We start from the raw sequence: 57,671 nt of genomic DNA on the forward strand, positions 1-57,671 counted from the left end.
TGGTCAATTTGTATTTTCCATCTATTTCGGCATTAACAAATTGCGAACTGATTTTAATATTGTTTTTTTGTTTATCAGCAAAAGCCGTAATTTTAACCTTATCCAAAACAATCGGTTCTGCATCTTGCAAAATTTGGACATTAGAAGCTACAATTTCTCCGTTCAAATAATCGGGATTACTGTTGGCAATATCTGCGACAACATTTCCTCTAAGTTTCATCGGACCGGCATGCAGATTCAATTTTTCCAAATCGGCGATATCAAGATTCAGATTCAATTTTACTGCCGGATATTTATCTTTGAAACCTCCATTGGCATCCAATTTAAATTTTAGATTTGGATCTTTACTGTCGGCTTTTATATCAAAATTTCCTTTGGCAATCGTACCTTTCAAAGCCATGTTAGAGTACGTATATTTATTGAAATCCGCTTTTTTTACAATGGCTACGAGCTGAGCATTTGCCGTTTTAGGATTCAGTCCTTGCCCTTTAACTTTTGCATTTAACGTAATTTTCCCCAACGAATCATTCTTGATCAGTCGTCCAAGATTAAAATCCATAAAAGCAATCGTGGCGTCATATTTTTCACTGTTTTTAATTCTATTATCAAAAAATGCGTCTATATTGGCTTTGCCATAACTGCTGTTTAACAACAATTTGGTTTTAAAATTATCAATCGAACCTTTAAATTTTCCGCTACCGTTAAATTGCTCCGGAAGCCGAATCGTCTTGGGAAGTGTTCCTTGAGGTATAAAAGAAATTACATCACGAGAAGACGACGTTATATTTTTTATATCCAAATCAAAAAAAGCTTTTTCATAATTGGGAAGTCCTTTTATTTTTCCTGAGACAGAAACTTTTGTGTTTCCAATTCCCTGCATTTGAAAATACGGAATATTCAAATCTTTCACCTTACCATTTACACGAGAATTAATATATAAAATGGCACTGGGATTCGATTGAAAAGGATTCATTTTACGCAATTGTGGAGCGAAGAGTAGAATATCCTTAAAGCCAATTTTCGACTGACTCAAATTAGCATCAACCAACAAATCTCCTGTGTTTTTTGAAATAGTTGCAAGCGATTGATAGTTCACTTTTAATTTGTCTTTCAACTCTGTTTGAGGTGTTCTTAGATACAAATTATTCAGATAAGCTTGTTTTGGTCCATAAAAAAACTGTGTTTGGAGTTGTTGAATTATCAGTCCGCTTTTCTCATTTAGGGATAATGATTTCACACGCCCAGAAATAGTCTCATTTCTAAAATAAATACCTTCGGCTTTTGCATTCAAACCATTCCAATTAAGGTGACTGTAATCGATTCCATTTGCAATTGCAAGAGATTCCATATCATCAAATTGGAAAGCAATGTTTTGCAAATCGATTGTTTTCAGTTTCATTTTCCAACCATTTGTTGCAATGGCTGTTGTATCTAAATTGGGTGTTTTTAGTTGCTTGTCTTTTTTACCAAGAAGCAGATTACCTTTTACATTTTTAACTTCAAAACTGTCAAAATCGAGTATCTGATTTTTTATATCCAAATCATTAACCAAAAGTTTTAAACTCCCCAACGTAAATCCTGAATTCATTTTAGAATCTTTATTGTCGTATAAAACCTTGATTTTAGACAATGTGATTTTTTTTAATTCCAAGTTAAAATCACTTCTCTTGGCAATCGTATCAGCGGTTTTAACAGAGACCTCAGCAATTTTTTCGACCAAATCCTGATTTAAAACTACATTCAAACCCTTTAAATCTATATAAGGAATATTGAAATCCATTTTGTCCAAATCGAACTTTTTGAATTTTGTGCTGAAATTTTCCAGCTTTAGGCGAATGTCATTTTTGGATAAATCGTCTTGAAAACTAAACTTGATGTTTTTTAAATCCACATCAACAACCGATACAACATATGGTTTGCTTTTAGGATCCGCTGGCGCGTTGGAAGCAAATGCTTTGATAATGTAATCGAAATTGAATACTGCATCCTTATTCCTTGAAATATTGGCCGTTGCGTTTTCCAGTTCAACCGAGTTTATTTCTATTTTGTGATTGAAAATTTTAAACAAATCAATATCAATAGCCAACCGTTTACCACTCAATAAAGTGTCCTTATGTTGATCTTCAAAATAAAAACCTTCTAGTACTATCGTTTTTGGGAAAGTTATAGCAATATGATCTAGAGAACTTTTGGTTTTTAGCTTTTCATTGAGATAAGTTAGTACCTTATCTTTTGCAAAATTTTGGATAGCTGGAACTTGAATTAAAACAATAATTAAAAGCAAAAAACACACAATTGTAAGAGCGCTCCAAAGTATAATACGCTTTGTTTTTTTTACAAAAGAATTTAGTTTTGGGTTCATATAAAAAATCTTTGTAAATAAATGCGTTTGAATTCTTGCTATTCATACTATTTATCAGGAATTTTTGAATCTACAAATATGCAACAACTACAATTTTATAAGTTATACAATTCCACTAATATGTATTAAAATTATTGGGTGATTCTCCAAAGTATTAGCAATAATTTAGTTGTTTTCACTAAAGTTGAAAACAGTTCTATAGCTTTACTTTTGTAGCAAAGTCCTTTTCATTTTCAATCACTTTACCTTCGTATTGTAGTTTCCATCCCATTGTATTGGTCAAAATTAAAATCTTAGACAATTCACTTATCAAACGATTTTGGGCATTGGATTTCAATGTGGATTTTTCGATTTTTTTTGCCAAATTAACCTTTACTGATTTATTGATTTTATTATAATCATCACCTGTAAACGGATTCATCTGACTTTGCTCTACATCATAAAATTTGATGTCTGGGCTTATCTTTATTTCTTCTTTTGGAATGCTTAGAATTGTGATGGTTTTATTGGCTTCGTCAATATCGTATTTCATCTGATGCAAATCATAGGAAACGGTAACATCGGCATTGACTATTATTAGTGCTTTTTTCTCAAACGAAAGTATATCCATCATATACTTTTGTTGGTTTTTATACGTCAATACCTCCGAAAAATGACCTTCGGTAACGACCAATTTACCCACATTCACGATTTGTTGCTGAATCAAATTGGTATTGTAATCCAAAGTTGAATCATCCTCTTTCTTGAACTCACAAAATTTGAATGCCAAAATTATGACCACTACTACTATTGCACCAACTATAATTTTCTTTAGCATAATTAAAATTTCATAAATGAATACTGAGCTACTAATTTAGTTATTTTTTCCTTCAATTTCAATTCGAATTTTTTATGACTTTCGGAATTTGGATTAAAAGGACGGTGTTGCATACTTTTTTGAATACTTTCTACAATTTCCATTGTATCATAAGCCGTTTCTGCAATAGTACTTTTCTTGAATTTTTCCCATATATAATCAATCGCTACTTGACTTGGATGTATCATATCTTCAGCATAAAAACGATAATCCCGAAGTTCGTCCATCATGATTTCGTAGGAAGGGAAAAGCCCCCTAGCCCCCGAAGGGGGAACTACCACCGATTCTTTTAAAATATCATAAACAGCTGTAATCAAATGTGCTTTACTAACCTGATTTTCAATAAAACCGTCTTTGAGGTGACGTACTGGTGAAATGGTAAATATGAAATTGCAATTGGAATTTATACCTCGAATCAAACTGATTGTATGATCGATACTTTCTTGAATGGTCTTTACCGAAAGTAATTCTTTGACGAACTGCTTTTGGGGCACTTTATGGCAATTGGCAACTATAGCGTCTTTTTCTATATTTCGATACACCCATGAAGTGCCATACGTGATAATAACATGAGTCGCTTCCTGCAATTGTTTCTTGGTTTCCTCCAAAATTTGATTCAGATTTTCCAATAATTCCTCTTGATTAGCATGACTTAAATCTGAATGTACTTCAAAAGAATGCCAACGCTCGTTATGAAAAAAGATATCTTCTTCAGTAAACAATAAATCATTGATCACTCTATCCATAATTTTTTCAATAGAAACTGGATTAAAAATTATTCCGAATGGATTGGTCGTGCTTTGAAATTTAAAATATTGGAATTTATCTCCCATATTTTCAGCAAAGCAAGAACCCAACGAGACTATTTTGGAGTTGTAGTCTATTGGATTGGAGTTTTTTCGAATGGGAATTTGGGTTGTGAAGTTCATTTGCAATAGTAACTTTTACGGATAAATGAAACACAAAAGTAGTTTTTTAATTTATTCCATAAAAAAAAAGCCAAACACTAAATGTATCTGGCTTTTTAGATATATAGAATAGGGTTAAACTAATAAGTATATTCCGTTATTCCATCAACTGTTGTTCCGTCATTTTCGTAAGAGGTTTCTTTTGTAACATATCCATTTGCGTCATAAACATAAACTGTTTTGTATACATTAGTATTCGATGTATTAGTTGACATATCAACAGACGAAGAAGTACTTTTGACAATATTATTAATAGAGCCAAATCCTTCATCTGTAATAGCTAATAAATTAAATCCTGCAATATTTTTAGTCGGATTATTTTTAGCATCAAATTCATAAACAGTTGTATAAACACTTGATCCAGGAGTTGAATTTATTTCTACAACTTTAACCAAATTCCCATTCGAAATAGTAGACAATCTTTCATTATTAGTTTTTGACTCCACACCAGTAGTAACATCTGTTGTATAATATAAAGTCTTAATAGTCCCATCAGAATTATAAGTATATGCAGTCCTCGTCTTGTACTCACCTGTTGGAAATTTTGATGTAAAATTTTCTGCATAAGAATAACCCGCTAATTTACCAACTGCATAAGTATAAATCGCTTCACTATCTTTATTACCAGCTGCATCGTAATCAGTAGTTTTTACAATTACATTTCCATCATAAACATAATCTGTTCTTCCATCTTCACTTTTAATGCTGATAATTTTATTACCATCATAAGAAATAGTTGAATTCGAATTATCGGATGGATAAGATGGACTAGTGTACTTTACTGATTTTGGTAAAATCATTGAAGCAGAATCAGATGAATTAGCATCATCACTAGAACAAGATGTAAACACTAATAATGTGGCACTAAATAAATAAAGTAATTTTTTCATAATTATATATAGTTAATTTTTTACAAAAAAAATCATAAAAAAATGAAAAAACAAATTTTAAATCATAATTTTTTATCTAATAATACGTACAAAATCAAAAAAAACATAAAGCATTGTTTACAAGTAGGTTACTGTTTTAAAATTCGCTATAAAAATAAAATCTCCCATTTCAATTCAATAATCATAAAAAGTACATTCTTCTATAATTAGGATTCAATGAAAAACCCTTAAACAATCTGTATAAACAGATTATTTAAGGGCAATATTAAATTATTTATCTTTATAAAAGATGATACATATGTTTTGAAATCTACTTAATAAACTCAACCGCCTTAGCCAAAGCCTCTGCAATTCCATCCACATTCTTCCCTCCAGCGGTAGCAAAGAAAGGTTGTCCTCCTCCTCCACCTTGAATGTATTTCCCTAATTCACGAACGACTTGACCTGCGTTTAGTTTTTTATCAGCCACCAATTCTTTAGAGATGTAACAAGACAATGTTGGTTTTCCTGCTTCGGCTGTAGCCAAAACCAAGAATATATTCGTTCCTAAAGTACCCAATTCATAAGCTAAATCTTTGGCTCCTTCTGGACTCAGATCAACTTTTTTGGCAAGGAATTGAATTCCATTGATTTCTTGTAATTCCTGAGCCAATTCGCCTTTCATATTTTTGGCTTTATCTTTCAATAAAACCTCCAATTGTTTTTTAAGCAAAGAATTTTCATCTTGCAATGTTTGAATCGCTTTTACTGGATCAATTGCATTTTTCAACACATCTTTAATCTCATAAAAAGATTGTAATTGTGATTCGAAAAAGTCTTTGGCCGCATCACTGGTAATCGCTTCAATACGGCGAATTCCAGCTGCAACAGCACCTTCTGAAACAATTTTGAAATGCCAAATATCACTTGTATTCGGAACATGTGTTCCTCCACATAATTCTACTGAATCTCCAAACTTAATCATTCGAACCAAATCACCATACTTCTCTCCAAACAACGCTATCGCACCTTCTTCAATCGCTTGGTCTTTTGGAATCGCTCTTTTTTCTATCAAAGGCAAGCTTTCGCGAATTCTAGCATTCACAAAATTCTCCACTTCTTTTAATTCTTCATCCGATACTTTAGAGAAATGTGAAAAGTCGAAACGCAAAGAAGCAGAACGCACCATTGATCCTTTTTGTTCAATATGTGTACCCAATACTTTTCGCAATCCTTGGTGCAACAAATGCGTTGCCGTATGATTTGACGAAGTTCTAGCCCTTTGATTTACATCCACAATAGCCGTAAAACTATCGGTTAAATTATTAGGCAACGATCTAGTCAAATGTACAGTTTGATTATTTTCTTTTTTGGTATCTATTACATAAATAATATCACCGTTTTGTGCTTCCAAATATCCTTTATCACCTGTTTGTCCTCCGCTTTCACCATAAAATGGAGTAGAATTGAAAACCAACTGATAAATTTCGCCATCTTTTACACTATCTACTCTACGGTATTTGGTGATTCTTACTGGGTGCTTCAATCGGTCGTAACCCACAAATTCCTGAACATCATCTTCAACCAAAACATTCCAGTCTCCTGCCGTAACTTTTGAAGCCGCACGAGAACGTTCCTTTTGCAATTGCAATTGCTCTTGAAAACCTTTTTCGTCCAATTCCAATCCTTTCTCAGACAAAATCAAAGCCGTTAAATCGATAGGAAAACCATAGGTATCATACAATTCGAATGCTTTTTTACCATCGATTACCGTTCCAGAATTCGTGTTAATCACAGCATCCAGCAATACCAATCCTTGATCCAATGTTCGCAAGAAAGAACTTTCTTCTTCCCGAATCACATTCGAACACAATGCTTTTTGAGTACGAATTTCAGGGAATGAACCACTCATTTGGGTGCTCAATGTTTCTACCAATTTGTAAATAAAAGGCTCTTTGGTATCCAAGAAAGTAAAACCGTAACGAATTGCACGACGCAAAATTCTACGAATTACATAACCAGCGCCTGTGTTCGATGGCAACTGACCATCGGCAATCGCAAAAGCCACCGCTCGCACGTGATCTGCAATCACACGAATCGCAATATTTATTTTTTCTTCTTCTTCGTCTTTCGCCTTAATGGTATATTTAGCACCCGTAATCGTTTCGATTTCTCTAATTAACGGTGTAAAAACATCCGTATCATAATTCGACTGAACTCCTTGCAAAACCATACAAAGACGCTCAAATCCCATTCCCGTATCCACGTGCTGAGCAGGCAATTTCTCCAGAGAACCATCGGCTTTACGATTGAATTCCATAAATACATTGTTCCAAATCTCTACCACGTGCGGGTGATCATTATTCACTAAAGATTTACCTGAAACCAAAGCTTTTTCTTCTGCCGAACGAATATCAACGTGAATTTCAGAGCAGGGTCCACAAGGTCCTTGATCTCCCATTTCCCAGAAGTTATCTTTCTTGTTTCCAAGAATAATTCGGTCTTCATCGATTAATGTTTTCCAAATATCCCAAGCTTCTTGATCAAAAGGCACATTCTCATCTGCATTTCCTTCAAAAACCGAAACATAAAGTATGTCTTTTGGAATTTTATACACTTCAGTCAACAATTCCCAAGCCCAGTGAATCGCTTCTTTCTTAAAATAATCACCAAAAGACCAGTTCCCCAACATCTCAAACATCGTGTGATGGTAGGTATCAATCCCCACTTCCTCCAAGTCATTATGCTTTCCGGAAACACGAAGACATTTTTGCGTATCGGCAATTCTCTTGCTTTTTGGAGTTCCAAGGCCTAAAAAATATTCTTTAAACTGCGCCATTCCTGAGTTGTTAAACATCAAGGTTGGATCATCCTTAAGAACAATCGGAGCCGAAGGAACAATTAAATGCCCTTTACTTTCAAAAAAATCTAAAAATTGTTTACGTACGTCTTGTGATTTCATTTTTGCTGTATATTCAGTAATTCGTTGAATTAATATTTATTATTTTATCTAAAACCTAATTTATTTATCATCTTTTGGGCGTGACCCCATTAGAAAAAGGAGCCAGACTCAGCAACCGCTCATTCGGCTCCTTTACCTAATGCGGTCGGGCTATTGCCATTACTTCGGTAATTTGGCGCTATCCCTCACGCGAACTCGTTTTAACAAGAACTTATTTTAAATTAAGGACTAATCTCCACATAGAAAAAAGAATCAAAAATCTTCAGTCTTTCTAATGTCCTTAAAAACAGCCAACATTTATTTATTATTAAAAAAAGAGCCTAACAACTGAAACATTTATTAAATTTGTTCGACTAATCTTTAAACTAATTTGCAAAAATAGGGTATTTTAAAATATGGCGAAAGTAAAATATTATTACGATTCTGTAAATCTAGCATATCGGAAAATAAAAATCAGAAAAAGACGAAAAGTAGGCTTTGCCATACTGTTTTTATTAGCCTCTGCTATATTCGGATTCTTAACCTTTATCATATTATTGAATACTCCCTATTTTGACACCCCAAAAGACCGTTTGCAGGCTAGGGAAATTGAAAATTTAAAATTGAATTACGCCATTTTAAACAAAAAAATGGATGAGATAGATGATGTAATAGAAGATATTGAGGATAGGGATAACAATTTATATCGAGTATATTTTAACACTGCGGCAATTTCAGAAGAAAAACGAAAAGAAGGATATTCCAATACGCATCGTTATGCAGCCTTACAAGGGTATAACAATTCAAAACTAGTATCCACCACCACTGAAAGAGTTGACGCGTTGAGTAAAGAATTGGCCATACAATCTAAATCATTGGATGAAATTGTAAAATTAGCCAAAGCCAAAGGCAAACTGCTCTCGGCAATCCCAGCGATTCAACCCGTAAAAAATGAGAGTTTAAAACGAATGGCATCCGGTTTTGGTTACCGATCTGATCCGTTTACCAAAGCCAGAAAAATGCACGAAGGAATGGATTTTACAGCCAAAACAGGAACACCAATCTATGCTACAGGTGATGGAGTCGTTGCAAGAGCAGACAATACCGCTTCTGGATTTGGAAACCATGTAGTAATCAGACATGGTTATGGATATGAAACATTATATGCCCATTTAAGCAAATACAATTGCAGACCGGGAAAATCGATAAAAAGAGGTGACATTATTGGTTATGTTGGTAGCACAGGACGGTCCGAAGCACCACATTTGCATTACGAAGTGCACAAAAACGGAAAAGTAGTCAACCCGCTTAATTTTTATTATGGCAATATTTCAGCAGTAGAATACGTTGCTATTTCAAAAATAGCGAATCAGGAAAATCAGTCTTTGGATTAATTTTTTTAAATATTATAGAATTAAGAATTGTTAAAATGATTATGTTAAAAAATTCTTGCTAAGCTCTTTCTAATTCTAGCTCTCGCAAAGGCGCGAAGACGCAAAGAAAAGGATTGCAAACTTTGCGACTTTGCGACTTTGCGAGAAAAATGGAACTTAACTTAAAAATGAAATTCATTAGAAAATAAAAAATATGCATATTGAACTTTCACCAGATAAAAGATACTACAGCATCGGCGAAGTCGCCAAAGCATTTGATGTAAACGCTTCCTTGATTCGTTTTTGGGACAGTGAATTTGACATTCTGAAACCAAAGAAAAATGCCAAAGGAAACCGAATGTTCACCCCAGAAGACATCAAGAACTTACAGCTTATTTATCATTTGGTTAAAGAAAGAGGATTCACTTTAGAAGGTGCCAAAACCCATTTGAAAGAAGGGCAAAAGAAAACCATGGATAAATTTGAAATTATCAGTAAATTAGAAACCATAAAAATGCAATTAATCAGTATTAAAAACGAATTATAAGCCCCCTAACCCCCAAATGGGGGAATAAAAAAAACAATAAACACATTAAAACAACAAACAAACTTTAAATTAAACAATCATGAGAAGATTTTTGCCTTGGATTATCGGAATTGGAGTAATAATAGTAATTGCTTTTTGGGTGATGGGATTAAAAAATACAGCGCTACGCCACAGTCAAGCAGTTGGAAAAGAATGGGGTAACGTTGATGCAGCCTATCAAAGAAGAAACGACTTAATTGGCAATTTAGTAAACACTGTAAAAGGTGCTGCCGATTTTGAAAAAAGCACTTTGACAGCAGTAATCGAAGCTAGAGCAAAAGCAACAGCTGTTACCGTTGACCCAACCAATATTTCACCTGAACAATTAAGTGCTTTTAGCAATGCACAAAGTGGCGTATCAAGTTCATTGTCAAGATTATTAGTGTCTGTAGAACGTTATCCAGAATTAAAAGCAAATGCTAATTTCTTGAAATTACAAGACGAATTGGCTAGTACAGAAAACCAAATTTTAACAGCAAGAACCCGTTTTAATGAATCCGTTGAAATATACAACGGCTATATTTTAGCGATGCCACAAAGCTTTTTCTTAGGAAGCTATAAAGAAAAACCTTTCTTCAAATCTGTTGAAGGCGCAGACAAACCTGTTGAAGTAAAATTCTAAAGCCTCCCCACCCCCTCCAAAGGAGGGGCTTAAAGAGGAACTAATAATAAATCTAACACAGATTTCACAAATTATCACAAATTTTATCTGTGAAATTTTTGACCCGAGCGGTAGCGAACAGGCGAAGCAAATCTGTGTTCAAAAAATAATTCCAATGTCAAAAGTAGAAGATTTTTTAAGCAAGGAAGACGAACAGGAAATTGTCGAGGCTATTCGAATAGCCGAGAAAAACACTTCTGGCGAAATTCGAGTTCATTTAGAAAAAACGACTTCTCTAGATGCGTATGATCGTGCTTTAGAAGTTTTTCAGGATTTAAAAATGGATGAAACCGAATTGCAAAATGGGGTTTTAATCTATCTGGCTGTTGAAGACAAAACCTTTGTGATTTGCGGTGATAAAGGGATCAATGATATTGTTACCAATACTTTTTGGGACAGTACCCGAGATGTTATGGTTGCCCAATTCAAACAAGGAAATTTTAAACAAGGATTAATTGATGGTATTTTGAAAGCTGGAGAAGAGCTCAAAAAACATTTTCCTTGGCAAGAAGGAGACACCAACGAATTATCAAACGAAATATCAAAAGGATAATGAAAAAAAGCCAAAAAGCAGAAGGCAGAAAGCAGAAGGCAGAAAGCACAAATCATTTAACAATATCGGGGTGGAAATTATTTCTTTTTGCTTTTGCATTCTTAAATAGTGGTTTTTTGTTTGCTCAATTTACAATTCCAGAGAAACCTAGTTTTCAAACATCGGTTTATGATTATGCCAATGTTTTGAGTCCAGAAGAAAAAGCGCAACTCGAAGAAAAGTTAATTAAATATTCTGATTCTACTACAACTCAAATTGTAGTCATTACTATTGAAAGTCTGAAAAACGAAGATGTTAGTCTATTAGCTACTAAATGGGGGCAAACATGGGGTATTGGCGGAACAGCAAAAGATGACAATGGGGTTGTTATACTATTAGCCAAAGCAGAAAGAAAGATAGCTATTAATCCTGGCTATGGTCTCGAAGATCGATTGACAGCAGGAATTGGTGGTGAAATAATTAGAAACATCATCATTCCCGAGTTTAAAGCGGGTAGTTACTACAAAGGTCTTGACAAAGGAACGGATGCTATATTTGATGTTTTCAAAGGCAAATACAAAGGTGAACGCAAACAAACTAAAGAAAAAAGCTTTCCAATTTTTCCAATCATTGTCATTATAGTAATCATTTTATTTTTATTTTCAAGGAATAAAGGAGGTGGCAGTGGGAATTCAGGAAACCGTGGAGGAGGAATTGGCCCTAGCCTACTCGATGTCATTATCCTAAGCAGTCTTGGAAGAGGCGGCGGAGGTGGTTTTGGAGGCTCTTCAGGCGGTGGCTTTGGAGGCGGTGGCGGAGGTGGCTTCGGCGGAGGTTTTGGCGGTGGCGGATTCTCTGGCGGAGGCTCAAGCGGTGGCTGGTAGAAAAATCAAATAAACAAAAGAGAGTTCAACATGGACTCTCTTTTGTGTTTTAAAAAAGACAATATTTATTTTGAAAACGGATGCCCTAGCCCAGACAGTAGCGGCATCCTTTCTTGTCCCGATTTTTCCTCGGGACAAGAAAGATACAGCGGATGGCTGGATAAAGCTCCTTATTAAAAAAAATATAACTTTTCTAATCTATGACCGTAATCAGATTGGATTCCTAAAAAATTATATTTTAAAAATTTAAAAAAAAAGCTATATTTGATTCTTTAAAAAGAATATACTTATTTTTTATATTCGTTATAACAAATTATCACGACAATATGCTTTCACATAAGACCAAATATGCCCTTAAAGCGCTTCTTTATTTAGCACAACAAGATGAAAATCACATTTCAAGAACCATTGAAATTGCGGAAGGCGCATCCATTCCAAAAAAGTTTTTGGAACAAATCCTTTTGGATTTAAAAAGAGGACATTTTGTAGGCAGCAAGCAAGGAAAATATGGCGGATATTATCTTTTAAAAGACAAAGAAACAATCACTTTGGCCGATATTCATCGATTATTTGATGGTGCAATAGCGTTACTTCCTTGTGCCTCCTTAAATTTCTACGAGCGTTGTTCCGATTGTGTAAGCGAGTCGGAATGCTCATTACGACACGGGTTAGTGGCTATTCGAGAAGAAACTTTGAAAGCCATGCAAGGCATAACAATTGCCTCATTGGTGAAAAAATAAAAAAATATATTTTAAACTATACTAATTTTATAGAATTAATTATATATTTGCGCCGAATTAACGTATGATTAACAATCAAAATTAAGAAAAATGCAAACGAATCACACTCAAAAAAAGAGAGTCAGGAAAACAATTATTTTAAGTTTAGAAAAAAACATCAGTCCAATGATGTGTATGTGCTAGTATCATAAAAAAAAATTGATTTTAAATTCTACTAATTACATATAATATACCCAATAATGAGAACTATCTATACCAAAATAATTTTAAGTCTAATACTACTATTCATTTTTTCAACTTCATTTGCACAAAACATCGTAAAAGGAGTACTAACAGATAACCAAAAAAATCCTTTAGAGGCAGTAAATATTGTTATAAAAGGAACTACATACAACACAACTTCTGATTCAAGTGGAAAGTTCACAATTGATACACCACAAAAACCACCTTTTTCTATCCTTATACAATATGTGGGTTACAAAACAAGAGAAATCAAAATCGGTTTAATTTCAGACAATCCCTTAGAATTAACACTAAATACAGAAGATGAAAATGTTTTATCTGAAGTAGTTGTTTCTTCAAGACGCCGAATAGAAAAAGCACAAGAAGTACCAATTGCCGTTTCCGTTGTAACTGGAAAACAAGCAGAACAAGCTGGGGCATTCAACGTTAATCGAATAAAAGAATTAGTTCCTTCGGTTCAATTATACTCATCCAATCCAAGAAATACAGGAATAAACATTCGTAGTCTTGGTTCTCCTTTCGGATTAACCAATGATGGTATTGACCCTGGTGTTGGTTTCTATGTTGACGGTGTTTATTATGCTCGCCCAGCGGCAACAACTTTAGATTTTATTGATGTTGAACGAATTGAAGTTTTACGTGGACCTCAAGGATCCTTATTTGGCAAAAACACAACTTCTGGAGCTTTTAACATAACTTCTCGTAAACCAAGTTTTACTTCAGGAGCTGACTTTGAATTGAGCTACGGAAACTATGCTTACTTACAAGCCAAGGCATCAGTAACTGGGGCTTTGAGTAAAAAAATTGCAGGTCGTATCTCCTTTTCAGGTACACAACGTGATGGTATAATCGATAATATTAGAACAGGAAAACCTACCAATACACTAAACAATCAAGCTATTAGAGGGCAATTGCTATTTACTCCGTCTGAAAATACCAACATTATATTGGCAGGTGATATTACAACACAACATAATGACGGATACGCTCAGGTTGTTGCTGGTGTTGCACCAACGCAAAGAGCTGCTTACCGCCAATTTAATGCTATTATTGCCGATTTGAATTACCAACTTCCAAGTTTGAATGCCTTTGACCGCAAGATTGACCACGATACGCCTTGGCGTTCCAACCAAGATTTAGGTGGAGCATCCCTTACTATCGATACAAACATTGGAGGAGGTACTCTTACCTCAACAACTGCTTGGCGTTTTTGGACTTGGGATCCATCCAATGACAGAGATTTTACAGGATTACAAGTACTGGCAAAATCACAAAACCCTTCCAGACAGACACAAATAACTCAAGAGGTTCGTTATGCAGGTCAAATTACCTCTAAAATAAGCGGTGTTGCTGGAGTGTTTTTTATTGATCAAACATCAAAAACAAATGGCACAGAAGAATCTGGAAATGCTCAATGGAGATTTTCGCAAAGTAGTACAAGCGCATTATGGAAAACTCCAGGACTTTTTGAAGGATATGGAATACGAACAAATTCAAAAATACATTCGACCAGTGCGGCAGTATTTGGACAATTGGACTGGGCTGTAACAGAACGTTTGCACGTGTTACCAGGTTTACGATACAATTACGATAAGAAAGCAGCTGATTACGACCGAAAAACTTATGGAGGTCTACAAACAACCGATCCTGCATTGATTAAAATACAACAATCTGTATACACGGACCAAGCCTTTACTTCGGATACAGACAAAACTGATTTTTCTGGAAATATAACAGTCTCTTATAAAGTTTCTGACAAAATTAACGGTTATGCAACTTATGCTAAAAGTTACAAACCAGTTGGTGTGAATGTAGCAGGGCTTCCTAGTCTTGCAGGAAAACCAATTCTGGAACTTGCCGTAATTAAACCAGAAGATGTGAACCACTATGAATTTGGGGTAAAAACATCACCATTAAGAAACTCAATACTTAACTTAACTTACTTTAATACTGAAATTAAAGATTTTCAAACGAATGTTCAAGCTGCTGAATTGGGTGTGAATCGTGGATATCTTGCCAATGCAGATAAAGTAAGAGTTCAAGGTGTTGAACTAGATGCTAGTTTTGTACTTAATAAACATTTTGCTTTCAACGCGGCAGCAACTTATACTGACGGTAAGTATGTTAAATTTACAAATGCTCCGCTTCCTCTAGAAGAAACAGGAGCTGCAGTTTCCTTCAAAGACGTTTCAGGAACTGATTTGCCAGGTGTTTCAAAATGGGCAGGAAGTTTAGGTGGAGAATATAGTAAAGACGCAAAATTCTTCTCTAACACGGGAAAATTATTCGTAGCCTTAGACGGATATGCTCGCTCTGAATTTTCTTCAAGTCCTTCAGCATCTAAGTATTTAATAGTTGATGGTTATGCTATTTTCAATGGCCGACTAGGTTTCCGTGCATCAGAGGGTTTATCTATTCACATTTGGGGACGTAACCTTTTGAATAAAGATTATTACGAACAATTATTGCCTGCAGGTGGAAATACAGGACAATATGCTGGTGTATTAGGCGATCAAAGAACGTACGGTATAACTTTTAAATATGCTTTATAATGATTTTAATTTTTGACAACTAAATAAAATCACATTTAAAATAAAACACAAAATGAAAACACCCAAAAAAGTAATATTATCGATAATTGCATTAATAGCAATTAACATAATTCCAAATAAAGTTTCGGCACAAGATCTATCAGGAAACATCAGTATTTCAGGAGCATTTGCTTTGTATCCTATCACCGTAAAATGGGCTGAAGAATTCAAAAAAACACATCCAAATGTTAAAATTGACATTCAAGCAGGTGGTGCTGGAAAAGGAATAACCGATGTATTGTCCAAAGTTACTGATATCGGATTGGTATCTCGTCAATTGAATGCTGCTGAATACAAAAAAGGAGCTTTTGCGATTGCTGTTACTAAAGACGCTGTAATTCCAACTATAAGCGCAACAAGCCCATACAGAAAAGTATTATACCAAAGAGGAGTCAAAAAAGAAGCCTTTAATAACATATTTATTACGGGAAAATACAAAACTTGGAATGCTTTGGGTTTCAAAAGTACAGCTCCTATACATGTGTACACAAGATCGGATGCTGCAGGGGCTGCCGAAACTTGGGCTAGTTATTTTGGCAAAAAACAAGAAGACTTACAAGGAGTTGCTGTTTTTGGAGACCCGGGATTGGCACAAGCAGTTCAAAAGGATCCAACTGGATTAGGTTTTAATAATATCGTTTATATCTATGATACTAAGACCAACAAACCAACCAATGGTATTGTTCCTGTTCCTATAGATCTTAACAATAATGGAAAATTAGATGCCGATGAAAATTTTTATGGAGATATTGACCAATTGATTGCTGCTATTGTATCAGGTAAGTACCCTTCGCCACCAGCAAGAGATTTGTATTTTGTAACCACAGGCAAACCGAATAATGCTATCGTAAAAGCCTTTATAAAATACATTCTTACCGATGGTCAAAAATTTGTTACCGAAGCTGGTTACATTAAACTTTCCAAAGAAAAACTAAAAAAAGAAATAGAGAAGGTAAAATAATATTCTTCTAAATAAAACATCCACCCTAGGACAAATACTGAAAACCATGAGGGGTTTTAAAACAGTTTTTGCTAGGGTGGTTTACTACAATTAAATGAAAAATATAAGACTACTCAAAGACCGTTTCATTGATAAAACATTCTTAACTCTTACACTCTTGTCTATCTCGACGGTAGTACTTATTGCGTTAGGATTGTTCTACAAATCAATACCTATTTTAAACAGTACATCCCTTTATAATTTATTATTCTCCTCCGAATGGAAACCTTTCAAAGAAGCCTTCGGATTTTATCCTTTTATAGTTGGTACACTTTGGGTGACTGCAATTGCTATTATTATTGCTTTACCATTATCAATGCTAACTGCTATTTATCTTTCGGAATATGCTCACATCCGCGTTCGAAGATTGGTTCTGCCTTTAATCGAATTATTATCCGGAATTCCGCCTGTACTTTATGGGGTTTGGGGTGTCTTGGTAATTGTTCCTTTGATTCAAGACCATATAGCACCCCATTTTGTGGAATTCACCACAGGTTATTCGGTGCTGGCAGGTGGAATTGTTTTGGCAATTATGATTTTCCCTCTCATCATTAGCATTGTGATTGAAGTGTTTGATAATGTGCCACAGGATTTACGAAACGCCTCTTTGTCATTGGGTGCTACGCAATGGCAAACCACCAAAAAAGTAGTTCTTCGAAAATCATTTGACGGAATTGTAGCAGCTGTGGTGCTCGCCATTTCCAGAGCTTTTGGAGAAACTATAGCCGTTTTGATGGTCTGTGGGAATTTGGCACAAGTTCCACATAGTTTATTCGATTCAGCGTATCCACTACCAGCGCTTATCGCTAATAATTATGGTGAAATGATGTCTATTCCTATGTATGATTCGGCATTGATGTTTGCAGCTTTGCTCCTATTTGTCATCATCTTTTTATTCAATGCGCTGTCTCGAATTATTTTATACAGAATCGAAAAAAGAAATAACTAACTGGTATCAACATGAGAAAAATAGAAGAAAATATATTCAAAGTTTTGATGATACTAAGTACTATCATCATCAGTAGCACCTTGTTTATGATATTGTATACCATTTTTTCAAAAGGACTTGGTTCCTTAAGTTGGGAAATGGTTTCTAAAATTCCCGAAGGAGGTTTCTACATTGGTAAAGGCGGAGGTATTTTGAATGCGATAGTAGGATCCATTTATATCACTTTGGGTTCAACCTTATTGGGACTTTTAATTAGTCTTCCAATTGTAATTTACATTAATGTGTATGCCAAAAGGAATGCCACTTTGGCAACGATTACCCGATTGAGTTACGACATCCTGTTTGGAATTCCTTCCATAGTATATGGCGCTTTCGGATTTGCAATTATGGTTTATATGGGATTGAAAACCTCTTTATTGGCAGGAATCATTACGGTAACTTTGATGATAATTCCGATACTAGTTCGAGCCATAGACGAAGTAGTTCGAGTGGTGCCAGAAGATATGAGCAATGCCGTTTTTGCACTAGGAGGAACACGCTATGAATCGGCAAAAATTATACTTCGACAATCCATCCCCGGAATTATCACGGCGATATTACTGTCTTTCGGAAGAGCGATTGGCGATGCAGCTTGTGTGCTTTTCACGGCTGGTTTTACAGATAGTATTCCTACTTCATTAGACCAACCCGCAGCGACATTACCATTATCCATATTTTTCCAATTGAGTAGCCCTATTAAAGAAGTACAAAACCGAGCTTATGCAGCAGCTGTTATCCTAACCATTATTGTTTTAATCATCAGCATCGTAGCAAAAATAGCTAGCGAAAATCTTTCAAAAAATAAAATATGATCATTCAACCTCACATAAGCATCCAAAATTTAAATGTTCACATTGGTGAAAACCATATTCTAAAAAACATCAATCTTGACATTCCAGACAAGAAAGTAACTTCGTTAATTGGTCCATCGGGTTGCGGAAAAACAACCCTTCTTAAAACCATGAACCGCTTACTCGACCGACAAAATGATGTTCGTGTAGATGGAAAAGTTTTGGTGGATGGCGAAAATATCTATGATCCAAAAGTAGAAGTAACCCATATTCGCAAAAAAATGGGGTTGCTTTCGCAAAGGCCTTTCCCATTGCCAATGAATATTTATGACAATATAGCTTACGGACCACGCATACACGGAAACCACAACAAAAAAGAACTAGACCAAATTGTAGAAAAATACCTTCGTGGTGTTAACCTTTGGGACGAAGTAAAAGACAGACTTAAATCTCCAGCTACACGACTTTCAATTGGTCAACAGCAAAGATTATGCTTGGCTAGAGGACTTGCAATTGAACCCGAAATTATTTTGGGAGATGAGCCAACATCTGCATTAGACCCTATTTCAACACAAGCCATAGAGGAATTATTTATGGAATTAAAGGATAAATACACGATTGTTTTGGTTACACACATTTTGCGTCAAGCGCGAAGAGTGTCGGATTATATTGGATTTGTCTATATGGGAGAAATTATAGAGTTTGGCCCAACAGAAGAAGTGCTTTTGAATCCAAAAGAAAAACTGACTAAAGATTATGTAAAAGGATTTTTGGTTTAACAGCAAAAAATAAATTCTATATAAACTATAGCGTTTGTTTACATTTGCCAAAACCGAAAATAACCTTCATGAAAACCATCAGAATCTTTTGTCTTTTACTAGTATGTTTTGCTTCTAAAGCCCAAACCGAAAAAAATGTAGATCATCAAAGTTTACTATGGACTCGCTATTACAACCAATTAACAATAAACAACAAATGGTCTTTACACACTGAATTTGACAATCGGATATTTATAAATCCTACCGAAGAAAATTTATTTGTAGTACGAGTACAAGGGCGTTATAAAATTAATAACAACCTAGAAATTGGTGCTGGATATGCCTATTTTTCTGTTGCTACAAAAGTTCCTGAGGCCAGTTATGATTTCAGAATCCCAGAAAATAGAGGACAGCAAGATATTACTTGGAAAAAGGAAGTGGGCAACTTTACCATGAATCAACGGTTTCAAATAGAAGAACGATACATTCACAATGCCGATAAAGTTGGGCTACTTCCGGGAACTACTTTTTATTGGAGATTTAGATACCGACTTCAAGGTGAATATTCCTTTTGGAAAAAAGACAGTCAGTATTTAAAAACAATTGTGTATGATGAATTGATGGTTAATGGAGGGAAAAATATTATCTATAATACATTTGACCAAAATAGAATATATGTTGCTATGCAATATGGCGTTACTAAAAATAGTGCCTTTGAATTGGGTTATTTAAAAAGTTTCCAACAACGTCCGAGTGGCGTTGATTATTTTGATAGAGATATTATCAGGTTTACATTTTTTCATAAAATAAAACTAAAAGAGAAACACAAAGTACAGACTAATTAAGATTTTAAAAATGTTGTCCTATATTCAAATTAGTCAACTCTATTTTTTTTTATAAAATAACCTCATCTTTTGTATACCATTCATACCATTCGCAAAAACAAAACGAATATGAGTACAGAAAGACTTAATTACACATTAATCGATTTAATAAAATATTTTCTAAAACTAGGCACAACAGGTTTTGGCGGTCCCGTAGCTTTAGTTGGTTACATGCATCGTGACTTGGTAGAGAATAAAAAATGGATCAACGATTCCGACTTCAAAGAAGGATTGGCATTATCGCAATTAGCCCCTGGTCCTTTAGCGGCACAATTGGGAATTTACATTGGTTTTGTACATTTTGGAATTTTGGGCGCAACCCTTTCAGGATTAGCCTTTGTAATTCCCTCCTTCATAATGGTTGTTTTATTGGGCATTGCTTACCAAGCGTATGGCGGATTACCATGGATGCAAGCTATTTTTTATGGCATCAGTGCGGCAGTAATTGGGATAATTGTATTGAGTTCCTATAAGCTTACCGTTAAATCCATTAGTAAATTTGAAGTTCCTGCGATAAAAAACAATTGGTTACTTTGGATATTTTATATCGCAGCTACCGTCCTTACAGCTGTAACTCAAAAAGAGGAACTGTTGTTGTTTGTTGCTTTAGGTTTTATTTATATGATCGTAAAAGCACCACCCGAATGGATTAAACGCCCGAAAACTGCTTCTTTATTTTTTCTGACAACTGCTGGATTATCGAGTATTGAACTTGGAAAATTAGGAGACTTAGCTTGGTTTTTCATCAAAGCAGGAGCCTTTGTTTTTGGAAGCGGACTCGCCATCGTTCCCTTTTTGCACGCGGGTGTTGTCAATGAACACGGATGGTTGACCGAACATCAATTTGTTGATGCAGTAGCAGTAGCAATGATTACACCCGGGCCTGTTGTAATTACAGTGGGCTTTATTGGGTATTTAGTCGCGGGAGCAACGGGAGCAACAATTGCCGCTTTGGGCGTTTTTCTGCCTTGCTATTTATTTACAGTAATTCCCGCTCCCTATTTCAAAAAAATATCACAAAACAAAAGCATCAAAGCATTTGTTGACGGAATAACCGCTGGAGTAATTGGCGCTTTGGTGGGGGCTGTAATTGTAATTGCGCTCCGAACTATTATAGATATTCCAACAGCAATGATTGCTACAGGTACCGTTCTGATTCTCACTTACATCAAAAAAATACAAGAACCTCATATTATTGCTATTGCAGCTCTGTTAGGAGTTTTACTTAAACTGATTTAATTTTATATGACTATCCGTGACTAGTACCATTTCAAAGAATGCATTATATTATTGAATGTTAGTCATAAACTTTAGCCTTTCTGTTTTTTTGCGTCTCTGCTCCTTTAATTGAATTTGGGCTCGCAAAGGCGCAGAGACGCAAAGTATATATTCAATATTTGAACTCTTGGTATGAATTGCGGACAGTCATATAATTTTATAAAAAAAGCGGTTGTCAATGACAACCGCTTTTTTCTTATTTCTCTCTAATATAAATATCTATTGGCACTCCTGAGAAGTCCCATTTTTCTCTAATTTTATTTTCAAGGTAACGTTTGTAGGGTTCCTTAACATATTGTGGCATATTGGCAAAAAACACAAACTGAGGCGTTGGTGTTGGCAACTGCATACAATATTTAATTTTCACATACTTCCCTTTCGTTGCAGGTGGTGGATAAGCTTCAATCACTTTCAACATAAATTCGTTGAATTTAGACGTTGCAATATGTTGCTTTCTATTTTCAAAAACCTGAACTGTTGCTTCCAATGCTTTCAACAAACGCTGTTTGGTCAAAGCCGAAACAAAAAGAATAGGCACATCCGTAAATGGCATTAATTCTTTTTTGATTTTTTCTTCGTAATCACGAGTTGACATGGTATCTTTCTCTACCAAATCCCATTTGTTTACCAAGATCACTACCCCTTTACGGTTTTTCTCAGCCAACCAGAAAATACTTTGATCTTGTCCTTCAAATCCGCGGGTGGCATCAATCACCAAAATACAAATATCAGCATGTTCAATCGCACGAACCGAACGCATTACGGAGTAAAACTCTAAATCTTCTTTCACTTTCGCTTTACGACGAATACCCGCCGTATCGACCAAGTTGAATTCAAAACCAAAACGGTCAAACTTCGTATCAATAGCATCACGAGTAGTTCCCGCAATATCCGTTACCATAAAACGTTCTTTACCAATTAAAGCATTGATAAAACTCGATTTTCCAGCATTTGGGCGACCCACTACTGCAAAACGAGGCAAAACTACTTCTTCTTGAACCGGTTCAGGTTTCACTGGAAAAGCTTCAATCAAAGCATCCAATAAATCTCCTGTTCCACTTCCAGATATACTGGCAAAAGTAAAATAATCACCCAAACCAAGATTGTAAAACTCAAGAGCGTCTTTTTCACGCATGGCGTTATCTACCTTGTTCACCGCCAATAAAACGGGTTTCGTTACTTTACGCAACAAACGGGCAACAACATCGTCCATTGGGGTAATCCCCTCTTCAACATCTACCACAAAAATAATAACATCGGCCTCATCGATAGCCAATTCTACTTGTTTGCGTATCTCTCCTTCAAAAACATCATCCGATCCACGAACGTATCCTCCCGTATCAATCACAGAAAACTCTTTTCCGTTCCACTCGCTTTTACCATAGTTTCTATCTCTGGTTACCCCAGAAACCGAATCTACAATAGCTTCTCTTCTTTGTATCAGCCTATTAAAAAGGGTTGATTTCCCTACATTAGGTCTTCCTACTATCGCAACAATATTGTTCATAATATAAATTCAAATATTTATTTCTCCCGAATACTGCTTTCCAGTTTCGGGTTGCAAAGGTAGTGTTTAAAACCATGAATATCAATTTTTTTGGTATATTAGCACAACCTTACCAACTTAACCACTTCATTTCTAAAATTATGGACACCAATAATGAGATCCGTTTGCGTTTGCGATTTTACAAAGATGTCAATCAGAACATCGATTCCTTGCGTCAAAAATTCATCCAATTTACGACCACCCATTCTCCAGATTATATTTTAAAAATAAAAGAATACCACATTTGGATCAACATCAAAGGCGACAAAAAAGCCTATTGGTCACCGCATTTGCATCTCGAAATGGAATCCAAAGGCGAAAACCAAACCCATATTCGAGGACTATTTGGCCCCGATCCCAATTTATGGACGTTTTTCATGTTTTTACACTTTATGATTGCGGGAACTTTCATCATTTTTTGCGGCATCGCCTACTCTGACTACGTTCTAAAAAAATCCACAACCAGTGATTTCCTTGTAATGTCTCTTATGGTTTTCGCGTGGTTTCTACTCTATGTCATCGCCAAACAAATCCGAAGAAATGGCGAAAATCAAATGAATGATATCGAAAAATTGTTTCTGGAAATCATAGAATATCAATAACAAGCAGCCAATCCAGCTCTCCATTGCAACTCCTCGCTCAAAAAGGAGTTGTTCCAATGCGCTTGCACGAGCTTCTTTCAGTCGCTCAGCAACCACAGGAACAACTACCTTTTTTCACTGTGGGGTTTTCATTTCACACGAGCGAAGCGAACTGGCGAAGCAATCTGGGCTAAAAAAAAATCAGCATTAGAAACAAATTCCAATACTGATTTAAAATTATTTAATTTCAATCTTTTATAGGTCATCAAATTCACTGAACACTAAAAAATTGAAAACTGAACACTACTTATTGATTATACCCAAAACGCTTCAGCATATTCGCGTTACTTCTCCAGTTTTTATTCACTTTCACATACAATTCAATATGGATTTGCTTCCCGAAGAATTTTTCTAGATCCACACGGGCTTCCATTCCCACTTTTTTCAAAGCAGCACCTTTGTGACCAATGATAATTCCTTTTTGGGTATCGCGCTCCACCATAATCAAAGAACGAATGCGAATGATATTCTCATCTTCAAAAAATTCTTCGGTTACGATTTCTACAGCATACGGAATTTCTTTGCTGTAGTTCAATAATATTTTTTCACGGATTGTTTCATTTACAAAGAAACGTTCCGGTTTGTCCGTTAATTGATCTTTTGGATAATACGCGGGCGATTCTGGTAACAACGAAATGATTCTTTGAAAAACTTCGGGAACATTAAAATTCTGCAAAGCTGAAATCGGATAAATCTCGGCGTTTGGAACTTTAGCAGTCCAAAAAGCGACTTGTTCTTCCAATTGCGTTTGATTTGAATTGTCAATTTTATTCAACAATAACAAAACTGGAATTTTCGAATGGATAATTTTATTAAAAAAAGCTTCGTCTTTCAATTCCTGCTCACCAATCTCGACCATATAGATCAAGATATCGGCATCTTCAAAAGCGGACTTCACGAAGTTCATCATCGATTCCTGCATTTCGTAGGCCGGTTTGATGATTCCAGGCGTATCCGATAAGATCATTTGAAAATCTTCCCCGTTTACAATTCCTAAAATTCTATGACGTGTTGTTTGTGCTTTAGACGTAATAATGGATAACCTTTCACCAACAAAGGCGTTCATTAGTGTTGATTTCCCAACGTTTGGATTCCCTATGATGTTTACAAAACCTGCTTTATGTGACATTTCTACTTAAATTTATGCTGCAAAGGTAGTCATATCAAGTCAATACAGGAAATAAAACATTTTTTAAAGTTTTCATTGGATTTGTCAAAATTCGGCGTATCTTTGCACCCGAAACATCGCGGGATAGAGCAGTAGGCAGCTCGTCGGGCTCATAACCCGAAGGTCACAGGTTCGAGTCCTGTTCCCGCTACTAAGGTAGCCTTATTGAGATTACAAAACGCACATCGCGGGATAGAGCAGTAGGCAGCTCGTCGGGCTCATAACCCGAAGGTCACAGGTTCGAGTCCTGTTCCCGCTACTAGAAAAGCTTCAGAGAAATCTGGAGCTTTTTTTATGCTTTAAAAATAGTTACTTGAGATATTCTTTTTTCAAAATTGCCAACAATCTAGAAAAAAAAGACCGCTCAATCTGAACAGTCTTTTTTATACATTAAAGAAATAAGTTTATACAGCAAACAAACCTTGCTTGTGGGCGTTGTATAAAACCAAATCGTAAGGGACTAATTTTGGAGCAACTTTCTCTGAATCAGCATCAAATTGAATACCGTTATGTTTTCTAAACAAGTAAATCTCCTTTAAGCAATTAGACAAACTCTGGTGAATAAATGTCGTAAAAGTCGGTAACTGCTTATCGCCTACCAATAAGTCAATTTGGTAATTCGAACTGCTTTTTGATAAATTGTTCCCGATTATTCTTAAAGTAAATGTTGTTGGGATTCCGTTTTGTTTCCCTTGATACTGTACTACCATACTATTTAAAATTAAAATGTGGTTAAATTAAAATTATTATCCAAACTCTATATTCATTGAATTCTTTATTAAAGCTTTTATAAATACGAAATCGATATAATAACAGCTCTAAAATTATTAACTTATAACAAAGCTACTCAATAAAACCGTTTCAAGCCCAATTAAAGCATGTAAATTTTTCATAATTTATTTCTCAAAATGACTATTATAAACCACAAACACTTTTAAACTTTTAGAAAACGAAAAACCCTGTAAAGTATGAATTTACAGGGTATTCTAACTAAATGTATTAAAACAAACAACTTTCAAAATCTTTAACCTCGCAAAATTACTATCCTTTTATAACGGGTAAGGAAATCACATTCCCTAATTCATTTCGCATGGTCATATTCAATTTATCCAATAATGACAATTTATTGGAAACCATACCAGTAAACAAATTATAAGATATATTCATTTTTTTTAAATGTGTTAATTTTTCCAATTCTAAAGGAACAGTACCTTTAAAATCATTATCAAACAATTGTAAATTTTCTAACAATAACAAATTCCCAACTGCGGGACTTAAAGTGCCGGAAAACTTATTACTGTACAATGACAAAAACTTCAAAGATTTTAAATTATAAATCGAAACGGGCAATTGTCCTTTAAAAGAATTCTCATACAGCGATAAAGATTCCAAATTAGAAAGCTTCCCAATTTGCGGAGGCAATTCACCGGATAAAATGTTTCGATCCAATGATAACACTTTCAAATTTGGAAGTGCACAAACCGATAGCGGTATAAACCCTGTCAATCTACAATTAGAAAGATTCAATAATTGTAACGATTTCAAATTACCAATATTAAGAGGTATTTCCCCATTAATCAAATTTGAACCCAAATCTAATTCCTGTAAATTGGTCAAATCACTGATCTCAACTGGAATTCGACCTGTTAAATTATTACCCTTTAAGTTTATCGATATTACCTTATCGTCTAAAACTTTAACCCCATACCATTTGTCCATAGGCAACGAAAGATCCCATTTCTTGATCCATTTACTACCATTGGTAACTTGATTGAGTTTTATTAAAATTTCTTTATCAGCTTGTGAAACTTCCGCAAAAACAGAAAGTGTAAAAAATATGGAAAATAGTAAAGTAATTTTTTTATTCATAAATTTCAAATAAGGTTCATCGAATCAAAAATAATTAAAAAGTTCGCTAACCAACAATAAAAATCGATAAATTAACGTAAATATTCTTTTTATACGTACTATATCTTACAAATAATTAACTACATAATTTAAAAATAAAATCAAAAAGCGCAATAATTTAGAAACTAAACTATTGCGCTTTTCACTCTAAAAATCAAATAATATAACACCAATTAACTAAACCATAAATATTATAAAAACTATTCATCTGCAGCCAAAACACCTTTTGCATCAGTTGCAACCTTCAATTTGAAAGCAACACCAGATTCATCTACCATCGTAAGATTAAAATCATCTTTTTGTGCCAAGGCTTTGTTTACTTCACCAGTAAAAGAATTATACGATAAATTTACACTTCTTAAATTTTCCATTTTAACAATGGTATACGGAATTTGTCCTTGCATTTTATTGTCAAACAAACTAAGAGTTTCCAACGATTTTAAGTTTTCAATATTCCAACTAATATTTCCTGAAAATTTATTACTACTTAACAACAATTGTTTTAAATTCTTAAGTTCATACAACGAAGCAGGAAGTTGGCCAGATAATTCATTATTGAATAAAGACACTACTTCTAATTCTTTTAAATTGCCAATTGCAACTGGTAATTCACCAGAAAGATTATTCATAAAAAGCATTACTACTTTTAAATGAGGAATCTCACAAATAGAATTCGGTATTGTTCCTGATAATTTATTAAAAGCCAGATTCAATTCTTTTAAATTTTTTAAAGCTCCAATTTTTTCAGGTATGTTGCCTGAAATTTGATTTTTAAATAAATTCAATTCTTCCAGATTTTTCAGATCTGTTATATCTGCAGGTAACGTTCCAACCAAATTGTTATTGGCCAAAATAATTGCTACCACCTTATCATTTTGTATTTTAACACCATACCAACTTTCAACTGGAGCAGTCAAGTCCCATTTTACTTTCCACTGAATGCCATTTGTTTTTTGATATAATTTGATCAAAATCTTTTTCTCTACGTTTGAAACATTAGCAAATACCGAAACTGAGAAAACAACTGTAATAAATAATGCAATACTATTTTTCATGATCTTTATTTTTACAATTTGATATAATAAAAGTAATGAAAAAATACAATTAAATGCAAATAAAATCGTTTAAATACATATTATAAATTATTTTATAGTCATTTATTTACAATTAATTGCAATTTGAGCCTAATTACAGTTAAAAAAAAATAATTACATTTGATATCCTAACCTTAAAACCTAAAAATATGGAAATGAATTGGATAGCTATTTTAGTAAGTGCCTTTACAACATTAGTAGTTGGATTTATTTGGTATCACCCAAAAGTATTTGGAACAACTTGGATGAAAGAAACTGGACTTACACAAGAAGAACTCGCAAAAGGGAATATGCTGAAAATTTTCGGACTTACTTATATCTTCTCCCTTTTTATCATTTTAACCGAAATGTCATTAACAATACACCAGTCTGGTGCGATAGGAATGGTAGGTGGCCCTTTTAAAATAAGTGAGGCACTCCCCTCATTTAAGGCATTTATGACCGACTATGGAACTGCCTTTAGAACGTTTAAACATGGTGCCTTACACGGCTTTATGTCGGGTTTATTTTTTGCTTTCCCTGTAATTGCAATAAACGGTTTATTTGAAAGAAAATCTTGGATATACATTTTGATACACGCTGGATATTGGCTGGTTACCTTGACCATAATAGGATCATTGATATGCGGTTGGTTATAAATCAATGTTAAATAACAAAGCCTTATTTCTAAACTCAATAGAAATAAGGCTTTTTAATTAAAATAAACTTTCAATTTGTTTGGCCAACTCAAAATCTTTAGTTGTCACCCCGCCCGAATCGTGTGTGTTCAAACGAATATTTACTTTATTATATACATTAAACAATTCTGGATGATGATTCATTTTTTCGGCCAAAACTCCAACTTGGACTATAAAACCAAGTGCTTGCATAAAATTCTTGAATTTAAATTCCTTTTCTATAGCATCTTCTTTAAAATGCCAGTTCGCCAAATCTACTAAAAAAGGTTTCGCTGACTCTTCATTATATGTTTCCATAACGTATTGTTTTTATAAAGTTAGATAATTTAAAACAATACCGTATAAAATTAACTTTATTGGCTAAATTTGAATAAAAATACAAATCCAATTTGAAAACAACTCTTTCTTATCAAATATATGAAACCAAAGACCAACTTCCTGAAAACTGGGATGATTTAGGTTCCAAAAATATTTTTTTATCTAAAGAGTATTTTGAAATATTAGAAAAATCTGCCCCTTCTAATATGACTTGCCATTATATTGGTATTTTCGAAGCTAAAATTTTGGTTGGTATTGCAATTTCACAGTTTTTAGATTTAAATAAATTAGAATCATTTGGAGATAGGGATCGATGTGTTAAAGCTTCCGTCCGGAAATTTATTCTCAAAAACTTTGCTTCTCATGTATTGCTTATTGGAAATAATATGCTTACGGGCCAAAATTCTTATGTTTTTTCAGATTCAATTTCAGCAATAGAAGGTATTAAAACCTTAAAGAAAGCAACTGAAACTTTAAAAACAAGATTTAAATCCATTGGAAAAAAGGTTCACATTACGACTTTTAAAGATTATTCTCAAAAAGATGCCGACAACTTCACTATCGATTTATTCAAAAAAAACTATAGGTATTGCATCCAACCAAACATGATTTTTAAAATTAAAGTGGAATGGAAATCAGAGCAAGATTATATAGATTCCTTAACCAAAAAATACCGCGATCAATACAAAAGAGCCCGAAAAAAAGCAGAAGGGATTGAAAAGAGAAAATTACATTTGGAAGATATCATTAAGTATGAGGATACTATTTATGATTTATACCATCACGTTGCACAAAGCGCCCCTTTTAATACTTTTTTTCTAACTAAAAATCATTTTAGAGTTTTCAAAGAAATTCTAAAAGACAAATTTTTATTTTATGGTTACTTTTTAGATGAAAAACTTATTGGTTTCAATACGTTAATCAAAAATGGAAATGCGATCGACACCTATTTTTTGGGTTATGATGATACAATTCAAAAAGATAAAATGTTGTATTTAAACATGCTTTATGACATGATTGCCTATTCTATTAATAAAGGATTCAAAGAAATTATATTTTCAAGAACTGCTTTAGAAATCAAGAGTTCAGTTGGGGCAAAACCATTGGAAATGTATGGCTTTATGGAACACAATAATTCACAAATAAACAAACACGTTCCAAAAATATTTCCATTATTAGAACCCGAAATTGTTTGGAAAGAAAGAAGCCCTTTTAAAGAGTAATCAGTTTACAGATTTCAGAAGGCAGATTTCAGAAGGCAGATTTCATTAAGAATTTAGACAAAAAAAGAAAGCGAAAGTTCGTCAAAATAGACAAACTTTCGCTTAGCTCAGATAACAAATTTGATCTTTCTAATACCTACTTACTGACCTCAATTTACTATTCTCTGTATTTTATTTTCTACAAATTATCAATTTCTTCCTGGACAATTTCCCAATCAAGTAGCAATTTATCCAACTCCGCTTTCTTTTTGTTATAGGCAATAAAAAAGGATGCATCTTCAATATGCTTATCATAGTTAGAAGCTAATAACTTATCATCATGCTGAATATCTTTTTCCAATTGCTTTATTTGACTTTCTACTTTGCTTAATTTGTTTTGCAGAGCCTTTCCCTTTTTTTGATCTTCGTAGGAAGCTTTGTTGCTTTCCTTTGCATTAGTTGCTTTCAAGGCATCTTTTTTCTCCACTTCACGCATATTTTCCATATTGCGTTCTTCTAAGAAATAATTGATATCTCCTAAATATTCTTTAATTTTCTGATCTTTAAATTCATAAACAATATTTGACATTCCTTGCAAGAAATCTCTATCGTGAGAAACCAGCAATAAAGTTCCTCCAAACTTTTGCAAAGCCGCTTTCAATACATTCTTAGATTTAATGTCTAAGTGATTGGTAGGTTCATCCATTAACAAAACATTGATTGGTTGCAGCAATAATTTACAAAGCGCCAAACGGTTTCTTTCACCTCCAGAAAGGACTTTAACCTTTTTTTCAACATCATCTCCACGAAACAAAAAAGAACCCAGCATATCGCGCACTTTCATACGGTTGGTATCCATAGCCGCATCTTCCATCGTTTGCAACAAAGTAATTTCGCCATCTAAATATTCTGCTTGATTTTGAGCAAAATAACCCAATTGTACATTATGCCCAAGCTTAATAGACCCTTGATATTCAAATTCATCAACAATGGCTTTTATGAAAGTTGATTTTCCTTGTCCATTTTGACCAACAAAAGCAATTTTACTTCCACGCTCTACTAACAAACTAATATCTTTAAGAATCGTTTTGTCACCGTAGCTTTTAGTTACATTTTCAGCTTCTATAACTACTCTACCCGGTTCTTTTGAAACTGGAAACGAAATATTCATCACCGAATTATCATCTTCGTCCACTTCAATACGTTCTACTTTGTCCAGCTTTTTAATTAAAGACTGTGCCATAGAAGCTTTAGAGGCTTTAGCCCTAAACTTCTCAATTAATTTTTCGGTTTCTTCTATTTTTTTAGCTTGATTTTTTTGAGTAGCCAATTGCTTTTCACGAATTTCATGACGTAATTCAAGATATTGAGAATACGGTTTATTAAAATCGTATGCTTTACCAAGTGATATTTCAATAGTTCTGTTGGTTACGTTATCCAAAAACATTTTATCGTGCGAAACAATAACAACAACTCCAGGATAACTGCGCAAAAAACTTTCTAGCCAAATAATACTTTCAATATCCAAGTGGTTTGTAGGCTCATCCAGTAATAAAACATCATTCGATTGCAATAATAATTTCGCTAATTCGATACGCATTCTCCAACCTCCTGAAAAAGTTTCGGTTTGATTGTCAAAAACTTCACGTTTGAAACCCAACCCTAAAAGAATCTTCTCGGTATCACCTACATAATTATAGCCCCCTAATAAATCAAAACGATGTGTATAATCCGAAAGATCTTCAATAATTTGACTGTATTCTTCACTTTCATAATCAGTTCGAGTAACCAATTGATGATTGATGTCAGCTAATTTTTTTTCAACTATTTTTATTTCAGTAAATGCTTCGTAAGCTTCTTCTAAAACGGTTCTACCCACTTCAAAATCAATATCCTGACGCAAGAACCCCATCCGAATTTCTTTTTCTTGCGAAATTACTCCTGAATCTGGAGCAAAATCTTTTGCCAGTATTTTAAGCATAGTCGATTTCCCTGCTCCATTCTTTCCAACAAGACCAACACGGTCTCCAGCTCCCAAACGAAAAGTAACTTCTTCAAACAAATAAGAACCACCAAACGAAACCGATAAATTATGTATATTAAGCATCTATTAATTATTTTATTCCTTAATGTATTAGTAAATTTGTGCTTTCTAAAAATAGAAAAATTAATTTTTTTGCAAATGTTAAAAAAAGGATCCAAATTATATAGCATTTTAACAGGAACTTGTCCAAAATGCATGAATGAGAGTATGTATGTGGATAAAAATCCTTTACATTTAGGTTCAGTTCTCAAAATGAATGAAAATTGCAGCCATTGTGGCCTTAAATATCAAATTGAACCTTCTTTTTTTTACGGTGCAATGTATGTAAGTTATGGATTAAATGTTGCTTTAGGAATAGCTGCATTTATAGTATCCTATCTTTTTTTTAATGCTAGTATAAAAACTTCCTTTATCATCATTATTGCAACATTAATAATATGTTTTCCAATAGTATTGCGATGGTCAAGAAACATTTATATCAATATGTTCGTATCTTATGATCCTACCACAAAAAAATAACTAAGATTTTTTTCCTTTTTTATTGGTAAATCTCTTTATATCTATTTCTTTATCCAATATAAAATCATTTTCTATATGATCAAACAATGCTTTAGCCATTGCTGGACCAAGCATTACCCCGCGTGTGCCTAAACCATTCAAAATATGAAATCTTTTGTATTGGTCGTGGGTACCCACTAGCGGTCTTCTATCTTTTACGGTAGGTCGAACTCCTGCAAAATGTTGAACAACTTCAAATTCACAGGAAATTATTTCACGAACTCGTTCCATCAATTCATTTTTTCCTTCTTCTGTGGGCAAATCGGTTTTGTCTTTCCAATTGTATGTTGCTCCAACTTTAAACAAATCATTCCCTAATGGCAAAATAAAAACACTGGTATTAACAATAACATCTAAATTCAAATTTGGAGCTTTAATAATAAACAATTCCCCTTTTGTCCCATCCAAAGGCAATTGATTAAAAAAAGGATTAGAATGCAAACCAAAACCTTCGGCAAAAACAACATTTCTTGCTTTTATACCTTTATAAGTAATAAAATCCTCTTGAATGATTAATGCATCATAATCAAAAGTTTCCTTGACCAAAAGTGAATGCGACAAAAGATATTTTTGATAGTTTACAAGCAATGCGGCAGTATCAAGGTAACCCGTTTGTAATACTTCACCATATCCAAAAGGAGACTCTATTCCATCATAATTTTTAAAACACAAACTGGTTGACAAAAAAGAAGCTAAAGACTCTTTATCGGAAGCAGCAAACCAATTATTTTGCTCTTCAATAGAATAAAACTTACGCAAAATTGGAATTCTAAAATCAAATTTGATTTGAATTTTAGAAGCTAAATTAGAATAAAAATCACTCATTATTTCCAGTTGTTCTTTAGCACGCCATACTTCGCTAAAACGTTTCAATATAACAGGATTATATAATCCACCTGCAATTTTGGAAGAATTCTGAGAATCATTATCAAATACCAATATACTTCTATTATATCTCAAAGCACATTCAGCAAAAGAAATACCAGCAAGTCCAGAACCAACAATTAAATAATCAATCATAACTTTGTAATAATTAAAAAACAAAAAACTCTTACCTAAATAAAGTAAGAGTTTTTATTATAAAATAATGGAGTTTTAGTAATTCCACATATCGTGTTCAAAATCACGAATTTTATCTTTAATTCTATCCGATTCTAATAACTGATTCAATGCATTTTCATTTACATATTCAGTAATTAAACGGTCACCATAAACATTTTCTTCCTTGTAAATAATACCACTAAATTGTCGTGAATCTAAAATCCTATCAAAAGAAATTGGCATAGAAGAATTTTTTTCATTAAATGCTAAATAACCGTGAAGATAATCTCGAACAGAAGGATAAAATATCCAAAACAAATCGATATAATCTGGATTGTCATTACCAACTTCTCTAGCTTCAGGAGCAATAGGACAAATTCCTAACAAACGATATTTCAACTCACTTTGACGTTTATCAAAATACCAATATCCTTTCAATTTGTATCCAGTAATATCTTGAGCTGTTAATTCCTTTTTATTAATAAACTGAGGATCTAAAACCTGTCCAGCAGCTGCAGGAATAATAACTTTCTCTCTTTTTCCTTTTACAGTTTTATAAGTAACAGTTTCTTTCGGAAAATAAGCATCACGATTCGCATTAATAATTTCTTTACCAGCATCAGTTGTATCAATGTAAGTAAATGAACTACTCATATCCTTAAAGGTTCTTTTAGTATTAAAATAATCATCCGTATACACTTCAGTTATCTTATTTGTTTTAATCCCTTTTATTAATACATCAAACAAAGATCTCCTGTCTTTACCTATATTAACAGAATCAATAGGGAAATAAAGAGGAAAATTAAAACGTTCGCTCAAATCAACAATCTCCCAAGTTGTTTTTCCCATTAAAATATCTCTATCATCAACATAACCATAAGCTAATGGTTTATCATTATCAAGGGACACTTGAGATTTAGTCTTTACACCTATTTGATCCGGTGTTTTAGCATTAAGCAAATTAGATTGTGCGAATGAAGCAAAACTTCCTGCAACAAATGCTACAACAGCTACTAAATTTTTAGTTTTCATCTTTAATTAATTATTAAGTTATTTAAGTAGGTAAATTTTTAACTTAAATATTATTGTATTTCGTAAATTACTACGGCAGTTCTTGAAAGCATGATATCCGAACCAACTAATTTAGTTTTAATATCTGAAATCGTTACTTGGTCACCTCTTGTTGCTCTTGCTAAAGCAGTTTTACATTGAGCATTAACTCTATCTCCAGATACTATTACAGCAGCTTGTCCAGCAACTTTTAACGTAAACCCAACTACATTTAATTTTACATCAAAATCAAAATCAGGTAATTTTGCTGAAACTTGAGAAACTTCCAAACGAGATTTCGCTCCTTTTACAACTCCCATTTCTCCACCAATAGCTCCAACTGGAGGTGGTATACCTTTGATTCTATAGGTCTTTTTATCAGAAACTTTAGATCCATCAGGCAAAGTTCCAGTCACATTGATAACTACTTCAGATCCCTGACCAGGATTCATATTGTAAGCTCCAGCTTTACCTGCAGAACTTAATCCAGGTGCAGAAGCACTAACTTTGTCAGCTGAAATACCAGCAAAAGAAATAGTCATAGGATTAGTAACTCCTCTGTATACAACATTCATTTTATCAGCAGAAATTGTAGCAGAATTTGGTTTAGGTACTACTACATAATTACCAATAATTGGAATCGCAACAGGTTTACCATCTTCCATAAAAGTAAAATTACCATTAATATCATGTTCACCAACATTACCGGCACCAAAACTAAAATCAACTTGACCATCATGTAGCGCAGATCCAAGATTAAGATTACTACCGTTCACCACAACTTTTGTAGGTACTGTAGATTTATCAAAACGACCTAGTACAATTTTTCCCTTTACCGCTTCACCAGAAAAGAAAGCTGATTTCTCAGGAATTACAATAGCAGTATAATTTTTCATAGATGCTGCAGCTACAGCAGTTGCACCAGTTAATCTGCTTAAAATTTGATTTTCGATAGTATTAACATCATTTTGAGTAGCTGTTAATTTAGCAACTGACGCTATTAAAGGAAAATGTTTAAAATTATAATCTAAATTATTTTTCTTTACACCCTCTTTATCTACAACATCACCAGTATTAAATTTAGTATTAAATTCAGCTACAATATCTTTAAACTTAGGATCATTTCCTAAAGTAGCTACTATAGTAGATTTGTAAGTATCAATAGCAGCTGCTACTTCTTTACCTTTTGCTGATAATCCATCACCACTAAACCAAGATTCATCTAATTTTGATGAATTATCCATAGTCTCGTATGGCAATTTACCGTCTTTTTCTCTTTCAATATCTTTAGTAAAACCTTGTTTAAGAGATTCAATATACTTGTAAAAAGTAGACGATGCAATAGCTACTTTTTTTCCGATTTCATTAGGAACTTTATATTGCTCTGGTTTGTCTTGAGCTTTCATATCCAAATCTGCTAAAATAGCCTCATTTGATGTTATAGCCAAACCATTTGCAGTTTCAAATCTTTCGTTTATTAATCCAAAAGCTGATAATACTTCTTTGGACATATTTAATGCTAACATTGCAATGAAAACCAAATACATAAGGTTAATCATCTTCTGTCTAGGGGTTAGTTTTCCTCCTGCCATTTTTTCTAATTAGTTTATTATTAATTTATTTAAATAGTTAAAAAACTAATTATCCTTTATTACTCATTGCAGTAAGCATTCCTCCATAAACATTATTTAAAGAAGCAATATTTGCGGTCATTGATTGCATTTGTTCTTTTAATTTGCTAGCGTTTTCAGCAATTTCTTTATTAGCTTCAGCATTTCTTGATGCACTTTCTAATTGAACTTTATAAAGACTATTTAAAGATTCCATTTGAGCAGCAGCCATAGATAATTCTTCACTATATTTTTTTGTAGCAGCAATTGAATCAACCGTTGGAGAAATATTTCTAGAAGCATCTTCAAAATTTCTGATGCTAGTTCCTAGACTATTCATTAAAGCTCCATCAATCTTAGCTTCTTTTAACATTGCATCTAATTTTGCAGATAACATACCATCTGCATCTTCAGAAACCACATCATTTCGCACAATCTTTTCACCGCCCGCTAATTCTGGATACACCAAAGACCAATCCAATTCATGTTCAACTGGTTCAAATGCAGAAAGAGCAAAAATAAAAGCCTCAGTACAAAGACCAACAATTAATAATGCACTTGCTCCAGGGTAATGTTGAATTTTAAAAAGTGCTCCAATAATTACTACTGCCGCTCCCATTCCATACGTAAAATTCATTGTTTTTTTGCTCAATATAGCCATCTTTGTAATTTTTTTTAGTTAATTTATTAGGTTTATTTAAATTGATTTAGGTTATTTTTTTTTACTTGTACTATTACCGGTTGTTTGAGTACCCATATAATCTTGAACTGTTCTGAATCCAATGTAACTTCTGGCAGAATCTGAATACTCAAAAGCACGAGTACTTACCTGAAGGAAATAAGAAACATCTTTCCAAGATCCACCTCTTATAACTTTACGTTTATTAGAATTATCAATAACAGCAGGATTCATTGTAGAAACAAAATCATAAGAATTTGCATCATAAGCAGAGTCCGTCCATTCTGCAACATTACCAGCCATGTTGTATAAGTTAAATCCATTAGTTTCATACGATTTAGCTTCTACAGTATACAAAGCATTATCAGCTGCATAATCACCTCTATTAGGCTTAAAGTTTGCTAAGAAACAGCCTCTATCACTTTTTGTATAAGGGCCACCCCATGGAAAAGTAGCAGATTCTAAACCACCTCTAGCAGCATATTCCCATTCTGCTTCTGTTGGTAATCTAAATGAATTTACATTGTCAACATGATTTTTCTTTGACTTTAAATAGCTGTTTTTATTTAACGTTCTCCACGCACAAAAAGCTTTGGCCTGACTCCAAGTAACACCTACTACAGGATATTCCCCATAAGCTTTGTGCCAAAAATAATCATTATGCATTGGCTCATTGTAGGAGTAAGCATAATCTTTAATCCAAACCGTAGTATCAGGATATACTTTTACCTCTTCAGTTCTTATAAAATCTTGCCTTTTACCAACTTTTGCTTTAGCAGCTGCCTGAATATCCATCCAAGTATAACGGAATTTTAATTTATTTACATCTATAGTTCTCAATCCATTATAGGAAGCTTCTAGAGGCAGATACATAGAATCCATAACTTCTACATAGTATTCGTCTGGATATTTTTTGGTATCCTTAATTAATTTAGCTTTTCTATTTAACCTTTTATATGCATTTGGATCCTTATCAGTACCAATACTGTAATAATTTTCATACATGTATTTATCATATGCAGACATTTTCTCTGGATCAGAATCATTAAAAGAATAATCTGCTATACTACCACCATTACTTTTTCCTTTACCTTTAGCATCACTAGCGGCACCTTGACCACTATCTTCTGCTAAAATAGCTAAACGAAAACGGATTGTAGAATCTTTTACCCATTCTACAAACTGACGGTATTCGCTATTTGTAATCTCAGTTTCGTCCATATAAAAAGACCTTACAGTTACAGTTTTTGTTGGAGCATCACCTACATGAGCAACATCATCATCTGATTTACCCATTATATATGAACCTCCTGGCACTAATGTCATTCCATAAGGTTTTTCGGGATGCCATTTTGCTCCTTTTACACCAACCAACTCACCTTTGTCGCTTGATCTACCACAGCTAATCAACACTGTTAAAATTGCCGTAAATGCAATGAAATTCTTCATAAAAATTGGGGTTATCTATTCATTATTATCTTAAGACTGCAAACCTATTTATTTTTAACCTAAAAAACAATACTTTTTTAGTCTGTAATTATTTGGTCAAATGTATATTAAAATTTCTTAAAAAAAAATATTTTGTCGTTAAAGCGATTAAAAAGTGCGATAAAAAACACTTTTTTAAAAAATTTGTAAGTATATCAGAAATGACTAAAGTATTTGCATAATTTTAACATTTCTAATCATTAAAAGTCAATACAAAAAAAGACTTTTCAAAATCAAACAACATTTTTTCTTTGAGCTTTCCACCATCTTTCAGGCATTTCTTGATTACAAGCAGCTAAATATTCTTCATACGAACACGGTAACAACGTATTTTTTTTTAACTTATTGTTCGAACTTGAAATAAATGGTATTTCAATCCACCATCTATCTGTTTTATCACTTTTATAAAAAATCAAATCCTCATCTTCTAATGGGACAATATATTTTAAATAATTTTCCCTGCTTCCAAAAGGATATTCATTTGATCTATAGTGGTATCCTTCGATAAAATACCAAAATATTTGAGCTATTAAAACTGCCTCTTGTTTCGTATTATGATGGTTAAAAACACCAAAAGAACTTACTTTATCACTTATGCCGGCATATCTGGACAAAGAGCAAATTTCTTTTCCATTAAAACCATTTGGATTGAAAACATTAAAATTGCCAGAATCAGCTGATTTCACACTATTTAAATCGATACTAACTAAATCAGCATCTCTAAAAACGGGTTCAGCAATTGAAATATTATTTGACACCTCGCCTAGTCGATATGCATCGAAAAACAATTTCTCAACTAAATCGATTTCTTCTTGAGAATTGAAATAGGTTTGATATCCAATGTTACAAAAATTAAACAAATTATTAGGTTCTTCAATAATAATTTTTGTCAAAAAAGAATCTGAACTGATTCCTTCATTTTCCCTTCCAAAATCAAACTTACTATCGATAGCCACCAAATTGACCATTTGCTCTAAATTATCATAAGCACGATACATTGCATAAGTCAAATCTTGAGAACCTCCAATAACTAAAGGGATGATTTTCTTCTTTACAAGACTCGATATAATTTTCTTCAGTGCAAAAAAAGTATCTTCTTTTGTGTTACCAGCAAGAATATTTCCTAAATCAGCAATAGTAGCTTTCCAATTTCCTGGATACATTCCATACAATTGTTTCCGAATAGCGCTTAAATCATTATCATTACTTCCGTTCTTATTGCCTCTATTTTCCAAAACACCAATTATTGCAATATCAATTTTATCCAAATCGGGTATAGCATCATTAGTATGTATAACAATTTTACTACCAAATTGTTGAGCAGACAATTCTAAAATATGATTTAGAAATTCCTTATCTAATGGTTCTAAAAAGTCAAACTCCATTTTTTATATTTTTTCATTCCTTATTTCACACCAAAACAACACTTATTTATGAAAAAGAGCGAATCGTTTGAATGTTATTCTTTATTTCTTTTTTGCAACAGCTTTTTTGGCAGCGGGCTTCGTAGCAGCTGGTTTCTTAGTTGTTGTCGTTTTTTTTGCTGCAACTTTTTTAGCGGGTGTTTTTTTAGCAATCATTTCCTGAACTTCTGCCAATGTCAATTTTGTAGCATCAACATCTTTGCTCAATTCAATTTTTATTTTGCCTTTTGTAATAACAGATCGACCCCATCGTGCTTTTTCAACCAAAATCCCTTCATCTTCCCAGTTATGAAGCACTTTATCAATATTCTTTTGAAGTTTATCTTCAATTAAAGCTTCAATATCTGATTGAGATAAATTATTAAAATCGTATTTCTTACTTACATTAATAAAAATTCCGTTCCATTTTATAAACGGACCAAAGCGACCAGTCCCCTTTTGTACTCCTTCGCCTTTATAAACAGCAATTGGTGCATCGGCAATCGCTTTTTCATCTATTAATTCTTGAGCTCTTACCATAGAAACATCCAAAGGATCCTCCCCTCTTGGTAAAGATATAAAAACAGATCCGTGTCGTACATAAGGCCCATAACGACCATTACTCACTTCTACTTCTTCATCTTTATATGTACCCAAGTTTTTTGGAAGCAGAAATAAATTTAATGCTTCTTCTAAAGTTATATTACCAATATTTTGTTCATTTCTGAGGCTTGCAAATTTTTTATCTTCATCTTCAGCATCGCCAATTTGTGCCATTGGTCCAAATTTACCCAAACGAACTGAAACCGGCTTACCAGATTCAGGATCAATCCCCAATATTCTTTCTCCACTTTCTCTATCCGCATTGGCTTCAACATCTTTTACTGTTGGGTGAAATTGATCGTAGAACTCCTGCATCATCTTTGTCCATTCAATATTTCCCTCAGCAATTTCATCGAAATCATGTTCAACTTTAGCTGTGAAATTATAGTCCAAAATGTTTCCAAAGTTTTTTACCAAAAAATCGGTAACAATTGTACCAATATCCGTAGGAACTAATTTCCCTTTATCAGAACCTGTGTTTTCTTTGAGCAACTTCTCTATCATTTTACCCGATTGCAGAGTCAGCTGCGTATAATTTCTCTCTTGCCCTTCTAGATTACCTTTTTCAACATAATTTCTGTTGATAATTGTAGAAATCGTAGGAGCATAAGTTGAAGGACGACCTATTCCAAGTTCTTCTAATTTTTTTACTAAAGAAGCTTCAGTATATCTTGCAGCTGCTCTAGAATATCTTTCGGTTGCAGTTATGTAATTATTTTGTAATGTCTCATTAACCTTCAATGCAGGCAACAATCCCTCTTGTTCCTCTTCTTCATCATCGTGTCCTTCAAGATAAACTTTTAGGAATCCTTCAAAAAGCAAAACCTCTCCAGAAGCAGTAAATATTTCTTCGTGATTATTTGCTTCAATTTTTACATTGGTACGTTCTAATTTAGCGTCACTCATCTGAGAAGCTAAAGTTCGTTTCCAAATCAAATCATACAATCGAGCTTGATCTCTATCAATATCAACAGTATGAAGAGACATATCAGTTGGACGAATGGCTTCGTGAGCTTCTTGTGCCCCTTTGCTTTTATTGACAAAAGTACGTGGATTAGAAAATTCTTTTCCATAAGACTTAATTATTTCGGCTTGTGCAGCATCCATAGCATCTTTGGACAAGTTTACACTATCTGTTCTCATATATGTAATAAGTCCAGCTTCATACAAACGTTGTGCTAATTGCATGGTTATTCCAACAGGCAAATACAATTTTCTAGCAGCTTCTTGTTGTAAAGTCGAAGTTGTAAAAGGTGATGTAGGAGACTTTTTGGTAGGCTTGGTTTCTAAATCAGCTACCTTATATGTAGAACCTATGTTTTGTTTTAAAAAATCTTCGGCTTCTTTTTTTGTATTGAAATTTTTTGGAAGTTTTGCTTTGAAAGACTTTCCTACTTCGTTTGTAAATTCAGCCACTACAGAATACGTTGCCACTGCAGTAAAATTTTGAATTTCGCGTTCTCTTTCCACAATCAAGCGTACTGAAACCGATTGAACACGTCCGGCAGACAAACCTCCTTTGACTTTTCTCCAAAGCACCGGTGATAATTCATAACCAACCAAACGATCCAAAACTCTTCGAGCCTGCTGTGCATTAACTAAATTATAATCAATTTCACGAGGTTTATCAATAGCTTTAAGAATAGCCGACTTGGTAATCTCATGAAAAACAATACGTTTTGTTTTTTCTTTTTTAAGTTTCAATTCTTCAGCAAGATGCCACGAAATAGCTTCTCCTTCGCGATCCTCATCACTAGCTAACCAAACCATATCGGCATTTTTGGCTAAAGTCTTTAATTTGGACACTAATGCTTTTTTATCTGCGGAAACTTCATATTTGGGTTTAAATCCGTTTTCAACATCAACCCCAATTTCTTTGGAAGGCAAATCGGCTATATGCCCATAACTTGACTCTACCTGATAATCACTTCCTAGAAATTTCTCGATTGTTTTTGCCTTTGCAGGGGACTCAACTATCACTAAATTCTTTGCCATTTTGCTTATGTTTGAACCGCAAAAGTAATTTTTTTTTTTAAATATCGGCCTTTCCTTGATTTTAAAAACCATTTTAATCGGCAAACAAACCATTCCTACCAAACAAAACTCCTAATTATTTAGCCTTTTATTATTAATGCTAAATGTAAATAACTAAGATTGAAAAACAACAATTAAAGTCAATTACTACAAGAAGTCCTTTTACAATTAAGAAAACAAACCTTTCTTTTCCTACTATAATATATAGGTAAGGACAACTTGAACTTATATTTATTTTTTTAGTAAAACCTTTAAATAATTAGTTAAATTTACTACAAAAGACCAAATCTAACCTTTACTATTATATAATGAATCGAAATGAACAACTAGAAAAACTCAAAAAAAACCAAATTTGGGACTTCATCGTAATTGGCGGTGGCGCCAATGGCTTAGGTGTTGCGGTGGATGCGGCAAGTAGAGGTTTTAATACTACACTTTTAGAAGCGGTAGATTTTGCCAAAGGAACCTCAAGCCGAAGCACTAAATTAGCTCACGGAGGTGTTCGTTATTTAGAACAAGGTAATTTATCCCTTGTCATAGAAGCTTTAAAAGAACGAGGTTTAATGAAAAAAAACGCGGGACACTTGGTCAAAAACGAATCCTTCATTATTCCTAATTACAATTGGTGGGGTGGCTATTTTTATACCATTGGATTAAAATTATATGATTTATTAGCTGGAAAACTAAGTCTTGGAAGTTCAAAATATTTATCGAAAGAAAAGACACTGGAATTAATCCCATCCATAGAATCAAAAGGATTGCAAAGTGGTGTCCTCTACCACGACGGTCAATTTGACGATTCCCGATTCGCGATTAACCTAGCACAAACTGCAATAGAAAAGGGAGCTTGCGTAGTCAATTATTTAAAAGTTACACAATTACTAAAAGACGATAAAAACCATATTATAGGAGTCATAGCTTCTGACCAAAAATCAGGAGAGGAATATACGATACAAGGCAAAGCTGTGATTAATGCAACGGGAGTATTTACCAATGCTATTATGAAGATGAACGATACGGTTTATAAAAAATATATTGTTCCAAGTCAAGGTATCCATTTGGTATTTGACAAAACTTTTTTACAAGGAGAGAATGCTTTAATGATTCCAAAAACAAGTGACGGAAGAGTACTTTTTGCTGTGCCGTGGCACGATAAAATTATTATGGGAACTACTGATACTTTGGTAAAAAAATCAGATCTTGAACCAATAGCACTCGAAGAAGAAATTGATTTTGTACTGAAAACAGCTCAAAGATACTTAACTAAGAAACCAACAAGAAGCGATGTCCTTTCGGTTTTTGCAGGGTTAAGACCTTTGGCAGCACCTGAAAAAAAAAGACAAAGCACCAAAGAAGTCTCTCGTAGCCACAAAATAATTGTATCCGAATCCAGATTAATCACCATCACTGGCGGCAAATGGACCACGTATCGAAAAATTGCAGAAGACATTATTGACAAAGCCATCAAAGTGCATCAGTTACCGAAAAAAAAATGTAAAACGGAACATTTGGCTATTCATGGAAATAAGAAAAACTGTGCTGAAGATTTTGAAAATCACTTATATATTTATGGAACAGATAAAACAGCAATCATAGAAATACAAGAAAGCAAACCTGAATTGAAAGAAAAACTACATCCAAATTACAATTATACATTAGCTGAAGTCGTTTGGGCTATTCGCCAAGAAATGGCTACTACGGTTGAGGATGTTTTGGCGAGACGCGTCCGGTTGCTATTTTTGGATGCTCGAGCTGCAATTGCTAGTGCTGATAAAGTGGCACATTTACTAGCGAAAGAATTAGGACATGATGAAAACTGGATTCAAAATCAATTGGCCGAATTTAAAACAGTGGCCAATGGTTTTCTTTTGAAAGAGTTTCGAATTCCATAACAGTAAATAGGAATTTATATTGGAGAAAAAACTAACTAAATACCTAATAGGTCCTGAAAAACTGCTAGGGTATTAAATTCCACAAAATGCAATTCTGAAAACGAATGCCTAGCCCCGATTACAGTGAAAAGCCCGGAGCGAAAAAAGTAAAAGTTTCCTGTTCTAGAAAAGCGACCAAAGGAAGCTCTTTCTAGGACTTTGGAAACTTTACTTTTTTTGTGAGGACTTGTAACGGAAAGCGGGAAATAGCTCCTCTATAAAACACAGCTTTCAATTCCATTATAAAAGGACATAAAAAGTTGTTAATTCTTCGGCTGACATCTTGTCATAATCACTGTATTTGCCTTATCTTTGCACTTTGAAAATACCCAATGGAAAAGATAATTGAAGAAAGCAAACAAGGAAATAGCCTTGTTCTGGAACATAAACCAGAGAACACCAAAAAACTTTTTATAGAAAGCTACGGCTGTGCGATGAATTTTTCGGACAGTGAAATTGTGGCATCAATATTGTCTGATGGCGGATATAACACCACTTCGGTCTTGGAAGAAGCTGATTTGGTTTTGGTCAATACTTGTTCGATTCGGGACAAAGCCGAACAAACGATACGCAAACGTCTGGAGAAATACAATGCCGTAAAACGCATTAATCCAAAGATGAAAGTGGGCGTTCTAGGCTGTATGGCGGAACGTTTGAAAGAGAAATTTCTTGACGAAGAGAAAATTGTAGACCTTGTTGTAGGTCCTGATGCCTACAAAGATTTACCGAATTTATTGAGTGAGGTTGAAGAAGGACGTGATGCCATCAACGTGATTTTATCGAAAGAAGAAACGTATGGTGATATTTCGCCTGTTCGTTTGATGAGTAACGGAATAACAGCTCTCGTTTCTATTACTAGAGGTTGTGATAATATGTGTACGTTTTGCGTGGTACCTTTCACTCGTGGGCGTGAGCGCAGCCGTGAACCCCAAAGTATCATGAATGAAATTCAGGATTTGTGGGACAAAGGCTTTAAGGAAATCACCCTTTTAGGTCAGAACGTAGATAGTTATTTGTGGTACGGTGGCGGATTGAAAAAGGATTTCGTCAATGCAACTGAAATGCAAAAAGCAACAGCAGTAGATTTTGATCAATTATTGGAAATGGTAGCGGTGGGTTTCCCGAAAATGCGTATTCGTTTTTCGACATCGAATCCACAGGATATGCATGAAAGCATTTTGCACGTCATTGCCAAATATCCTAACATTTGCAAGCATATTCACTTACCTGTACAATCAGGAAGCAATCGAATCTTGAAGGAGATGAATCGTTTACATACCCGAGAGGAATATATGGATTTGATTGACAAAATTCGTTCTATTATTCCAGACGGAGCCATCTCACAAGATATGATTTCGGGCTTTCCGACCGAAACAGAGGAAGATCATCAAGACACTTTGAGTTTGATGGAGTATGTAAAATATAATTTTGGTTATATGTACAGCTATTCCGAACGTCCGGGAACTTTAGCGGGAAGAAAAATGGAAGATGATGTTCCAGAAACTGTCAAAGCAAGAAGATTGCAGGAAATTGTGGATTTACAACAAAAGCATGCTTGGAGTCGTTCTGAGGAATATATTGGTAAAACAGTTGAAGTTTTAGTCGAAAAAGTTTCGAAAAAATCTAAGGAAGAGTTTTCGGGAAGAAATTCACAAAGTATAACTGTAGTTTTTCCGAAAGAGAATTATAAAATAGGAGATTTTGTAAATGTGAAAATTACATCTTGTACCTCTGGAACTTTGAAAGGTGAAGCGGTTGGATTTTCAAGTATGAATTGATTTTTTCACCACAAATCACACAAATTATCACAAATTAATTTCTTGAATAAATTTACAAAATGACTGATTCTAATGACTTTTATTATAAAAAGAATGAAAACTACGAAATCGTTGGACTATGTATGGAAGTGCATCGACTTTTAGGTCCTGGTTTACTCGAAATAGTTTATAAAGATGCTTTAGAAATAGAATTCAGAAATCATAATATCCCTTATGAAAGAGAGAAAGAATATGCAGTAGAATACAAAGGTGTCATTTTACCACATAAATTTTATGCCGATTTTGTAGTCTATTCAGACATTATTATCGAAGTAAAATCAATAAAAGAAATTAGCAATGACCATCTAGCGCAAACATTAAACTATATGAAACTAGCTGACACCCCGATAGGGATTATTGCAAATTTTCAAAATAAATCATTAGTTCACAAAAGGCTAATTAATACATGAAATACGAATTTGTGATAATTTGTGTGATTTGTGGTTAAATAAAATTACATTTAATCAGCTACAAAAAAGGCTTCAAAAACTAAAAAAATTAATATGACTAAAAAAAATATACTTGTCGCTTTAATTACTTTTATCGTTGCTTTTGGAACCACATTCTATACTATTAGAACCTATTTTCCAAAACACAAGGTTGAAAAAACTGCTATCCAAAAAGATACGCTGAAATAACCTCAATAGTAGAAAACTTATATTTCATTAATAAATAAAGTTTAAAAATTTAGATTTAAAGTTAGCTAAGAAATTGAAAAAGTAAACCTTAAACTAAAAAGACTAAAAGCAAATGGATACAGTACAATCAATAAAACAACGATTTGAGATTATTGGGAATGACCCAAAGCTCAATCGTGCGATAGAAAAAGCCATACAGGTTGCTCCTACTGATATTTCGGTTTTGGTGGCTGGTGAAAGTGGTGTTGGGAAAGAAAATATCCCAAAGATTATACATTCTTTATCTCATAGAAAACACGGAAAATACATTGCTGTAAACTGTGGTGCCATACCAGAAGGAACCATTGACAGTGAACTTTTTGGACACGAAAAAGGAGCTTTTACAGGTGCAACTAGCACTCGTGAAGGGTATTTTGAAGTAGCCAATGGAGGAACTATTTTTCTTGATGAAGTTGGTGAATTACCATTGACAACTCAAGTACGTTTGTTGCGTGTTTTAGAAAATGGAGAGTTCATAAAGGTGGGTTCATCACAAGTTCAAAAAACAAATGTCCGAATCGTAGCAGCAACGAATGTCAATTTATTCAAAGCTATCGAGAAAGGCAAATTTCGTGAAGACTTGTATTACCGTTTGAGTACGGTAGACATCACTTTGCCTCCGCTTCGAGAACGCAAAGAAGATATTCATTTATTGTTTCGAAAATTTGTAGCCGATTTTGCAAACAAATACAAAATGCCTCCTTTAAAACTGGATGAAAGCGCAATTTTATTACTGCAAAAATTTCGTTGGAGTGGTAATATTAGACAATTACGAAATGTTGCTGAACAAATTTCGGTTTTAGAAACAAACAGAGATATTACAGCAGCTACATTGCAAACCTATTTACCATCAGAAGGCAATAATTTACCTTCGGTTATAAAAGACAAAAAAAACGATAGCGATTTTAATACCGAAAGAGAGATTTTATACAAAGTCCTTTTTGATATGAAAAGTGATCTGCATGATCTAAAAAAACTAACTTTAGAATTAATGCAAAATGGCAATTCCAATGTACAGGAAACCAACAAATCACTTATCAAAAAAATATATGGTGCCAAAGAAGAGGATAGCGAAATAGATTTTGAAGAAGAACCAAGAACATCATATCTATCTAATACTAATATAGAACAAGAATATGAAGAACAAGATTCGAACAATTATCTCTTAGCCGAAACCATCGAAGAGGAAGAAGTGTTGCGACTCGAACAAAAAGAAATCGAAATGATTAAAAAATCATTAGAAAAAAACAAAGGAAAACGAAAAGCAGCTGCCGATGAGTTAGGAATTTCCGAACGCACTTTGTATCGAAAAATAAAACAATTTGATTTATAACAAAAATTTAAAATTTAAATTCCAAATCCAATTTTTGTACATTTGAAATTTAAAACAATTTAGAATTTACACCATTTAAGAAATCGATGTGATTTCAAAAAACACTAAAAATCATCGAGTTACAAAGTAAAAACAAACCGATGAGAGAAACAAAGATTAAAAATGGTGAAAACCTAAGCCAATAAAAATACAATTATTCACTTCGTATGAAAAAAACATCCTATTTTTTTTTAATAATTAGTTCATTTCTTCTAAGCAGTTGTTCGGTTTACAACTTTACGGGTACTGGCAAAATTGACGCCAAAACTTATCAGGTGAATTTTTTTCAAAATAATGCAGAACTTATAGAACCGGGTATAGACAGAACTTTTACACTAACTTTACAAGAGTTAATTCAAGGTCAAACCAATTTGCAATTAGTAAAAAACGGAGCAGACTTAACCTATGAAGGTGAAATTACAGATTACAGAATCAGTCCAATGACTGCAACAGCTGATCAACAAGCTTCACAAAACCGATTAAAAATTCGAATAAATGTTCGCTTTACAAATAAAAAGAAAGAAGCAGATGATTTCGAAAAAAACTTTGAATTTTATTATGATTATCCAGCATCCCAGCAATTGACTGGAGCAACGAAAGATGCCGCAATCAAAGAAATTTTCGAAAGAATCACACAAGATATTTTTAATGAATCACTTGCAAAATGGTAATCTTTTAAAGAAAAAATCGGATTCAGATTCGCAGCGTTAGGCTAGAAAAAATCAACTTTATAAAATTTGAATTATAAACAAAAGAAACTTAAATCACAGAATATATTCTAAACAAATGAACATTAGTAGCTATAATTATTTATTAAATCAACCCGAAGAGATCAATGAAATTCAAACGGTAGCTTTAGAAAAAGTATTGGATGAATTTCCTTATTTTCAAAGTGCTAGAGCTTTAAGATTGAAAGGGCTTTACAATCAAAATAGCTACAAATATAATTTTGCTCTAAAAATTGCAGCTGCACATACAACAGACCGAAGTGTACTTTTTAATTTTATCACTTCAGAATCGTTCACCGCCATTCAAAAAAAGACGTACGAAAAAAAGATACAAGAACTTCTCAACATAACAGTAATTGACAGTCAGATTATTGAAAAAGAAGAAATACCTACAATTGCAGCAACACCTTTAGAACAATCCATTCTTACTTCGATAAAAGAAGCCACATTAAATACCGAGAACTATCATGGCATTACTTTTGAAAAAGCAGAAATTGATAAAAATATAGAACAATCGATACTTGATTCCATTAAAGAAGCGACACCAACAAAGAATGAAGCTGAAACAACCGAAGCTGAAAAAAAATTAGAAATTGGAAAACCATTAGATTTTTCAAAATCAGAAACACATTCCTTTCATCAATGGCTTCAAATTTCAAGGATACAACCAATAATAAGAGAAAATCCGACAGAAAATAAAAGAATGGCAAAAGAACCTATTATTGACGAGGATAAAAAGAAAAAAGCAGAACTAATCGACAAATTCATTGAAACCAGTCCAAAAATCCCTCCCATTAAACCCGGAGTAGTATTTACCCCGAATTTGGACCTTAACAAAGAAGATAACTCTTATTTAATGACGGAAACTTTGGCTAAAGTATATTTGGAACAAAAAAAATATCAGAAAGCAATACAAGCTTATGAAATATTAATTTTGAAATATCCAGAAAAAAGTAGTTTCTTTGCAGACCGTATAAAAGATATTAAAATAGTACAACAAAATAACAATTAACAATAAATAGTATGTTTTCAATTTTTTTAGTTTTAATTACAATAGTATGTTTTCTATTGATCGTAGTAATTATGGTTCAAAACCCTAAAGGAGGTGGATTATCTTCTACAATAAGTGGCTCTCAAATGTTAGGTGGTGTACAAAAAACTACTGATTTTTTAGACAAAAGTACTTGGACATTGGCTACTATATTAATTGCATTAATTTTACTTTCAGGATTAAGTTTCACTGGAACTTTGAGTGATTCTGATTCAAAAATTATTGACAAAACAGAATCTGCAGCACCAAAAACTGCTCCAGTTCAAAATGCACCTGTACAAAACACACCTGCAACACCAGCAAAATAATTTATTTCACATAAATACTTTAAGTGCCAGCCTGTCAAAGCTGGCATTTTTTATAAGAAATAATGGCAGTTATCAAACAATGGCATAATTTCTGAAATGTATAAATCATTAAAAAACAACAAAAATATAAAATCATGACTTTAAACATTAAACCACTTTCAGATAGAGTTCTTATTGAACCAGTTGCAGCTGAAACGAAAACTGCGTCAGGGATTTTTATTCCAGATACGGCTAAAGAAAAACCACAAAAAGGCACTGTTGTAGCAGTAGGAAATGGAACTAAGGACCATACGATGACAGTAAAAATTGGAGATTCTGTACTTTACGGAAAATACGCTGGAACAGAATTAAAATTAGAGGGAAAAGATTACCTAATTATGCGTGAGGATGATATCCTTGCAATAATTTAGTCCCCTAACCCCGAAGGTGGAACAAAAACTTGAAAATTTAAACTTTCAAACTTTAAACAAAAAAAAAATGGCAAAAGATATAAAATTTGATATTGAAGCACGTGACGGATTGAAACGTGGAGTTGATGCATTGGCGAATGCAGTAAAAGTGACCCTTGGACCAAAAGGTCGTAACGTAATTATTGGAAAATCTTTTGGTGGACCAAACGTAACCAAAGATGGTGTTACTGTAGCCAAAGAAATAGAATTGAAAGATCCATTGGAAAACATGGGTGCTCAAATGGTAAAAGAAGTAGCTTCAAAAACCAATGATTTGGCTGGAGATGGAACAACTACTGCTACTGTATTGGCACAAGCCATTGTGAAAGAAGGATTAAAAAACGTTGCTGCAGGTGCAAACCCAATGGATTTGAAACGTGGTATCGACAAAGCGGTTGAAGCTATTGTTGCAGACCTTGCCAAACAAGCCAAAGTAGTAGGAAGTGATTCTGAAAAAATAAAACAAATTGCTTCTATTTCTGCTAATAATGATGAAGTTATTGGTGAATTAATCGCTAATGCTTTTGCAAAAGTGGGTAAAGAAGGAGTAATCACTGTGGAAGAAGCCAAAGGGACGGATACTTATGTAGATGTTGTGGAAGGAATGCAATTTGACAGAGGATACCTTTCTCCATACTTTGTAACCAATCCAGAAAAAATGGAAGCAGAACTAGAAAGTCCATACATCCTTTTGTATGACAAAAAAGTTTCTTCTCTAAAAGAATTATTGCCAATACTTGAACCAATAGCACAAACAGGAAAACCATTATTAATTATTGCAGAAGATGTTGATGGGGAAGCTTTATCAACTCTTGTAGTAAATAAATTACGTGGAGCCTTGAAAATCGCAGCTGTAAAAGCACCAGGTTTTGGAGACAGAAGAAAAGCAATGCTAGAAGATATCGCTATCTTAACTGGTGGAACTGTAATCTCTGAAGAAAGAGGATACACTTTAGAAAATACTACTCTTGAAATGTTGGGTACTGCAAAAAGAGTAACTATCGACAAAGACAACACTACCATTGTAAGTGGTGCTGGTGAAGCAGATATGATCAAAAATCGTGTGAACCAAATCAAAGGTCAAATGGAAACTACGACTTCTGATTATGACAAAGAAAAATTGCAAGAGCGCTTGGCTAAATTAGCTGGAGGTGTTGCTGTTCTTTATGTTGGTGCTGCTTCTGAAGTAGAAATGAAAGAGAAAAAAGACCGTGTTGACGATGCGCTTCATGCAACTCGCGCAGCAGTTGAAGAAGGAATTGTTGCAGGAGGTGGAGTAGCTTTATTGAGAGCTAAAAATGCACTTAGCGCAATTGTTGCAGATAATGCAGATGAAAAAACAGGAATCCAAATCATTTCTCGTGCAGTAGAATCTCCTTTGAGAACAATTGTAGAAAATGCTGGTCTTGAAGGTTCTGTAGTAGTTGCAAAAGTTTCTGAAGGAACGGGAGATTTTGGATACAATGCCAAAACTGACGAATATGTTGATATGCTAAAAGCTGGAATTATCGATCCTAAAAAAGTAACTCGTATTGCATTAGAAAATGCAGCTTCAGTTGCGGGAATGATATTGACAACTGAGTGTGCATTAATTGACATCAAAGAAGAAAATGCAGGTGGAGCTCACATGGGTGGAGGTATGCCTGGAATGATGTAATATCAGAGTATTAAGATTTTAGTACAATGTATTAAGATCTCTCAATCAAATAAATCCGTCTTGAATTCGTTCTTGACGGATTTTTTTGTTTTGTTCCCAGAAATTGTTTTAACCTAATTATAATCCGCAAAACCAAAAGTATAAAAAAACATAACGAAAAGTATCAAAAAAACTTAAAAGCCTGAACTTTACGCTCAGGCTTTTTTATTCGCTTTAAAGACCATTTAACCAACATTTAAAGCAAACTTAACCGCATCACCGTTAAGCAACTGCTTTGTGCCCTCAATGTTGTTTTCATACACGTGAACATTACCCAAGAACAACGTGATAGACTTTAACTTGAGATTGATTTGCTTTGCAATTAAGTACAAGTGATAGATATCTGCAGGTAAGCCTAGGTTAGCGTCACTAGAGCGCTGGTATGCCGTTAGAACTAGCTTACCATTGTCTATCTGAAACTGAATAAGACTAAGGCAAGGATGCTGATTGCTTTCGGTGTCATTGGAGCCCAAAAACAAGACATAATTCTTACTCGTGCGCTTTTCATTGTTGATTTTCTCAATAAGCTTAGGAAGCTTCTCTAAATACGTTGGATAGCTATTGACAAGGATAGGACCACAATAATCCCACCAACTTACTCCAATATCACGATACGCCTCCGTAGAGCGTTCTCCCGCCATAAATAGACCTAATTCATCTTTTAGCTTTTTTCGTGCCACAGGATGCCCTTCAAATAACTCTAGTAGGTCATAAGGCTTTAATTCTAGCTTTTGATTTAAAAGATAGATTATTGAACCCTTCTTGTTTTGTTGAATACTTCCTTTTTCAAGGATTTTGTTTAAGATTTGATGATACTTGTTCATTTCGATTTTTGATTGATGATTGATTATTCTATATTTGCGGCTCTCACCCCTTAACGCAGCAAAGCCCGAAAACTTAAAGAAGACATAACAATATGTCCTCCGTAAGCTTTCGGGCTGTGTTTTAAAAGGGGGTGAGATACTTTTTAAAAGCGGAGGACTATTTTTTTTAAGTCCCGTCATCTCGAGCGAAGTCGAGAGGCGTCCTCCCAAGGAACTAGACCAATTCGTCTATACTTTTTAAGCAATGATTTGGATCTATTTTGTCTAGGACAAAAGCGAGAGCTTTGCCCAATCCTGTAAGCGTGTCATCACGTTGATTTTTGCCCAACACACTTGATATGGTTTCCTTTCGTTTGCCGAATGCGTAACCTCCTTTCTTCTTTAAAGCGAGATTAAACAAGTCTTTACACACCACGTTACCCGATGCATCTATACTTGTAGCGATGCTCAAAAATTGTGCATCCAAACGGCTAAACGAGTACTTCCAACGTCTTTTGTAAAGATTGATGATAAACGTAATCAGCAACCCCAAAGGGAATAGTATGGATGCCAAAACCAAGGAAACAAATGCTAATGCTGTACCCATATTACTCTACAAATTGAAATTGTTTGCCGATAAATTCACCTTTCATAACAACTGTATTGAGAATCCATTGTTTTACAAACTCATTTACAGGGCTTATTTCAGGATTTTGAAAAGAACCTCCATTAAGATATAGTAATGCGTCTTCGTAAGAAGGATAACCCCAATCTACCATGAAGTAATTCTCGGGGTAATTACCTCCGTTTTCATTTAGATACGGTATTAACGGTCTAGGCTCTTGCTCTTCTGTATCATCTTTGAATTTGAAAGTTGAAGTCCTATTCGTAGATACTTCGTCATCATTCATTCCTTGAAAAGCAATAGTTGATTTATCTAAAACAACTATTTGCCCTTCTCTTTCGACATACATATCAAAATCAATTCTTAAATAAGAATCCTGACGTTTGAGCGTGATAGCCGTTTCTTCGATAGTTACATTTTCGAATTTTCCTTCGGTAAGGATTGGGCTGTTGTAGATTTGTGCGGTTAATTTCATAAGATTGATGTTGTTGTATTTATTACACTTACTGTTGTTAATACCGAGTTGTACGTTACCCTTTCAAGATGAAAAGCTCCATTTACTAGTATTCTACCATTTGATTTTTGACTAAAATCAAACCCAAATAAGTCAATTGTACCCGAAGCATTACTATTTACTATTTTGCAAAAACCATCAGCAGTAATAAGATTTGTTGTTCCAAGGTTTATTGCCGCCGATGAAGTATCATTAAATAAAGATGATTTAATATACAAAACACTATTAATTAAGCTTAGATACCCTGAACCACGACTACGCTGAATACTATCTACTCTATATATACCATTCTTAAGAGTAACTGTATAGTCACCAGACCAAAACCATTTAACTCCTTCAAAGTTACCTCCGCCAGAATACACTAAGCCTCCTAAAGTTCTACAAACAACAGAGGTTACTCCTGCAGAATCTATCTCAACTGGGGGTAAAAGAGCTATAAATGAAGTTGATAGAGGCATATTAATATTCCCTATTTTTATAGGTTCCTTAAAAGGAATATTAGGCCAATAGAAAGATACACCAGTAGCATTAAGTGCTGTGAGACTTTTAAAAGATAAAGTGCATAATCCAGTTGAAGAATCAGCCCATAAGTAATATACTTGGCCTGTACAACTAGAAGTTATATCTCCTAAATTCATAATTATTGGAGTAGCAGAATTAAACCTAAGATTTATAAATTGCCCTCCGGCGTATCCAAAATTCGTTGTTGTAGAATTTATTGTTACTGCACTTATATCACCAAAATAACTACCATTTGAAAAAACTAAAGAGCCCACATTTATTACCAATTTTGGTCTTGATGAAGTCGATATTTTTACACCGCCTATAGTTCCCCCAAATGTTAAAGTTCCAGTAGTTGTAAACGTATATACAAATGGGGTGGCCGCTTCTGCTGTAGTACTAGCTATTATATTTGTTCCGTACAAAGTTGCATTGAAATTATTAAATGAAATGCTAGCTCCGTGTAAGCATTCGAAATTATGGCTAAATAATCCTAGATTTTTTGTAACATTAGCCGTTCCCGTTCCCAGTATTACAAATTTGTGTGCAAAACTAGAAGGAATAGTAATAGTATTTGCAACATCTAAGGCGGCTTGAAGTGTTAAAAATGGTTTTAATGAATCTTGGTATTTTCCCGTTGCGTCATTACCATTCTGTAAATCAACAAAAAAAGTGTTTGCAACGATTGCTGAGATAAGTATATTCCCCTCCACACTCCAAGTATCAGTATCGATTTTTGTATATCTTCTCACCTCGTTTTTAACAGAAGTATTAGATAAATTCGTAAGTATAGTAACTCCGGGTGCACCCGTTACGGTCAGCGCTCCATTACCAATAGCAATTGTTTCAAAAACGGTTCCTATCTCAAAAGGAGTAGTGGAGTTTGTTGGTATCGTGGCAGTAATTGGATTGTTGTTTGAAAATTTAAACATTGTGTTTTCAGACCCCGCTCCAAAAGTGTGCGTTATTCCGGCTACATCACCAAAGGTTAAAAACTTCTTTTTGAAAGCCGACATACAAAAATCATACACAGCCTTTACGCTTGGAAATTTTATATTACTCAAATAATCAACAACAATAGATGTTGATTTATTGGCAGTACTTTCTTTGATTAAATCCAGTTGTTTCCCCATCTCAGCAGTAAGCGCTTTCGTGGTTCCACCAGTGGTAAGGTCATTCACCAAGATAGAGCTTAACGACATTTGCACCGTTTCAATAGCATCGACCAACTCCTGAATCGTGTCTAAATTCACATTGTCAGAAGTTAGTAAAGTATTAATAGCGCTAATTTGCGTTTGCAACACCTTTCCTTGTTCCGCGCTCAGTAAGGCGGTTGCGCCTCCTGTAACCAAGTCATTGACAATGTTCAAGTATTGCGCCGCCAATTTGGTAAACTCATTTAGCGGTGCGTAGCCATTGGGTGCGCCTTTTTGAGCCAAGTGGTTGTCTAAAACTTGTTGACTGGCTCTAGTGGCCAACAACTCATTTATACCCTCAACGTCGGCCACCGGCACTTTATCGTCTTTGTGTCGAAAAGAATCGAAAACTGACCAAAATTGGTCTTGTGTTGGGATCATACCAGTTTTAAACCAGTTCTTGATCGTATTAATAGATACTATTGCCATTATCCTGTATATTTTATAAAGTGAACAATTCTATAAGGGTTCATCAAGCTAAATGCTTTATTCTCACCAACAGTATTAGTGTTAGCGTTTTCACTGGCACCATATGGATTGTCATCAGAGGCAGTTCGATATCCTCTACCGGCCACAGCCTTCAAATAAGTAAAGAAGTGAGCCGGAAGTTCTGCCAGCGACAATGTTTTGTTTTTGGCACCTCCAGAGCTTCTTAAGGAGGAGAATTCGGTATCGTCAGGGGTATGTCCTAAAGGCATACGGCCTCTTAAATCTACATATTCCTGCCACCCATCTGGAATTTCAGCGGCTGGGCGATCCCAAATAGCGATCAATCCAATTGGTATATTACTCGGGCGATTTTCAAGAACAGTAACACGCTCAAGCAAAGCGTCAACGGTAGTTTTATCTTCTTTGTCGGCCAAAAATTCAGCAATCAGTTTAGTTTCTAACGGCCTAGTAAAGCCTGCCCAAGGCCATTGAGTGGTTGCAGCTCCAAAAGTGGCGTAACGTTTGTAAATAACATCATTGGCATTTCCGTCCTCAAACTCTAGCGCCTCTTTTTGCTCTATAATAATCACGTTTTCCTGAGCCTGTCCACCTTTGAATTCAATTACTTCGCCATTGATAAAAACAGTACCATCACTGACGGTGGTTCCTGCCACGATACACCCCTGTAGGATTGTAAAATTACCCGCAATATTTCCCAAGGCATTCAGAATGCTCCACGAGGTTTGCATTTCGTCAAGAATATCGGTTTCTAGCGGAAAGCCAACACTTTGGTTAAAATTTAATCTATTCATATTGGTTGTACTTTATAGCGTTTCGAAGCTAATTTGTAATAAGTGATTAAAGCATTAAGCTCGTTAATTTTGGTGGCCATAATTTCAGTAGGCGCATACACAATGAAGTCAACTCCTGTATTCGTATACTCGCTGTTTTGGTAAATGAACATTTTCCCCAAAAACACCGGTTTATTTTCCGCCCTGGTATAAATGTATTTTCTTGGAAAAGCGTTGCCATCGCTTATGTAAATGCGACGCTCTGAAACGTCAAGCGCATCGTTCAACACCTTACGCAAATAACATACTTGGCCAGTGTGTTCTATTTTGTACCAGTCCGCTATTCTCTTTTGCTTCCAGCTGTAGTGCAGGTCTGCAATTGGCGAAAGTAAAGCCTGAGCAAATGCCACGACC

The 57,671-nt window shown here is 34.1% G+C and carries 52 protein-coding genes and 2 tRNA genes (2 of these 54 cut by a window edge); 29 read left to right on the top strand and 25 right to left on the bottom strand.

Translation table 11 applies throughout. From position 1 onward, the window contains the following. From OYT91_RS09725 to alaS, 5 genes are all read right to left on the bottom strand, one after another. A protein-coding gene (locus OYT91_RS09725; protein ID WP_281237797.1) for a translocation/assembly module TamB domain-containing protein crosses the window boundary here: on the bottom strand, window positions 1-2,362 show its start. The gene continues 2,702 nt to the left of window position 1, outside the view; the window shows 2,362 of its 5,064 coding nt (coding positions 1-2,362); the start codon lies at window positions 2,360-2,362; the stop codon falls past the left edge of the window. A gap of 196 nt (window positions 2,363-2,558) precedes the next feature. Next, window positions 2,559-3,179, bottom strand: coding sequence for a DUF4230 domain-containing protein (locus OYT91_RS09730; RefSeq protein WP_281237798.1), 621 nt, complete (start codon window positions 3,177-3,179; stop codon window positions 2,559-2,561). A gap of 2 nt (window positions 3,180-3,181) precedes the next feature. Next, on the bottom strand, window positions 3,182-4,147 hold the full coding sequence (locus tag OYT91_RS09735) for a GSCFA domain-containing protein (RefSeq protein WP_281237799.1): 966 nt from the start codon (window positions 4,145-4,147) through the stop codon (window positions 3,182-3,184). A gap of 119 nt (window positions 4,148-4,266) precedes the next feature. Further along, window positions 4,267-5,076 carry a hypothetical protein gene (locus OYT91_RS09740; RefSeq protein ID WP_281237800.1) on the bottom strand — a complete coding sequence of 270 codons (810 nt, stop codon included), beginning with the start codon at window positions 5,074-5,076 and terminating at the stop codon, window positions 4,267-4,269. A gap of 310 nt (window positions 5,077-5,386) precedes the next feature. After that, window positions 5,387-8,017 (bottom strand): alanine--tRNA ligase, encoded by a 2,631-nt coding sequence (alaS, locus tag OYT91_RS09745; RefSeq protein ID WP_281237801.1) that lies wholly within the window; start codon window positions 8,015-8,017, stop codon window positions 5,387-5,389. Between the two features lie 395 nt (window positions 8,018-8,412). Here alaS and OYT91_RS09750 point away from each other — a divergent pair, with 395 nt between their 5' ends. From OYT91_RS09750 to OYT91_RS09815, 14 genes are all read left to right on the top strand, one after another. Then, window positions 8,413-9,390 carry a M23 family metallopeptidase gene (locus tag OYT91_RS09750; RefSeq protein ID WP_269221898.1) on the top strand — a complete coding sequence of 326 codons (978 nt, stop codon included), beginning with the start codon at window positions 8,413-8,415 and terminating at the stop codon, window positions 9,388-9,390. Window positions 9,391-9,583: 193 nt separating this feature from the next. Then, window positions 9,584-9,916 (top strand): MerR family transcriptional regulator, encoded by a 333-nt coding sequence (locus OYT91_RS09755; protein WP_116795990.1) that lies wholly within the window; start codon window positions 9,584-9,586, stop codon window positions 9,914-9,916. Window positions 9,917-9,995: 79 nt separating this feature from the next. Next, window positions 9,996-10,577 carry a LemA family protein gene (locus tag OYT91_RS09760; RefSeq protein ID WP_269221896.1) on the top strand — a complete coding sequence of 194 codons (582 nt, stop codon included), beginning with the start codon at window positions 9,996-9,998 and terminating at the stop codon, window positions 10,575-10,577. A gap of 154 nt (window positions 10,578-10,731) precedes the next feature. Then, complete coding sequence (locus OYT91_RS09765; RefSeq protein WP_281237802.1) at window positions 10,732-11,169, top strand: TPM domain-containing protein; 438 nt, start codon at window positions 10,732-10,734, stop codon at window positions 11,167-11,169. After that, a complete protein-coding gene (locus OYT91_RS09770) occupies window positions 11,169-12,032 on the top strand; it encodes a TPM domain-containing protein (RefSeq protein WP_281237803.1) in 864 nt (287 codons plus the stop codon). Before OYT91_RS09765 ends, OYT91_RS09770 begins: the two co-directional genes overlap by 1 nt. 30 nt (window positions 12,033-12,062) lie before the next feature. Beyond that, a complete protein-coding gene (locus OYT91_RS09775) occupies window positions 12,063-12,209 on the top strand; it encodes a hypothetical protein (protein ID WP_269221893.1) in 147 nt (48 codons plus the stop codon). A gap of 149 nt (window positions 12,210-12,358) precedes the next feature. Then, the gene (locus tag OYT91_RS09780) at window positions 12,359-12,772 is read left to right on the top strand and encodes an RrF2 family transcriptional regulator (RefSeq protein WP_269221892.1); all 414 of its coding nucleotides are present in this window, start codon (window positions 12,359-12,361) and stop codon (window positions 12,770-12,772) included. 239 nt (window positions 12,773-13,011) lie between these two features. Then, complete coding sequence (locus OYT91_RS09785) at window positions 13,012-15,567, top strand: TonB-dependent receptor (protein ID WP_281237804.1); 2,556 nt, start codon at window positions 13,012-13,014, stop codon at window positions 15,565-15,567. Between the two features lie 52 nt (window positions 15,568-15,619). Continuing rightward, window positions 15,620-16,567, top strand: coding sequence for a PstS family phosphate ABC transporter substrate-binding protein (locus tag OYT91_RS09790; RefSeq protein WP_281237805.1), 948 nt, complete (start codon window positions 15,620-15,622; stop codon window positions 16,565-16,567). A gap of 94 nt (window positions 16,568-16,661) precedes the next feature. Then, window positions 16,662-17,555: a phosphate ABC transporter permease subunit PstC gene (gene pstC / locus OYT91_RS09795; protein ID WP_281237806.1), complete on the top strand. Its 894-nt coding sequence runs from the start codon at window positions 16,662-16,664 to the stop codon at window positions 17,553-17,555. 11 nt (window positions 17,556-17,566) lie between these two features. Beyond that, entirely contained in the window at window positions 17,567-18,406 is an 840-nt protein-coding gene (gene pstA, locus OYT91_RS09800; protein ID WP_281237807.1) for a phosphate ABC transporter permease PstA, read from the top strand. Then, window positions 18,403-19,164, top strand: a complete 762-nt coding sequence (gene pstB / locus OYT91_RS09805) for a phosphate ABC transporter ATP-binding protein PstB (RefSeq protein WP_281237808.1) — start codon at window positions 18,403-18,405, stop codon at window positions 19,162-19,164. Before pstA ends, pstB begins: the two co-directional genes overlap by 4 nt. Window positions 19,165-19,232: 68 nt before the next feature. After that, on the top strand, window positions 19,233-19,988 hold the full coding sequence (locus tag OYT91_RS09810; RefSeq protein WP_281237809.1) for a DUF2490 domain-containing protein: 756 nt from the start codon (window positions 19,233-19,235) through the stop codon (window positions 19,986-19,988). Window positions 19,989-20,096: 108 nt separating this feature from the next. Next, the gene (locus OYT91_RS09815; protein WP_281237810.1) at window positions 20,097-21,266 is read left to right on the top strand and encodes a chromate transporter; all 1,170 of its coding nucleotides are present in this window, start codon (window positions 20,097-20,099) and stop codon (window positions 21,264-21,266) included. A 235-nt stretch (window positions 21,267-21,501) separates the two neighbouring features. Here OYT91_RS09815 and der read toward each other — a convergent pair whose 3' ends face one another. Continuing rightward, on the bottom strand, window positions 21,502-22,812 hold the full coding sequence (gene der, locus OYT91_RS09820) for a ribosome biogenesis GTPase Der (protein ID WP_269221887.1): 1,311 nt from the start codon (window positions 22,810-22,812) through the stop codon (window positions 21,502-21,504). A 74-nt stretch (window positions 22,813-22,886) separates the two neighbouring features. Here der and OYT91_RS09825 point away from each other — a divergent pair, with 74 nt between their 5' ends. Then, window positions 22,887-23,453 (top strand): hypothetical protein, encoded by a 567-nt coding sequence (locus OYT91_RS09825; RefSeq protein WP_281237811.1) that lies wholly within the window; start codon window positions 22,887-22,889, stop codon window positions 23,451-23,453. A gap of 286 nt (window positions 23,454-23,739) precedes the next feature. On the opposite strand, the gene era is transcribed toward OYT91_RS09825, so the two are convergent. Beyond that, entirely contained in the window at window positions 23,740-24,621 is an 882-nt protein-coding gene (era, locus tag OYT91_RS09830) for a GTPase Era (protein WP_281237812.1), read from the bottom strand. A 117-nt stretch (window positions 24,622-24,738) separates the two neighbouring features. On the opposite strand from era, the gene OYT91_RS09835 reads away from it, so the two are divergent. Further along, window positions 24,739-24,811 (top strand) — tRNA-Met (locus OYT91_RS09835). A gap of 35 nt (window positions 24,812-24,846) precedes the next feature. Beyond that, window positions 24,847-24,919, top strand: a tRNA-Met gene (locus OYT91_RS09840). 145 nt (window positions 24,920-25,064) lie between these two features. On the opposite strand, the gene OYT91_RS09845 is transcribed toward OYT91_RS09840, so the two are convergent. From OYT91_RS09845 to OYT91_RS09855, 3 genes are all read right to left on the bottom strand, one after another. Continuing rightward, the gene (locus OYT91_RS09845; RefSeq protein WP_281237813.1) at window positions 25,065-25,370 is read right to left on the bottom strand and encodes a hypothetical protein; all 306 of its coding nucleotides are present in this window, start codon (window positions 25,368-25,370) and stop codon (window positions 25,065-25,067) included. A 331-nt stretch (window positions 25,371-25,701) separates the two neighbouring features. After that, window positions 25,702-26,529, bottom strand: coding sequence for a leucine-rich repeat domain-containing protein (locus OYT91_RS09850; RefSeq protein WP_269221879.1), 828 nt, complete (start codon window positions 26,527-26,529; stop codon window positions 25,702-25,704). A gap of 239 nt (window positions 26,530-26,768) precedes the next feature. Further along, window positions 26,769-27,623 (bottom strand): leucine-rich repeat domain-containing protein, encoded by an 855-nt coding sequence (locus OYT91_RS09855; protein ID WP_269221878.1) that lies wholly within the window; start codon window positions 27,621-27,623, stop codon window positions 26,769-26,771. A gap of 188 nt (window positions 27,624-27,811) precedes the next feature. On the opposite strand from OYT91_RS09855, the gene OYT91_RS09860 reads away from it, so the two are divergent. After that, on the top strand, window positions 27,812-28,300 hold the full coding sequence (locus OYT91_RS09860) for a DUF1761 domain-containing protein (protein ID WP_269224600.1): 489 nt from the start codon (window positions 27,812-27,814) through the stop codon (window positions 28,298-28,300). A gap of 57 nt (window positions 28,301-28,357) precedes the next feature. Here OYT91_RS09860 and OYT91_RS09865 read toward each other — a convergent pair whose 3' ends face one another. After that, window positions 28,358-28,636, bottom strand: coding sequence for a 4a-hydroxytetrahydrobiopterin dehydratase (locus tag OYT91_RS09865; protein ID WP_269221877.1), 279 nt, complete (start codon window positions 28,634-28,636; stop codon window positions 28,358-28,360). Window positions 28,637-28,728: 92 nt separating this feature from the next. Between OYT91_RS09865 and OYT91_RS09870 the strand changes: the two genes are divergently transcribed. Beyond that, a complete protein-coding gene (locus OYT91_RS09870) occupies window positions 28,729-29,880 on the top strand; it encodes a GNAT family N-acetyltransferase (RefSeq protein WP_281237814.1) in 1,152 nt (383 codons plus the stop codon). A gap of 178 nt (window positions 29,881-30,058) precedes the next feature. On the opposite strand, the gene abc-f is transcribed toward OYT91_RS09870, so the two are convergent. Further along, window positions 30,059-31,966: a ribosomal protection-like ABC-F family protein gene (gene abc-f / locus OYT91_RS09875; protein WP_281237815.1), complete on the bottom strand. Its 1,908-nt coding sequence runs from the start codon at window positions 31,964-31,966 to the stop codon at window positions 30,059-30,061. A 75-nt stretch (window positions 31,967-32,041) separates the two neighbouring features. Between abc-f and OYT91_RS09880 the strand changes: the two genes are divergently transcribed. After that, a complete protein-coding gene (locus tag OYT91_RS09880; protein WP_281237816.1) occupies window positions 32,042-32,422 on the top strand; it encodes a DUF983 domain-containing protein in 381 nt (126 codons plus the stop codon). Here the strand turns inward: OYT91_RS09880 and OYT91_RS09885 are convergent, their stop codons facing one another. From OYT91_RS09885 to topA, 7 genes are all read right to left on the bottom strand, one after another. Next, window positions 32,423-33,481: an NAD(P)/FAD-dependent oxidoreductase gene (locus OYT91_RS09885; RefSeq protein ID WP_281237817.1), complete on the bottom strand. Its 1,059-nt coding sequence runs from the start codon at window positions 33,479-33,481 to the stop codon at window positions 32,423-32,425. It abuts the gene before it with no gap. Window positions 33,482-33,556: 75 nt separating this feature from the next. Next, window positions 33,557-34,534: a type IX secretion system ring subunit PorN/GldN gene (porN, locus tag OYT91_RS09890; RefSeq protein WP_281237818.1), complete on the bottom strand. Its 978-nt coding sequence runs from the start codon at window positions 34,532-34,534 to the stop codon at window positions 33,557-33,559. 50 nt (window positions 34,535-34,584) lie between these two features. After that, a complete protein-coding gene (gene porM, locus OYT91_RS09895; protein WP_281237819.1) occupies window positions 34,585-36,144 on the bottom strand; it encodes a type IX secretion system motor protein PorM/GldM in 1,560 nt (519 codons plus the stop codon). Between the two features lie 49 nt (window positions 36,145-36,193). After that, window positions 36,194-36,823, bottom strand: a complete 630-nt coding sequence (porL, locus tag OYT91_RS09900; RefSeq protein ID WP_281237820.1) for a type IX secretion system motor protein PorL/GldL — start codon at window positions 36,821-36,823, stop codon at window positions 36,194-36,196. 51 nt (window positions 36,824-36,874) lie between these two features. Then, window positions 36,875-38,290 (bottom strand): T9SS ring complex lipoprotein PorK/GldK, encoded by a 1,416-nt coding sequence (gene porK / locus OYT91_RS09905; RefSeq protein ID WP_281237821.1) that lies wholly within the window; start codon window positions 38,288-38,290, stop codon window positions 36,875-36,877. 272 nt (window positions 38,291-38,562) lie between these two features. Further along, window positions 38,563-39,714, bottom strand: a complete 1,152-nt coding sequence (locus OYT91_RS09910; protein ID WP_281237822.1) for a formimidoylglutamase — start codon at window positions 39,712-39,714, stop codon at window positions 38,563-38,565. Between the two features lie 81 nt (window positions 39,715-39,795). Beyond that, window positions 39,796-42,330 carry a type I DNA topoisomerase gene (topA, locus tag OYT91_RS09915; RefSeq protein WP_281237823.1) on the bottom strand — a complete coding sequence of 845 codons (2,535 nt, stop codon included), beginning with the start codon at window positions 42,328-42,330 and terminating at the stop codon, window positions 39,796-39,798. Between the two features lie 347 nt (window positions 42,331-42,677). Here topA and OYT91_RS09920 point away from each other — a divergent pair, with 347 nt between their 5' ends. The 9 genes from OYT91_RS09920 (at window position 42,678) to groL (ending at window position 52,359) form a co-directional block, all read left to right on the top strand. After that, window positions 42,678-44,261 (top strand): glycerol-3-phosphate dehydrogenase/oxidase, encoded by a 1,584-nt coding sequence (locus OYT91_RS09920; protein WP_281237824.1) that lies wholly within the window; start codon window positions 42,678-42,680, stop codon window positions 44,259-44,261. Window positions 44,262-44,632: 371 nt separating this feature from the next. Continuing rightward, entirely contained in the window at window positions 44,633-46,078 is a 1,446-nt protein-coding gene (gene miaB, locus OYT91_RS09925) for a tRNA (N6-isopentenyl adenosine(37)-C2)-methylthiotransferase MiaB (RefSeq protein WP_281237825.1), read from the top strand. 59 nt (window positions 46,079-46,137) lie between these two features. Further along, on the top strand, window positions 46,138-46,527 hold the full coding sequence (locus tag OYT91_RS09930; RefSeq protein ID WP_281237826.1) for a GxxExxY protein: 390 nt from the start codon (window positions 46,138-46,140) through the stop codon (window positions 46,525-46,527). 340 nt (window positions 46,528-46,867) lie between these two features. Continuing rightward, a complete protein-coding gene (locus OYT91_RS09935; protein WP_281237827.1) occupies window positions 46,868-48,127 on the top strand; it encodes a sigma-54 interaction domain-containing protein in 1,260 nt (419 codons plus the stop codon). A 206-nt stretch (window positions 48,128-48,333) separates the two neighbouring features. After that, window positions 48,334-48,837, top strand: a complete 504-nt coding sequence (locus OYT91_RS09940; protein WP_281237828.1) for an LptE family protein — start codon at window positions 48,334-48,336, stop codon at window positions 48,835-48,837. A gap of 115 nt (window positions 48,838-48,952) precedes the next feature. Then, window positions 48,953-49,906 (top strand): tetratricopeptide repeat protein, encoded by a 954-nt coding sequence (locus OYT91_RS09945; RefSeq protein ID WP_281237829.1) that lies wholly within the window; start codon window positions 48,953-48,955, stop codon window positions 49,904-49,906. An 11-nt stretch (window positions 49,907-49,917) separates the two neighbouring features. After that, window positions 49,918-50,253 (top strand): preprotein translocase subunit SecG, encoded by a 336-nt coding sequence (gene secG, locus OYT91_RS09950; RefSeq protein ID WP_281237830.1) that lies wholly within the window; start codon window positions 49,918-49,920, stop codon window positions 50,251-50,253. A gap of 134 nt (window positions 50,254-50,387) precedes the next feature. Next, window positions 50,388-50,663: a co-chaperone GroES gene (locus OYT91_RS09955; RefSeq protein ID WP_077374652.1), complete on the top strand. Its 276-nt coding sequence runs from the start codon at window positions 50,388-50,390 to the stop codon at window positions 50,661-50,663. 67 nt (window positions 50,664-50,730) lie between these two features. Then, entirely contained in the window at window positions 50,731-52,359 is a 1,629-nt protein-coding gene (gene groL / locus OYT91_RS09960; RefSeq protein ID WP_269221866.1) for a chaperonin GroEL, read from the top strand. Between the two features lie 224 nt (window positions 52,360-52,583). Here groL and OYT91_RS09965 read toward each other — a convergent pair whose 3' ends face one another. From OYT91_RS09965 to OYT91_RS09990, 6 genes are all read right to left on the bottom strand, one after another. After that, window positions 52,584-53,222, bottom strand: coding sequence for a thymidylate synthase (locus tag OYT91_RS09965; RefSeq protein ID WP_281237831.1), 639 nt, complete (start codon window positions 53,220-53,222; stop codon window positions 52,584-52,586). Window positions 53,223-53,436: 214 nt separating this feature from the next. Further along, on the bottom strand, window positions 53,437-53,808 hold the full coding sequence (locus tag OYT91_RS09970) for a hypothetical protein (RefSeq protein WP_281237832.1): 372 nt from the start codon (window positions 53,806-53,808) through the stop codon (window positions 53,437-53,439). Between the two features lies 1 nt (window position 53,809). After that, entirely contained in the window at window positions 53,810-54,301 is a 492-nt protein-coding gene (locus OYT91_RS09975) for a hypothetical protein (RefSeq protein WP_281237833.1), read from the bottom strand. Further along, window positions 54,298-56,466: a hypothetical protein gene (locus OYT91_RS09980; RefSeq protein ID WP_281237834.1), complete on the bottom strand. Its 2,169-nt coding sequence runs from the start codon at window positions 56,464-56,466 to the stop codon at window positions 54,298-54,300. Before OYT91_RS09980 ends, OYT91_RS09975 begins: the two co-directional genes overlap by 4 nt. After that, window positions 56,466-57,278, bottom strand: a complete 813-nt coding sequence (locus OYT91_RS09985; protein ID WP_281237835.1) for a hypothetical protein — start codon at window positions 57,276-57,278, stop codon at window positions 56,466-56,468. The genes OYT91_RS09980 and OYT91_RS09985 overlap by 1 nt, the downstream gene beginning before the upstream one ends. Beyond that, window positions 57,275-57,671, bottom strand: the 3' portion of a protein-coding gene (locus OYT91_RS09990; RefSeq protein WP_281237836.1) for a hypothetical protein. 68 nt of this gene lie beyond the right edge of the window; only the last 397 of its 465 coding nucleotides appear in the window; the start codon falls outside the window, past its right edge; its stop codon occupies window positions 57,275-57,277. The genes OYT91_RS09985 and OYT91_RS09990 overlap by 4 nt, the downstream gene beginning before the upstream one ends.

The organism is Flavobacterium praedii (genome assembly GCF_026810365.1).
In the GTDB taxonomy this organism is placed as follows: domain Bacteria; phylum Bacteroidota; class Bacteroidia; order Flavobacteriales; family Flavobacteriaceae; genus Flavobacterium; species Flavobacterium praedii.

Coding starts and splice junctions, on each gene's coding strand:
- OYT91_RS09730 (WP_281237798.1), bottom strand. CDS start 3,179: ATGCTAAAGAAAATTATAGTTGGTGCAATAGTAGTAGTGGTCATAATT.
- OYT91_RS09735 (WP_281237799.1), bottom strand. CDS start 4,147: ATGAACTTCACAACCCAAATTCCCATTCGAAAAAACTCCAATCCAATA.
- OYT91_RS09740 (WP_281237800.1), bottom strand. CDS start 5,076: ATGAAAAAATTACTTTATTTATTTAGTGCCACATTATTAGTGTTTACA.
- alaS (WP_281237801.1), bottom strand. CDS start 8,017: ATGAAATCACAAGACGTACGTAAACAATTTTTAGATTTTTTTGAAAGT.
- OYT91_RS09750 (WP_269221898.1), top strand. CDS start 8,413: ATGGCGAAAGTAAAATATTATTACGATTCTGTAAATCTAGCATATCGG.
- OYT91_RS09755 (WP_116795990.1), top strand. CDS start 9,584: ATGCATATTGAACTTTCACCAGATAAAAGATACTACAGCATCGGCGAA.
- OYT91_RS09760 (WP_269221896.1), top strand. CDS start 9,996: ATGAGAAGATTTTTGCCTTGGATTATCGGAATTGGAGTAATAATAGTA.
- OYT91_RS09765 (WP_281237802.1), top strand. CDS start 10,732: ATGTCAAAAGTAGAAGATTTTTTAAGCAAGGAAGACGAACAGGAAATT.
- OYT91_RS09770 (WP_281237803.1), top strand. CDS start 11,169: ATGAAAAAAAGCCAAAAAGCAGAAGGCAGAAAGCAGAAGGCAGAAAGC.
- OYT91_RS09775 (WP_269221893.1), top strand. CDS start 12,063: ATGGACTCTCTTTTGTGTTTTAAAAAAGACAATATTTATTTTGAAAAC.
- OYT91_RS09780 (WP_269221892.1), top strand. CDS start 12,359: ATGCTTTCACATAAGACCAAATATGCCCTTAAAGCGCTTCTTTATTTA.
- OYT91_RS09785 (WP_281237804.1), top strand. CDS start 13,012: ATGAGAACTATCTATACCAAAATAATTTTAAGTCTAATACTACTATTC.
- OYT91_RS09790 (WP_281237805.1), top strand. CDS start 15,620: ATGAAAACACCCAAAAAAGTAATATTATCGATAATTGCATTAATAGCA.
- pstC (WP_281237806.1), top strand. CDS start 16,662: ATGAAAAATATAAGACTACTCAAAGACCGTTTCATTGATAAAACATTC.
- pstA (WP_281237807.1), top strand. CDS start 17,567: ATGAGAAAAATAGAAGAAAATATATTCAAAGTTTTGATGATACTAAGT.
- pstB (WP_281237808.1), top strand. CDS start 18,403: ATGATCATTCAACCTCACATAAGCATCCAAAATTTAAATGTTCACATT.
- OYT91_RS09810 (WP_281237809.1), top strand. CDS start 19,233: ATGAAAACCATCAGAATCTTTTGTCTTTTACTAGTATGTTTTGCTTCT.
- OYT91_RS09815 (WP_281237810.1), top strand. CDS start 20,097: ATGAGTACAGAAAGACTTAATTACACATTAATCGATTTAATAAAATAT.
- der (WP_269221887.1), bottom strand. CDS start 22,812: ATGAACAATATTGTTGCGATAGTAGGAAGACCTAATGTAGGGAAATCA.
- OYT91_RS09825 (WP_281237811.1), top strand. CDS start 22,887: ATGAATATCAATTTTTTTGGTATATTAGCACAACCTTACCAACTTAAC.
- era (WP_281237812.1), bottom strand. CDS start 24,621: ATGTCACATAAAGCAGGTTTTGTAAACATCATAGGGAATCCAAACGTT.
- OYT91_RS09845 (WP_281237813.1), bottom strand. CDS start 25,370: ATGGTAGTACAGTATCAAGGGAAACAAAACGGAATCCCAACAACATTT.
- OYT91_RS09850 (WP_269221879.1), bottom strand. CDS start 26,529: ATGAATAAAAAAATTACTTTACTATTTTCCATATTTTTTACACTTTCT.
- OYT91_RS09855 (WP_269221878.1), bottom strand. CDS start 27,623: ATGAAAAATAGTATTGCATTATTTATTACAGTTGTTTTCTCAGTTTCG.
- OYT91_RS09860 (WP_269224600.1), top strand. CDS start 27,812: ATGGAAATGAATTGGATAGCTATTTTAGTAAGTGCCTTTACAACATTA.
- OYT91_RS09865 (WP_269221877.1), bottom strand. CDS start 28,636: ATGGAAACATATAATGAAGAGTCAGCGAAACCTTTTTTAGTAGATTTG.
- abc-f (WP_281237815.1), bottom strand. CDS start 31,966: ATGCTTAATATACATAATTTATCGGTTTCGTTTGGTGGTTCTTATTTG.
- OYT91_RS09880 (WP_281237816.1), top strand. CDS start 32,042: ATGTTAAAAAAAGGATCCAAATTATATAGCATTTTAACAGGAACTTGT.
- OYT91_RS09885 (WP_281237817.1), bottom strand. CDS start 33,481: ATGATTGATTATTTAATTGTTGGTTCTGGACTTGCTGGTATTTCTTTT.
- porN (WP_281237818.1), bottom strand. CDS start 34,534: ATGAAAACTAAAAATTTAGTAGCTGTTGTAGCATTTGTTGCAGGAAGT.
- porM (WP_281237819.1), bottom strand. CDS start 36,144: ATGGCAGGAGGAAAACTAACCCCTAGACAGAAGATGATTAACCTTATG.
- porL (WP_281237820.1), bottom strand. CDS start 36,823: ATGGCTATATTGAGCAAAAAAACAATGAATTTTACGTATGGAATGGGA.
- porK (WP_281237821.1), bottom strand. CDS start 38,290: ATGAAGAATTTCATTGCATTTACGGCAATTTTAACAGTGTTGATTAGC.
- OYT91_RS09910 (WP_281237822.1), bottom strand. CDS start 39,714: ATGGAGTTTGACTTTTTAGAACCATTAGATAAGGAATTTCTAAATCAT.
- topA (WP_281237823.1), bottom strand. CDS start 42,330: ATGGCAAAGAATTTAGTGATAGTTGAGTCCCCTGCAAAGGCAAAAACA.
- OYT91_RS09920 (WP_281237824.1), top strand. CDS start 42,678: ATGAATCGAAATGAACAACTAGAAAAACTCAAAAAAAACCAAATTTGG.
- miaB (WP_281237825.1), top strand. CDS start 44,633: ATGGAAAAGATAATTGAAGAAAGCAAACAAGGAAATAGCCTTGTTCTG.
- OYT91_RS09930 (WP_281237826.1), top strand. CDS start 46,138: ATGACTGATTCTAATGACTTTTATTATAAAAAGAATGAAAACTACGAA.
- OYT91_RS09935 (WP_281237827.1), top strand. CDS start 46,868: ATGGATACAGTACAATCAATAAAACAACGATTTGAGATTATTGGGAAT.
- OYT91_RS09940 (WP_281237828.1), top strand. CDS start 48,334: ATGAAAAAAACATCCTATTTTTTTTTAATAATTAGTTCATTTCTTCTA.
- OYT91_RS09945 (WP_281237829.1), top strand. CDS start 48,953: ATGAACATTAGTAGCTATAATTATTTATTAAATCAACCCGAAGAGATC.
- secG (WP_281237830.1), top strand. CDS start 49,918: ATGTTTTCAATTTTTTTAGTTTTAATTACAATAGTATGTTTTCTATTG.
- OYT91_RS09955 (WP_077374652.1), top strand. CDS start 50,388: ATGACTTTAAACATTAAACCACTTTCAGATAGAGTTCTTATTGAACCA.
- groL (WP_269221866.1), top strand. CDS start 50,731: ATGGCAAAAGATATAAAATTTGATATTGAAGCACGTGACGGATTGAAA.
- OYT91_RS09965 (WP_281237831.1), bottom strand. CDS start 53,222: ATGAACAAGTATCATCAAATCTTAAACAAAATCCTTGAAAAAGGAAGT.
- OYT91_RS09970 (WP_281237832.1), bottom strand. CDS start 53,808: ATGGGTACAGCATTAGCATTTGTTTCCTTGGTTTTGGCATCCATACTA.
- OYT91_RS09975 (WP_281237833.1), bottom strand. CDS start 54,301: ATGAAATTAACCGCACAAATCTACAACAGCCCAATCCTTACCGAAGGA.
- OYT91_RS09980 (WP_281237834.1), bottom strand. CDS start 56,466: ATGGCAATAGTATCTATTAATACGATCAAGAACTGGTTTAAAACTGGT.
- OYT91_RS09985 (WP_281237835.1), bottom strand. CDS start 57,278: ATGAATAGATTAAATTTTAACCAAAGTGTTGGCTTTCCGCTAGAAACC.